A 57,671-nucleotide genomic window follows, 5' to 3' on the forward strand; every position below is an offset into this window, starting at 1 on the left:
GGTGGCCATTGCGCAGAAACGCAACCATCACGTACGGCTTGTCGCCTTCCGCGTCGGACGCCTCGGCCCTGCAGTCATAGAACGAAGGCCGCTTCAAGCTATTCGCCGGACCGATTTCGACAACAGTTCCTTTGCGCCACCCATCGTCCTGCGCGTATTTCCCTTCGAACACGGTGGGGCTCGCACAGCCGCCCAGTCCACCGACGGCAACGGCAACCATTCCTGCCACAAGAGTTTTCATTGGGTCACCTCTGGGTTACATGAGTTGGCCGCCCGCAGCGACGTGCTGCGGGCAAGCGGACGACGTCACTTCAGCGTGAAGCGCGCCGTGGTGGAGGGCTTGCCCGGCAGCGTGACGACGGCCACCAACTTGGTGCCGGCGCCCACCTTGAAGCTTCCCTTGGACTCCAACCGGTCGCCGGCAGGCTTGAGTTCGACTTCCTGTTTGTCGGTGCCGGACAGGAGCGTGAGCTTGGCGCTGCCGTTGGTCACATCAACCGGTTTGCCGTGATCGCGCAGGTGCAGCTGGATGACGTCCGGCTTGGCGACGAGTTCGAGGTCGACATCCTTGACCTCGACCACCAGGCCGCCGTGCATGGACTCATGTTCGTGCGCGTGGTCGTGCTTGTCCGCCGCGAAGGCAGGACCGACGGCCACCAGGGCGGCAAGCGTGATGAGCTTCGAGAGTTTCATGTTTTCTCCTTTCAGGATTCGATTGTGTAAGCGGATCAGCGTCAGAACGCTTCGGCATTGCGGTCGTTGAGCAGGCGCTCGACGTCGCGGCGGCCGAAAAGCCAGAACATCGCCGGGGTGAGGAAGGTATCGAGGAGCGTCGAGCTGATGAGCCCCGAGAAGATCACCACCGCGACCGGGTGCAGGATCTCGGTACCCGGGCGTTCGGCCTCGAACAGCAGCGGTGCCAGCGCAAAGGCCGTCACCAGCGCCGTCATCAGCACCGGCGATAGCCGTTCCAGCGAGCCGCGCAGGATCATCTGGTGATCGAAGCTCTCGCCTTCGATGCGCATCAGATTGATGTAGTGGCTGACCTTCAGGATTCCATTACGCACCGAGATGCCGGCGAGCGTGATGAAGCCGATGAGCGCCGCGACCGACAAGGGCTGGCCGGAGATCCACAGGCCGATCACTGCGCCCACCAGCGCGAGCGGAATGTTGGCCATGATCAGCGCCGAGAGACGCACCGACTTGTAGCGGCTGTAGAGCACGACGAACATCAGCACGAGCGACACGATCGACAGCAGCCCCACGAGACGCGACGCTTCTTCCTGTGCCTGGAACTGCCCACCGAGCGTGATGAAGTAGCCTTCGGGCAGTTTCATGTCGGCCACCGCCGCGCGGATGTCCTCGACGATTTCCGAGAGCGGGCGTTGCTGCGCATTGGCCGACAGCACGATGCGGCGCTTGCCGTCGTCGCGGCTGACCTGGTTCGGCCCGTCACCATCCTCGATCGACGCGAGTTTCGACAACGGGACGTGGCCGGTGGGCGTTTCGATGAGGATCTGCGCGAGCCCCTCGACCGAACGCGCCGATTCGGGCAGGCGCACGACCAGCGCGAAACGCCTTCCACCTTCGACGATCTGGGTGACTTTCTCGCCCTCGACGAGGTTCTGCAGCGCGGCCAGGATCTGCGGTGCCGGCACGCCATAGCGGGCCGCTGCGGCATAGTCGATGCGCACCTTGATCTGCGGCGCGAGCACTTGCTTCTCGATTTCCAGATCCGCGAGTCCGGGGATGCCGGCCAGCCGCGCCCGCAGCGCATCGGCCTGCCCCCGCAGCGTGTCGAGATCCTCGCCGAAGATCTTGATCGCGATCTGCGAACGCACGCCCGAGAGCATGTGGTCGATGCGGTGTGAGATCGGCTGGCCGATCGCGATCGCAGCGGGCAGGTTCACGAGCCGGGCGCGGATGTCGGCGGCGATCTCCCCCATCGAACGGGTGAGTTCTGACGCCGGCTTGAGCCCGACATCGAGCTCGCTGACGTGCACGCCTTCAGCATGTTCATCGAGTTCCGCACGTCCGCTGCGACGACCAACGTGCGTGACCTCCGGCACCTGTTTCACCAGCACCTCCGCCTGTTGCGCAAGCGCGGTGGACTCGGCGAGCGTCACCCCCGGGTTGAGCCGCATGCCGATCAGCAGGGTGCCTTCGTTGAAGGGCGGCAGAAACGTGGTCGGAAAGAAGGGCACGGCGGCGGCCGCGACGATCACCGCGACTGTGCCGGCGAACACGGCCGCCCTGGGCCGCTCGAGGACGGCCTGCAGACCGTTGCGATAGCGCGCCTTGAGCCAGGCAAGTACGCGCGTGTCGCCATGGTCGAGGGACTTCATGCGCGGCAGCAGATAGAAGGACAGGACCGGGGTCACCGTTACCGAAACGACCAGCGATGCCAACGTCGAGACGATGAATGCCACGCCGAGCGGCACGAACAGCCGCCCCTCCATCCCGGGCAGCGCGAACAACGGCAGGAACACCAGCACGATGATGATCGTCGCGTAGAGGATGGCCGAGCGCACCTCCATCGTTGCATGAGCCACGAGTTCGATCGGGTGCAGGCGATGGTCATGATGCTTCGCGCGATCCTCCTTCAGCCGGCGCAACACGTTCTCGACGCCCACCACCGCGTCGTCGACCAGGCCGCCGATCGCAATCGCCAGCCCCCCGAGCGTCATCGTGTTGATCGACAGACCGAAATACTTGAACACCAGCGCCGTCATGAAGATCGACACCGGGATCGCGGTGAGCGCGATCACCGTCGGGCGCAGCGTGCCGAGGAAGAAGAACAGGATCGCCGCGACGAACACCGAGGCGCCAATCAGCTTGCCCTGCAGCGTGCCGATCGAGGCCTCGATGAAGCTCGCCTGCCGGAACGTAACCTGCGGCGCTTCCATGCCGGCGGGCAGCGATTTCTTCATCTCGTCGAGCGCGGCCTCGATCGAGCGGGTGAGGTGAATGGTGTCCGCGGTCGGCTGCTTCTGGATACCGAGAATGACTGCCGGTTTGCCCTCGAAACCCGCATCGCCGCGGCGCAGCGCCGGTGCGAACGTCACGGAGGCAATCTGGCGCAGCAGGATCGGCTGACCGTCGCGTGCCGTGATCGCGAGATTCTTCAGATCCTCCAGGCTCGAGGTGCGTCCGAGGTTGCGGATCAGGTATTCACGCCCGGTGAGTTCGAGGAAGCCGCCCGAGGTGTTCGACGAAAAGCCGCGGATCGCCGCTTCCATCTGTTCCAGCGAAATGCCGAGTTCCGCCATGCGCCGCGTATCTGGCTGCACCTGGAACTGCCGCACTTCTCCGCCGATCGGGATGACCTGCGCAATACCGGGGATGGCCATGAGACGCGGACGCAGCACCCAGTCAGCGTATTCGCGCACCTGCATCGGCGAGATCTTAGCGGTATCGATCGGGATCGCGATCTGCATGATCTCGCCCATCACGGAGCTAATCGGCCCCATGCGCGGAATCACGTCCGCCGGCAGGCCTTCCTCCATCGCCGACAGGCGCTCCGACACCATCTGCCGGGCGCGGAAAATCTCCGTGCTCCACTCGAAGGTCACATAGACGAAGGACAGCCCCGCGCTGGAGATGGAGCGCACCGACTCCACCCCGGGTAGCCCGTTCATTGTCGTTTCGAGCGGGAAGGTGATGAGCTGTTCGACCTCCTCCGCCGCCATGCCGCCGGATTCGGTCATGATCGTGACCGTCGGCTTGTTGAGGTCCGGGAACACGTCCACGGGCGTGCGTGTGAGCGTGAACGCGCCGTAGGCCATCAGCACCAGGCTGGCGATGATCACCAGCAGCCGGTTGCCCAGACTGTTGTCGAGTAGCCATTTGAACATCGGTCAGGCTCCCCGTCAGCGGATCTGGTTGATCAGGGTTGCCGCGTTCGTGGCGACACGCTCCCCGGCCGCGAGGCCCGACGTCACGGCGACGTTCGCCCCATCGAGCGGGGCGATGGTGACGGTGCGCGGCTCGAAGCGTTCCGGCGCGGTCTTGACCCACACGATGATCTGGTTCGCCGGGTTCTTCAGCACCGATCCTGCAGGGACGCTCACGCCCTGCAGCGTGCTGCGCGTCTGCACGAACACCTCGACCGGTTGCCCGACAGCGAAACGCGCCAGGGAATCGCCCGCGGCACCGAAAGCGAGCGGCAGCGCCTGCTCGCGCAGACTGCGCGCCGCGCCGAGGAAGTCGAGCCTCACTCGTTGCTCGCCCACCGCAACGCTCGCGCCGGCCACATCGATGGCGGTGTCGGCATCGTAGGCCAGCGCCTCGACGCGCAGGCGCTTCGGATCGACGATTTCAAACACCAGTTCGCGCGCATCGACGACCTGACCGGCGACGGCGTTGCTCGACGCGATGACGCCCGCGACGGGCGCCACGAGCGCATCGCGATTGCTGAGCCCCGCACCCACCGCCGTCGCGCGGGCCGCGAGACTCGTGAGTTCGCTCTCGGCCGCTTCGATCTCCTTGCGCGGCACCGTGTCGGCGAGCTCCTTCAGCCGCGCCACGCGCTTCTCCGCGAGCACTTTGGCGGCCTGCAACTCGGCGAGCTGCGCCATCTGGTTCGAGCGTTCGATCTGCCCCGCCGACGGCACGACATACGCCAGCACCTCGCCCTTCTTCACGGTCTGCCCGACTCCGGGCAAGCCGCGCGGCCCGGCTTCGAGGCGGCCGGCGACCAGCGCCTGCACTTTTCCGCCCGCGTTGGGGTCCATCACCACTTTGCCGGCGAGCGCCACGGTGCGGGGCAGCTCCCCCGCTTCCGTGACCAGCGTGCGCACGCCGATCTGCCGTTGTGCCGGCTTGGGCAGGAATACGCTGCCGTCGGGCAAGCGTCGCGGACCGTTGCCGCCGACGGGCGCGGAGCCTTCGTCGCCGTGATCGTGCCCGTCGCCAGCGAATGCGTTCCACGATGCACTTGCCGTAACGAGGCACAGCATGACCAGCAGGATTCCCGGTTTCATGCGACACCTCCGGCCGAACGGTTGCGGGCGTTTCCCTTGCGCAGCGCGGCCCAGCCGACCAGTCCGATCACGAGAACGCCGGCGCCGAGCCATCCTGCGTAAGATTGCAAGCCTGGCCCGGCCGATTCGTCGTGCACCTCGGCGGCTTGTTCGTGCAGATCCAGCTCGCCCGCAAGAAGGTCCGCGTCTTGTCCGGCAACGACGGTGGCGGTCACGGAGACGACCCCCGGCTTGAGTGCTTCCTGCAGCGTGGCTTCGAATTCGCCCTCGGCATGGGGCTCGACGGAAATCGCCTTGCCGTCGAGTTGCAGCTCCAGCGTTGCGTCCTTGACCGGGCTGTTGTCAGCGAAGCGGTCGAGATAGAGCGTGATGTGCTTGCCGTCGACCACGCCGACCAGCTCAAAGAGCTCCGAAACGGCGGTGAATCGCGGCAGCATCGGCCCGGCCACGGGTGCCGGGGCGTCGCCGTGGTCGTGGCCTTCACCGGCCAGGGCCTGGGGCGTGACACCCGCAAGGACGGCGGCAAGGCTCCACGCCGCCAGGGTAAGGGAAGCTTTCATGTTCGGGTTCCTGGTGTTCATTCGGGAAGAAGGCCCATGGCCTGCCGCAGCGCGGACACGGCCGCGGCCAGTTCGATGCGGGTGCGCGCCACCTGGCGCTCGGCTTCCGTGGCTTCGAGTTCGATGCGCAGGCGGGTCGGTAGATCGGTTTCGCCGAGGCGGAACGCCTTCTGGAAGAAGCCGCGCGACTCGCGGGCCAACTGCGCGCGCTGTTCGGCGGAGGCGACCAGGGTGCGCGCCGATTCGACGCGGACGCGCGCCGTATCCACTTCGGCCGTCAGGCGTTCGCGTTCCAGCCTCAGCTGGGTTTCGGCTTCGATCGCCTCGGCGCTGGCGCTGGCAACACGGGCGCGGTTGCGGGAGTCGGATCCGAAGGGAATGCGTACGCCGATCGTCACCGTCTGTTGCCAGGATTCGCCGGATGCACCGCGCTCACGCGTCGTCGCCAGGTTCAGCTCGGGATTGGCGCGCCCCTGAATCCCGGCGAGAGTCATGCTGCGCTGTGCCAGCTCCGCCCGATCGCGCAGCTCGGCGATGGCCGGATGCCCCGCCCCCAGGGCGACAGGGGGGGCGGCGGGGGCGGGTTCGGCTTCGGCCACGGAAAGTCCTTCCGCGGCAAGCGCTGGTGTCATGCCTGTCAGGGCGCGCAACTGCTGTTCCGCACCCGCGAGCGCGCCGCTGGCTTCGGCGAGCGACGCTTCGGCGGTCGCCAGCGCTCCGTCCGCCTGATGCTGGTCGGCGCGTGCGAGTTCGCCGGCCCGAACCCGTTTCGACACATCCGCTGCGAGTTCGCGAGCACTGGCAAGCCGCTCGCGGGCGACCAGGACGTCGACCCGCGCACGCTGCCAATCCCAGTACGCGGCCCGCACCCCGGCGGCCGTGCGCAGTTGTGCCGCAAGCGTGCGGCTCGTACTCGCACGCACTTCGGCATCGGCAAGGGCTGCGGTCGATGCGCGTTCGCCGGGCAACCACAGCGGCACAGCGAGGCCGATCTCGTATTCGCGGCTGCCGTCGTTGCGGTGGAGTTGGTCGGTCTTGCCCGACACTTCGAGCGCCGGCGGCTCGGCCGACCAGCGGTCGACGCTCACGCGTCGCGCCAGCGCAGCCGCCCGGCGCATGTCGAGCGACTGCGCCTCGGGCTGACGCGCCCACGCGGCGTCGAACGCCTGCCTGAGCGTCGTTACGACAGGCGATGCAGGGGACGCGGCTTGCGCCCACGCCCCGCTGGCCGCGAGTCCGAGCAGCAGGCCCGGCAGCCAGTTGATGCCAATTCTTCGAAACATCCAATTCTCCGTTGATGACAAGACACACGGAAAATCGGCAGGGCGCGATCAGCTCGATCGCAATGGGCGCGCGGCAACACCGTTCAGAACGGTGAAACTGCCGGAATGAGAATGGATGCGACCGCCCTGCCGATCAGGCGGGCTGTCGCCACTTGGGGCGCTCTGGTTCCGAGAAATGCCCGGCAAGGAGCCACACTTGGGCTCCCCCGCGGATCGTCGCAATCGCGAGGTCGAGGGTCGGCAATCCCGTGCCGCTCGGCAACGCGGTGCAACTGGCCGCATGGCAGAAACTGCAGTCGACATCGACTCCGCCGCCCTTGGGCCAGGACTCGTCGTCGACCTCGCCCTGATGTTTATGCTCATGGTGGCCGAGATGGTCCGCCGCAGCACCGGCTTCATGCTCGCAATACGCACTCACAGCCGCCCAACTGAGTTGGATTGGCAGAAACAGCAGGAAGAGAATCGCGAACCAGCGGCGCATGGGGACGGATTGTAGCGGTACGAACGGAAATGAAAAATAGCGTTGCCAACATCTTGTTGCCCGTCATCGTTGCGACGCATGACCGCCCGCCCCGAGGGACCAGGGGCTCCGTGCTCACACCGCCGCGATCATTGCCCGACGTAGAGTTCGTCCATGCGCGCCCGCTCCTCGGGCGATATGTTCACCAGCTCCTTGAGCACTTGCTCGCGCGTTTTACCCGGGCCGGTATCGCGTGATGGAACGGGCACGCCTCGCTGCAGGTAGAAATAGCTTCCGTCCGCCTTGGCCTGCTCGAGCTCACGCAACACTTCAGCACGCGTCTTGGTGCTCGTCACGTGATCGGGGAAAGAGGTGTAACCCACCTCGCCGCCGGTGAAATGCCATTCCGAGTTCGCCTGAGCGACGCTCGGCACGACCAGGACGACAGCGAGGATAGGGAGGACGGTGGCGGTTCGGATTTTTGACATGATGAGGCTCCTATCGTTGACACGGGATATGCGTCCCGGCGGTGGCCGCTGCATACGCCATGTGCCGGGTACGGGGCGTACTGTAGAAAACCGTTCACGTCGAATCGCGAACAGCCCGATTACGAATTCGTAATGTCGACGCGCCACCGCCTCCGCGATAATTCGTGCATGAAGATCCTGGTCGTCGAAGACGAGCCGAAGCTCGCCGAATACTTGCGCAAGGCGCTGACCGAAAACAGCTACGTCGTCGATGTCGCGCACAGCGGCACCGAGGGGCGCTATCTCGCGATCGAAGGGCATTACGACCTCGTCCTGCTCGATGTCATGCTGCCGGGCCTGGACGGCTTCGCCGTCTTGCGCGAACTGCGGCGCGGCAAGCACGTACCGGTGCTGATGCTCACCGCGCGGGACAAGGTGGAGGATCGCGTGAAGGGGCTGCAGGCGGGTGCCGACGACTATCTTGTGAAACCCTTTGCCCTGTCCGAACTGCTCGCACGCGTCCAGGCGCTGTTACGGCGTGGCGCCATTCCGACGGCCGGTCAAGATCTCACGGTCCTCAGGCTGGCCGACCTCGAACTCGATCTCGTGCGGCGCAAGGCGTCGCGCGCCGGACAACGGCTCGATCTGACGGCCAAGGAATTCACACTGCTGACCTTGTTGTTGCGCCGGCACGGTCAGGTGCTGTCGCGCACCGCGCTGGCCGAGCAGGTGTGGGACATGAACTTCGAGAGCAATACGAATGTCGTGGAGGTTGCGGTACGGCGCTTGCGCAGCAAGCTCGATGACCCCTTCGCGAAGAAGCTGCTGCACACCGTGCGCGGCATGGGCTACGTGCTGGAAGACCGGGAACCCTGAGGATGCGCAATCCGCGTTCGCTGGGCCGCTGGCTGTCATGGTGGCTCGCGGTACAGACCTTCATCGGACTCGGATTCGTCTGCGTCGTCGTGTATGTGGCCACCAGCCTCAACTTTTCTGCGAAGCAGACCGAGGAGCTTCGGCACAAGCAGGACGTGATCCGCCACCTTGTTCGTGAGATCGCGACACCGGAGGAACTGCCGAGCCTACGTCACAAGCTCGACGATTTCTTCATCGGCCATGCCGACCTCAAACTGCGGCTGACCGAGGGCGCCGAGACGCTCCTGTACATGACGCCGCCGGCCCCCGAGCCCCCCGCGCACCTGCGTCGGGTTGAATTCGAGATCCCTTCACCGTGGTCGGGCACGGCCGTGCTGCGTGCCGAATTGGCGCTCGACAGCAGTTCCGATGCCCAATTGCTGAGGCAACTGGCGTGGACGTTACTGGCGAGTGCGCTGGCCGGCGCCGTGGTCGTCTCCGCCGGGGGGGCGTGGCTCGTGCAACGCGCGCTGCTGCCCGTTCGCGACCTGGCTCGGCAAGCCGCCGCGCTCAGTCCGGAAAACGTCGGACAGCCGCTGGATGGTTCCGCGCAGGCGCAGGAACTGCAGCCGCTGGTCGCGCAGTTCAACGCGCTGCTCGTGCGGCTGGACAACGCATACTGGCAACTGGAAGGCTTCAATGCGGACGTCGCCCATGAACTGCGTACGCCGCTGGCGACACTGATCGGCGAGACCGAACTCGCCCTGAGCCGCGAACGCGGCATTCCCGAGTTGCGGGACGTGCTGGGATCGAACCTCGAGGACCTGCACCGCCTGGCGAGTCTCGTCAATGACATGCTGTTCCTGTCGAAGGCCGATCGCGGCGAGCGGGCGCGCCGAAGCCCTGTCGGCAGCCTCGCCGCTCTTGCGACCGAGGTGGTCGAATTCCACGATGCAGCACTCCAGGAGGCGGGCGTCAGCGTTCGGGTTTGCGGGGACGGCGGCGGCGGCTTTGATGCGGGTTTGTTGCGGCGGGCGATATCGAACCTCCTCGCCAACGCGACCCGTTTTGCGGAGCGCGGGTCGATGGTTGACGTCGACATCGAGCCGGACGCTGCCGGCGGCGTTCGCCTGTCCGTCAGCAACGTCGGGCCGGTGATTCCTGCGGAACATCTTCCACGCCTGTTCGACCGCTTCTACCGGGCGGACGCGGCGCGCGAACACGGAAGCACCAATCACGGACTCGGATTGTCGATCGTCGCAGCGATCGCGCGCATGCATGGCGGCAAGCCGTTCGCCCGATCGGCCGCCGGCAGGACGACGATCGGTTTCAGTATTCTTGCATTTGCCTCAAGCCGGTAAGCCGTCCAAGTGTGCCGGTTATCTCCGCAACAAGCGGAGTCCATTTGCCACGACCAGCAAACTCGCCCCCATGTCCGCGAATACCGCCATCCACATCGTGGCCTGCCCGCTCACGGTGAGCAGCAGAAACCCCGCCTTGATGCCGAGCGCCACTACGATGTTCTGGATCAGCACGTCGGATGTGGCCTGTGACAGGCGCACGAAGGCGGGGATCTTGCGCAGGTCGTCGTCCATCAACGCCACGTCCGCGGTCTCGATCGCGGTGTCCGTGCCCGCCGCCCCCATCGCGAAACCGATGTCCGCGCGGGCCAGCGAGGGTGCGTCGTTGATGCCGTCTCCCACCATGCCGACCTTGCCCCCCTTCCGGTGCGTCAGCAGTGATTCGATGGTGCTGAGTTTGTCTTCCGGCAGCAGATTGCCCCTTGCCTCGTCGATACCCACCGCGCGGGCAATCGCTTCGGCCGTGTGAGTGTTATCGCCGGTGAGCATCAGCGTCTTCACCCCCAGGGAATGCAGATCGGCAATCGCCTGACGGCTCGTCTCGCGCAGCGTGTCGGCGACGGCGAAGATGGCCAGCACCTCTGCATGGTTCGCCAAGAGTACGGCCGTCTTGCCTTGGCGCTCGAGCGTGTCGAGCGCTTTTTCGATGTCGGGTGAGCACAGGCCGATTTCCTCGATCAGTCGATGGTTGCCGAGCTGATAGACGTGACCATCAATGCCGCCACGCACGCCGCGGCCCGGAATGGCGGCGAAATCGGCGACCTCGCGCAACACCCATCCCATTTCAACCGCGGCACGGGCGATCGCCAGCGAGACCGGATGATCCGAGCGCGCCGCGAGACTGCCTGCCAGGATATGCGCCTGGTTCGCGTCGCCGCTCAGCACCATGAAGTCCGTCTGGGCGGGCCTGCCGTGCGTAATCGTGCCGGTCTTGTCGAGCGCCAGCGTGGCGAGCTTGCGCCCCTCTTCGAGATAGACGCCACCTTTCACCAGAATGCCCTTGCGGGCGGCCGCGGCGAGACCGCTGACTATCGTGACCGGCGTCGAGATCACCAAGGCACACGGACAGGCAATCACCAGCAGCACCAGCGCCTTGTAGATCCAGTCCATCCACGCGCCGTCGAAAGCTAGCGGTGGCACGATGGCCACCAGCAGCGCGCCGGCGAACACGACGGGCGTGTAGATCCGGGCGAACCGGTCGACGAAGCGCTGGGTGGGCGCGCGGCTGCCCTGGGCCGATTCGACCGCGTGGATGATGCGGGCCAGGGTGGAATGGCTCGCCTCCGCTGTCACGCGATATTCCAGCGATCCCGCTTCATTGATCGTTCCGGCGAACACGTTGTCGCCTTCGGCCTTATCGACCGGCAGGCTCTCGCCGGTGATGGGCGCCTGATTGACCGTCGAACGTCCGCTGATCACCACGCCGTCGAGCGCAATCCGCTCACCGGGGCGCACGCGCACCACGGCCTCCAGCGGCACCGTCTTGGCCGGCATGGTTACCCACCTTCCATCGCCCTGGCATACGGTCGCAGTGTCGGGCGCGAGTTCCAGCAAGCCGCGAATCGCATTGCGCGCCCGATCGAGCGATTTCGCTTCGATCACCTCGGCCAGCGTGAACAGGAACATCACCATGGCCGCTTCCGGCCAGTGTCCGATGAGCATCGCGCCGGTCACGGCAATCGACATGAGTGCGTTGATGTTGAGATTGCGATGCCTGAGCGCGATCCAGCCTTTCTTGTAGGTCGCCAGACCGCCACTGAGGATCGACACCAGCGCGAGAGCCAGGACGGTCCAGTGGTCACCGCCGTTGAGCCAATACACCCCCTCGGCCAACGTCGCGGTGACTCCGGCCAGCGCCATCGGCCACCAGTGGGTCTTGGGCGCGGGTTTGATCGGCGGCGCTGCGCTCTCCGTGCCTGCCGATTCGACCTTCGCTTCGAGACCAATGGCTTTCAGGGCGCCGAGGACCGCTTCCAATGCTCCCGGACGATGCGTCACGCTCAGCCGACGCTGGACGAGGTTGAAATCGAGCGCCGCCACTCCAGCCATGCCAGCGAGCTTGCTCCGGATCAACGCCTCCTCGGTCGGACAGTCCATCCCGGCGATCGCGAGCGTCGTGCGCACGGCAGCAGTGGTCTTATCGATGCGCTGTGCCGGCGCACCGATGGCTGGCACGGCGGCGTCGGCCGCGACCGGCGGGTCGGGGCGATCGCTCACGTCCGACCTTTGCCGGGTCACGGTGAGGTCGAGTCCCGTCACGCCGTCGAGGGGTTCAAGATTGTTGCGGACCAGCGCCGCATCGGTGGGGCAGTCCGTGCTGTCGACGCCGTATAGCTTCCCGTTGGGGCCGTCGGGGGACGAATCACCCGGCGACTGCGACACGATGGAACATCCGCAACTACCAACACTGCATTTGCTCATGCTTGGTTCCCCTGTCTGGACTTGCAGTCATTTAACAATCCGTAGTCACTACAGAGTCAAGGACCTAGAATGCCGGTAGGATCTTCCTTCCCGCCTGGAGGACAAGCACGATGAAAATCGGTGAGCTGGCCAGAGTGACCGGCACCCCGGTAGAGACCATCCGCTACTACGAGCGCGAAGGGTTGCTGGCCGCCCCGGCACGTACGGACGGCAATTTCCGCATCTACGAGGACACCCACGCCGAGCGTTTGTCGTTCATCCGCCATTGCCGATCGCTGGACATGTCGTTGGACGAGATTCGCATCCTGCTGCGCTTCAAGGATGCGCCGGGCGCGAACTGCGGCGATGTGAACACGTTGCTCGATGCGCACATCGTTCACGTCGCGGCACGTATCCGCGAACTGCGTGTGCTGGAGCGGCAACTCAAGAGCCTGCGCGAACAATGTCCCCAGGCACGGGATGCTGCCCACTGTGGCATCCTGCACGAGTTGTCACAGCCCGCGTGTCCGGGAGCACCTATCAGTGGCGGGCACGTGCATGGCGCGCACGGCGGCGTCCGAAAATGAACGACATTCAGCCCCGCGCCGCACGCTATGCTTGAGTCGGTCATCAGGACGCTTCCATGAATGAGGTCGATGTCTACGTACACGCGGCAACACGCGCCAATACGCGTCGCAGCTACACCTCCGCCGTGCGCCACTTCGAGGTGGAATGGGGTGGCTTCCTGCCGGCGAGCGCGGACAGCATCGCGCGCTATCTGGCGCGGCATGCCGAACTGCTGTCCATCGCTACCCTGCGACAGCGCCTCGCAGCCTTGTCGCGCTGGCACCAGGATCACGGCTTTGCCGATCCTACCAAGGCCCCTCTGGTACGACAGACCATGAAGGGCATTCAAACCGTGCATCCGCCGCAAACCCGTCAGGCGGTGCCGCTACAGATTGGCCAACTGTCCCACGCCGTGACATGGCTGGACCACGCGATCGGGACCCAGGGCGCGGTCGCGCGACTGCGCCACACCCGTGACAAGGCGCTACTCCTCCTGGGTTTCTGGCGCGGATTCCGAAGTGACGAGTTGATCCGCCTGGAAACGCAAGATGTCGAACTCGTGCCCGCCCAAGGCATGACCTGCTTCCTGCCTCGAACCAAGGGCGACCGGCAGGCGGCCGGACGGTGCTTCAAGGTGCCGGCCTTGTCGCGTCTGTGCCCCGTGGCGGCCTATACGGCCTGGAAGGATCTGTCGGGGATTGAGGAAGGGCCGGTCTTCCGCGGGATCGATCAATGGGGACGAATCCGTGTCCACGGCCTGCACGTCAACAGCGTCACGCCGCTGCTGCGCAGCATTTTCGAGCGCGCGGGACTCCTGTCGGCCGACAGCTTCAGCAGCCATTCCTTGCGTCGTGGTTTCGCCAACTGGGCCAACGACAACGGCTGGGATGTCAAGAGCCTGATGGAATACGTCGGCTGGCGTGATGTGAAGTCTGCCCTGCGCTATATCGACGGGGCCGATGCCTTCGGTCAGCAGCGCATCGAACGCGCCTTGTCGGACGACGCTCAGACGTCGTGATCCGGCTGCAGGTCGGCCAACGGCTGCAGAGCTGCGGCGATCTCGAGACAGTGATCGGACATCTGCCGGAACTCGTCGATGAGGGCGGCGGCAACTTCCCACAGGTCATCGGCGCTCGATTCGCTCGGATTCGCGCCATTGATGACAGTGTGCGCCATGCGATGAAGACGCAGCAGTTCATCCCGCACACCCCCTGTTCTGTCGAAACGCTGCGCCATCGGAGCCAGCCCGTCGACCAGTTCGAGTAGCGCTGTGGTATCAAAGCTTTGCCGCAGGTTGTCCAGTGCTGCGGAGTCAACATCGCCGTAGGGGGTAACCGCGAAACGGGGTTCAGGGATGTCCATGCTCAGGCTCTGCGCGTCGCGCGCCGCATGTCCTGCACCGACGCGGCCGCTTGTTGAAAGGTGTCGTCCGCGATCCAGGCTTCGGGTTTGCGCTTGAGTTTCAGGCTGTACTCGCCGAAGCGCTTGACGTGCGCGACCTGGTAGGGACTCAGAAAGCTGACATCGTTTTCCGTGATCTGCCAGCCTTCATGCCGGAGGTCGCCCAACGTGCGCATCATGTCGACGGTGTTCTGCAGGATCAGGGCGGAGGCCACCAGATCGTTGTAGCGCAGGCGCTTCTGCTGTTCGTCCGGCTCGTTCACCGCGATCACGTCGCCACCGAAGGACAGCCATTTGGCAAAGCCGTTGTAGGACTCGATCTTGTTGGTGTTGGCGGTGATCTCCTGGCGCAGCTCACGACTGCCGATCCACTCCAGCAGGAAGCCCGTGCGGATCACGTTGCCCAGTTCCTGCGCCGCGAAATACAGACGGTTCTTGCGGCTGTAGCTGCCCAGCTTGCGCAGCAGGGTGGCCGAAGAAATCTTGCCGGCGTAGATCGACAAGGCCACCTGCATCAGATCCTGCCAGTGCCGCTCGATGAGGTTCCAGTCCACGCTGTCGCCGAACAGGCGGTTGATGTACTTGTACTTCACCGCCTTGTCCGGCCGGAACAGCGTCAGATTTTTCCAGTTCCGGATGCGCGGCATCAGCTTGATGCCCAGCAGATGGGTGAAGGCAAACACTGTGGCCGACTGGCCCTGGGTGTCGGCATGCACGGTATCCGCTTCGACCGACAGGCCGGCCTTGAGCAGTCCCTCGATCACGTAGATCGCTTCCCACACACCGGGCGGAATGAAGTGGCGGAACACCGCGATGTAATTGTTGGCCACGTGCCGGTAGGCGACGGCGCCCATCTTGCGGTAACGGAAGTGGTAACCCGCGAGCAGGTTTTCGTCGTAGAAATCGTACTGCGTACCGTCGGCGGCGACCGTCTTGCCATCACCCCATATCTTGGGGAGATCCAGGCGCAGATATACCTCGTTGAGCTCGCGTTGGGCCGCTTCCAGGCTCTCCAGTGAGAGGTGGCGCCGATTGACGAAGGACAGCATGTGCGGCGTGACGCCGCTGTTGCCCAGATGGCGCGCCGCCTGTGTGGGCCCGAGGTTGCAGCCCATGGCGAAGATCGTCAGCAGGTAGCGCTCGGCCGGCTGCTTGAGCTTGGCCATGTTGCCCGATAGTGGCCCGAAGTGCCGCGTGAAGCCCATCCAGTGTTCGATGTTGGCGAGCACGTCCAGAATGTGCCGCGCCGGCATGCGCTGGGTCAGCGCGTTCTGCAGCGACATAACCGAAGGCGGGATTTCGCGCGCAATCGGCTTGCGCAACACGGGTTCTCCGCTGGCAGTCAGGGCCACATCGCCGCGGCATTCAGGAAACGTGTCATCCAGGTGCTGCGCGGTGTCGGTGAGCCAGTCGCGCAAACTGCTGGCAAAGGTCGTTGCGTCCTGCGGCAGGCCAATCTTGTCGCAGTAGGCGGGTAACAACTCCTGGCATTCCTCCCACGAAAGCAACTGATCGCGGTAATCGGCGAACTCCTCCGAGCCGACGATACTGAGATCGCCAGAGCGCAACTCCTCGGCGAGGTAGGAGAAGACACAGATTTCGAGGTTGCGCCGGCTTAAGCCCAGACCGAAACCATCGCCGCTGTCGCCCTCGCGCAGGAGCTTGCGCCAGCGGTCCGAGGCGAAGGAAAGGTCAATGCTCTCCGTAATCCACTCGATGCGATGCTTGTCCTGGTAGGTCTTGATGAGGTTCAAAGCGTCGATCAGCGTCCGATCCTGGGTGGTGGCGCGGATGTCGAGCAAATGCACGAGCCGGAACAGGATGGAGCGATGGCTCTTGAAGTGTTTCCACACGAGCGGCAGGTAGTTGTTGCCGCTGGTCGCCTGCACCTGGGCACAGGTCTCGCGGACCCCGTGGACTCCACCTGCGGGTGCAAGGTATTCGCGTATCTGAGCGCCGGCCGCCGCATTGTCCGGTTCGCCGTCGAGGATGGCGAGCACGCCATCCAGCGTGCCGATCAGGCGCTCGATCTGGCCGCGCTGCCCGAACTGGATCTGGTCGAGCTCTTCCTTGGCGCGTTTGTGAATCGTGGCCACGCGGCGCAGGAACATCTCGGCCAACTGATCCCGCGCGCGCACCTGCATGCGCCGGATCAGGGCCACCAGCAGGGTGTAACGCTTGGTCTCGGCGCATTCGCGCAACTCGGACACGTCATAGGCCATGGCCTGGGCGGCGAAGTGGCGAATCTTGGTGTCGGGAAGGCCTGCAAGGACGTCATCCCCCGCCGTGATCGAATCCAGCCATTCCAGATGCTCCACCAGCATATCGAGATGCTTGCGGGTCGGGCGTTTCGCGGATTTCTTGAGCTCGTTGTATTCGCTTTGGCGGCGTTCCAGTTTGTCCGTGACCAGCAGCGCCTGTAGGGCTTCGAGTTGTTGGGGGGTGATACGGTGAAATACCTTACCGAACACCCGGTTCTGCACGGCAGCGTGGGCCTTCTCTGCCAAATCGTCGAGCGTCGAGAAGGCGGGGAGTTCGTAGCGCGCCTGGAGCACCCCCTCGATTATCCCATTGATGATGTCGGCACGCTGATCCATGAGCTCAGCCGCATCGCAGGCAAAGCGTTCTGCTTGGCGCATCGCATCGTGCCCATGGAAGGGTTTGACGTTAAGCAAGCCCAGCACCATGGCTTTGTGCCGAAAGAGGGTGCGTTCGACGGGGTATTCGATCCGTATCGCGTCACCGAAACCGAGGCCATTCCGGACGTGGGTGATCACCTCGGAAGGTATCTTGTCGAGGCTAGGAAAGTAGCGCAAGTGCTGGAAAACTTTGAGCAGGACGGCCAGTCCGAGTCGGGTCCCGGCAGAACGGCCGGCCGACTTCAGCCAGTTGATTTCTTCATCCTGCAGAGTAAAGAACTGTCGCAGGTCACTCGGTGAGTAGTAGCTCAGAAACTGCGGGTATGCAGTGCGCTCCAGTGACGCCATCCTGATCCTCCGGTATCCGTGCCAGCATGCAAGGGTAACGGAGAATTGCAGCGGTTGGCACGTCATCAGGATTAGTTGTAGATCAACCGGTTACAGGTGATATGTACAGTTTTTCCCCTTATCCCGGTCATACGCCAATTTGAACCGGCCGTCGTCAAGGCGATGTTCGAAATCCGCCCGCGCATCCCCCGCATCCGCCGCCTCGCCGCCGAACGCGCGCCACGTCTCCTCGAAGCGCACCGGCAAGACTACTGGTGGCGACAGGCGTAGCCCGTCCAAACCCGGACAGGATAGGCCGATCCCATACGGCTCCCCCGGGCAATGAATCGGAACCAGGAGCCCTGATCACTCGGCGCTTGTCGGTCGGGAACACCGGATCGGACTGATCTGCAAGATCATTTTCGATGTGCGCCGTCACGACATTACCACCCCGGGGGTAACCTCAAAGATCGGCAGGAACGGCCGGATAGGACGACAATGAGCGCATGCGATTAGCGGGAGCCACGTCCTTATGGCAAATAAGAGCAGGCATCGTGGCGGAAGCCGCCACCGTCGTGCCAATCGAGTACTGACCGGGGCCCCCCGATGAAGTCGGCCTTTTCGAAGTGGGTCATGCCTAGCGCAGCGGTCTGCTGCGTCGTGTTCTTGGGCTGCTCCACGCCAAATTACGAAATCAAGCGCACGAGATTTCTGCTGGATGTGCACGTGGAGCCGCGCCTCGATATGCCAGGGTTATGCACATTCGACGAAACCACGAATACCTGCACAATATTCCTGCAGTCCTACCCAGGCTGCCTGCTGCATGAGATCCGTCACTGCATCGAAGGGCAATGGCATCCAAGGCGTGATTCGTGGGCGGATTGCTACTAGCATCCGGGCTTCTTCTCGGCATGCGTCCCCGACACCTACCAGGAGATCCCGGCATGGCACACCGTCTTCCTCGCTCTGCGTTGCGGCTGTCAGCAGCCTTCGGCGCCGCACTGTTCGCCTTCGGCTGCACCACCCCGAGCCCAAAAGAAGCTGCCGCACCGGCGCCGCCATCGGCAACCGGTGAACGGTTCCAGGTCCGCCTCGATGGCGGTTTCGTGGTCGATTACCAGGTCGAACGCAGGATTTCCGCACTCGACCGGAAAAGCTGCTTCGCCTTCATTACCGGCACACTGGCCAACACTTCGGCGCAGACACTCAGCCGCCGCTCGATCCTCGACGTCACCGTGTTCAGCCAGGGCAAACAGTTGTTCCGGGACTTGAGCAACCCGGTGAGGGATGTGCCACCCGGAACCCGGGTGATGTTCGAAATGGTCGTGTCACCGGTCCACAAGGGCAACTGTCCGAGTTACGACCGGATCGACATTTCTTTACGCCAGGCGTCTGCCAATAACGCTCCGGCCACATCCAACCGAGACACTCACTCCACGATGCCGAAGTAGGTGCGGGATTGTGAGGCGCGGGATGGTGCCCCCCGCGCAGCTCGTCTCACCCAAAAACATCATGCCATGATATAAATACCTCCGAGCGCTCATCCACGCCCGCAGCCGGGACATGTCTGCCCCGTCCGCATCCCCGCCAGGGCGCTGCAAAAGGAGGGATCATGATGAAATTCCTGCACTTTCCACCAATGATGTGGTCGTCGAGTGCGGCCTGGGACGAGATCGCACGTACCCGCCCTTCCATCGTCTCGATGATTTTCGGGTTGGTCCTGCCGCTGTCGGCCCTGCCTCCGCGAATGCTCATTCATGCCGCGGATCACATTGGCGCACGCTATTTTCCCGACGCCCCGGCTGATTCCTGGCGCCTTGCGGCACTACTGTTCTTCGTCGCCGAGATCGTTTCCTTGCTACTGATGAGCTGGCTGATTCGGGAAGTCTCGAAGACCCGGAAAGGGAGCGCCGACATCCATGACGCGTTCACCGTCGCCGCGGTTGCCGCGCTTCCACTGTGGCTGTCGTCCCTCGTCCTGCTCCAGCACGGAATCGTCCCGGTGATTGTGATCCCCTTGCTCGCCCTCGCCGCCTCTGTCGCCTTGATCCGGTACGGCGTCGACAATCTGCTGCAGGTCCGCGAGCCGATCAATGCGTTCGAACTTGCCGTAATCGTCACCAGCAGCGGCGTATTCGCGTGGATCGTCCTGGTCGGTATCGCCCTGGCCCCTGTGCTCGCCAGCTGATTTCCGCCCCAGCTTCCACCGTTTCGGGCACATCGCGGAAAAACCCCGGCTACGCCAGCGGCAGGCGGGCCAGGGTAGGGTTCTGCCCGCTCAACCGAACTGGAGCTGCTCTCCGTCCGCGCGGTAGGCCAGCAGATGGCTGACGATGCCGCCCTGGATCGATTTGATCATGGCCTCCAGCGCCTGCTGGGTCGCTTCGTCGCTCGGCTCCTGCGATCCCTGCCCGCCCAGGCAGCCGACGAACACCACATCCCAGAGCTGGCCCATGTGCCGCGACTCTTCGACCAGCTCGGCGAAGCTCTGGATTTCGTCCGTCTTTTTGTCTACGAACATGACTGGGGCCAGCGTGCCGCCCTGGCCGCGCTCGAAGCGGCGCTTCTGCTCCGGCGTCGCATCTTCGGGGAGTTCGGCTCGCGCAAAGACGAACAGCAACCGCTGCGGCTCGGCTTGCCTGCGTGCCGCCTCCAAAAGCCCCTGGAACTCTGAAATCATCATTTTCCCTCGTTCAAAATGGAGCGCATTTTGTCACAGAACAGCACGCTGTCCAGCCATCCAAGCCCGCCTGCACGAAGCGTGCGCCCGCCTGGGGTATATCCAAACGTAACGATCTTCCCCACGAATGTGGGGCAAGGATTACGATAAAAATCTTGTCCAACCTTGGCGTAACTTCATGCCCGTAGAACTGCTGATTGCAATGCTACGAGATCCGGCCTCGACGGGCGCACTGCTGCCCTCGTCGCGCGCGCTGGCAAGAGCCATGGCCAACGCCGCCACCGGTGCCGACCTGATCGTAGAGCTCGGAGCAGGCACCGGCGCCGTCACCCGTGCCCTGCTTCATGCCCAGCCCCACGTACCGCTGATCGCAGTGGAACTGCAGCCGCCTCTTGCACAACGGCTGAAAGCCTGTTGCCCGACCGCGGATGTACGCCAGGCTGCAGCGAAAGAGGTCGTGGACGCCTTGATCGACGCGCAGGGCAAGGTCGTCCTCATTTCCAGCCTTCCGTTCCGCTCCCTGCCCCGCCGCGTGGCGAGCGAAACGGCCACCTGCCTGTGCCGGTTCCTTGAACGGAACCCCGCGCGCAAGCTGGTCCAGTTCACCTATCAGCCCAGAGCGCCATTCGGCGCCCCACCCGGTCTGCAGTGGCAACGGACATCGGTAGTTTGGCGCAACACACCACCGGCCGGGATATGGGAGCTACAAGCGGTGTCCTGACCACCAGGCCGGGAACACCCCCAGCCCCCTCAACCCCCATTTTGCAATCCACCGGTTTGTTCAATCCGGTTACTCAGCACGCCGTCCATCCCCCGGCGCTCGAAGAAGGACATCGCACGGGACGCCGCGCAAGGCATTGCTGCCTGCGACCGAATCGAAGCGCTCCCCGTCCATGCAGGCGTTGTAGTTGATCGGCCTGAGGGCGTCCCACCAGCCGTAGTGGGACCATACCGTACCGGCGGCGAGCCGGGCATTGAGTACGGCATGGCAGTGCATTTCACCGCACTGCGTCTTGATCACGATGGCGTCGCCGGAAGCAACCCCGCGGGCAGTGGCGACATCCGGCGCCAGTTCGGCCTCGGGTCTTGGCTGGCGCCGCCGCAATCCGGCCAACTGGCGGAACTGGCTGTGGCAGTAAGGAACCGTCTTGCCGCAGGTCAGCACGAAGGGGTGCAAGGGGTCGGGTTGCGTCGAAACGGGGCTGGGCAGACCGGGTGCGCCGATGTCGACCAGCGCGTCAGACCACAACGTGATTCGCGGCACGGGCGGCTCGGCGCTCAGGTGGGGAGAGGCCAGCCCCCGCGGGCAGGCTCTCAACGCCGCGGCATCGAGGCCGGAGGGAGCCAGAACGTGCTCGAGGCCGGCCTCCGGATCGCCGCCGAAGAAGCGCTCGGCCAAGCCCAGCACCTTGGCCAGTTCGAACACGATCCGGGTGTCAGGCCAGGCTTCGCCGGGCGGGGCGACAAGCGCCGGCCTGAGCTGGAGATGAGCCTCGGCCTGCTCCCCGATCATGAAGCCGGCCTGCAACCCCTCGCGCTCCCAGCACGAGGCGGCCGGCAGCAGGAGGTCGGCCCAGCGGGCCGTCGGAGTCACGAAGAGTTCGGTCTGAATGAAGAAATCAAGCTTCGCCAAGGCCTCTTCGGTGTGTCGCGTGGCGGGCTTCGAGACCAGGAAATTGCTGCCGAAGGCGAGCAACGCCCGGATCGGGTAAGGCTGTCCGGTGACGATGGTGCGGAACAGGTCACGGCTGGTGATCCATCCTCGCGCTGGGGGACCCAGCGGCCGCTCCGCCAGCCCGAGGGTGTCCCGGCGCATGGCGGCGGCGTCGAAAGCGGCGACATCGTTGATTTTCGGCCGGGGAAACCAGCGGTTCCCGCCTCGCTGGCCGAGGCTTCCGGTCAGAGCGTAGAGAATGTTGATCGCGCGCGTCGTGGCGGTCGCGTTCTCCTGCTGGCAGGTGCCGGTCCAGGTGATCAGGCTGATCGGGCGGGCAGTTGCGAGCAGATCTGCGGCCTGGCGCAGCCGCGGCACGTCGACGCCGGTCTGCGCCTCGACCCTGTCGGGCGTCCACCCCGCGGCAGCCTGCTCCAAGCACTCGAGGACCGTTGTGTCGCCACTGGGGGCAGGGTCGAAGGCGTCGGAGCAGGATCGCAGAAACGCGAGATCGGCATCTCCGTTTTCCAGCAGCAGGTGGATCAGCCCGAGCGCAAGCACGGCGTCGGTGCCCGGGCGAACCGGCAGCCAGAGGTCGGCGCTATTGGCCAGGCCGCCTTGGCGGGGATCGATCACGACAAGACGGGCTCCGCGACGCTGTGCCGCACGGATCCGTTCGGCTTGTGCCAGCCAGCTAACGGCAGGATTGCTGCCCCAGAGCACGATGCAGCCGGTGTGCTCGAAATCCGGCGTACCGAGGCTGTTCCCCCAGGTCAACCGGGGCGTGAAGTCGCGGTGCCAGTTGCAGTTTTCAGTTGCAAACACCATGTTGGGGCTACCCCAGTAATGGGCCAGCCGGTGAATCCAGGCAAAGCTGTCGGCGATTGCCGTGCCGCTCGGGGTCGCCACCGCAAATGCCGTCGCTTTGGGACCGGCTGCAGCAAGCCGCTCTCCTGCAATGCCCAACGCCTCGTCCCACGTGATGGGCTTCCAGCCTGGGTCGTCATCCCCTTTGGGGCGCGTGCGTCGTAAAGGCGTAGTCAGCCGGTCGGAGTGGGCGACCAGTTCCGGCGCAGCGCGCGCCTTGACACAGATCGCCTTGCCGGTGGGGTGCTGGGGATCGGGGTCGACCCGCAGCAAGCGTCCGTCCTGCACAGTCGCCAGACAACCGCAGCGGGAAAAGCACAAGGCACAATAAGTCGGGATGGTATGTTGTGTCATCGTTCTCCCCCATCCGGGTCGGCTACCCTACTGCTGCCCAGTGGCGAGCGCGGAGCACCGCTTGCTCGCGCCCTTCGCTCGGTACATCGCCGCATCGGCCTGTTCGAGCAGCCTCTCGCTCGTACTCTGGCCACCGACGCAGGAGGCGATGCCGATGCTCACTGAGATCCGGATTCCCGATCCAGCGATGGTGTAAGGCCTGGAAAGGCTTTCTACCAGCTTCTCCGCAACCCCTTCGGCCGCACCGGCCCCGGTCGTGAACATCGCGACCACGAACTCGTCTCCGCCCAGCCGCACGGCAAGATCTGAGCCGCGAATTCCCGCCCTGAGGCGCTCGGCCACCGCCCGCAACAACTCATCACCGGCGGCATGGCCGAAACGATCATTGACCGGCTTGAAATCGTCCAGGTCGATGTAAAGCAGCGCCATCTCGCCGCCCTGCCGGCGGGACAGGGCGAGTTGCCGGTCGACGATTTCTTTCAATAGTGTGCGATTTCCGAGGCCGGTCAGCGCATCGTGATGGGCATCGTGGCGCGCCCGCTGCAACACCCTGGAGGCCTGCATCAAAGCCTCACCGACCTCGTCGGCTTCCCGCAGGTGAAAGGAAGGTATCGTCACCGCCTGGCCGCATCCCACATGTAGCGCGTGGCCGGACAATCCGCGAAAGGCCCCGGTGATCCGCCCACCGAGCCCCCATGCAAGCACCAGGCTGCCGCCGAGCAGAGCAACCGTGCCCGCAACCAGCCAGCCCAGCGACTGTTCGAGCTGCGCGGTGAATGTTTCCCGAGGAATGCTGATGACCACGGTCCACGCGGAGACCGCCGATCGGCTGAAAGCCGAGATCACCGGCACACCTTCGGCAGTGAGCGTCTCGAGCGAACCCGCCGCGCTTGCCCGCATCACCTCCGCGAGCGACGAAACGGCCCGTTGTCCGATGAAGCGCTCCGGCTGATGGGTGCGAGCGACGAGGTTTCCCCCGCCATCGAACAATTCGCCGATCCAGCCCGGCGGAAGGCGCTGTTGGTCCAGGATCGCGGACAGGCGATCGGGGAAAAACCCCATGCTCAGGTTGTAGTGGACGCGGCCGTCGCGGAAAACCGGAACCGAAACACTGAGCGCGGGGCGCCGCATGAGCGGGCCGAAGAAAAGATCGGACACCACTGGCTGCCGGGAGTCGAGCACTTTCTGCAGCTGGGGCATGGCCACATGTGGCAAAGGCGCGCCAAAGGAGCGGAAAGTGTTGACCCACTGACGCCCGCCGGTATCGGCCAGGACGATATTATCGCCAGCGCGGATGGACAGTGCATCCATGGCCTGCGCATGAAAGGCGGCGAGATCGCCCGAGTTCAGATGGGGCGAGGTCGCGAGCACCTGCAGGGCGGACTCCACGGCCGCCAATTCGCGATCGACCACCGAACTCAGGGCACGGGCTGTAGCGACAGTATCGCGCACGAGCTGGGTGCTTTCCCTCTGATAGCCATAGACGATCAGCGCCGCCGCCATCAAGGCCATGGGGACGATGCAGGCCGCGACCAGCAATGTCAGGCGAGAGCGAACAGTGGCGGCCTTTCCTGAACTCATATGAAAAAATGATATTTATCTGACAAGCGAGACGCCGAGCCTGAACTGCGAACCGCGCGACTCACTGTAGTCGATCAACGTTTCACCGTGCCCCCTGAAATACTGTAGGTGAACAAAGGCCCCCACGCCCGAAAAAATGCTTCGCCGCAGCGGATAAGACAGGTCGAGCTGCGCGCTCGTCTTTCCCGCACTGCCGCGCCGCAGCAGGCCGCTAAGCATCAATCCGTCATCGCGGCCGAAGCGTATCTCGAGTTCGCCATAGCCTCGATATTCGGCGATATCGGGATTATCTTCCTTGTCGAGGTAAGCCCACACCTTAGGTGCGATCCCCATGTACGTACGCCCATCACTGAAGTGTCGTCGCGCTTCGGCACGCAAAAACAACATGTCGATGCTGCGCGAATCAGCACCATCCTTGCCGTTCGACTCATGTTCGTAGCCTCCCGAAAACGCCATCCAGCCCCCGTTTTCAGGGGTCGATAGCCTCCAGCGGTAAAACAGCGAAGGCCGGAAGCTGGTATCGCGGAACGGCTTGGAGTGCGCATCCAGATCCCACAACGAGGTCTGAGTGAAGCCAAAATACAGCCCCCGCACGACCGGAAAGTTCTCGGCAATCATGCCTTGGTCATCGAACAGGCGATAGCGGAAACTGAACTGGAACCGTGCCGAGCGAGGGTCGTTGCCGCCAAGCAGAAAATACATCGGTTCATGAAAACCAAGTGCATTAGGTTGGGCAGGCTCGATCGTCGGTCCTTCGGGCGCTGTTCCGGGTTGCAACCGCCCAGAGGCCTGCTGTCTGGCCGAAAGTGCCACCGCGACGGGGGAGGTTCCGGCTTCAATCAACATCCGGGCCGTAGGTACATCGCGCAAAGTCAGCGTAGCCACCCCGACCGCCTCCTGCGGCCATCGCCCAACGTAACGCCGCTGACCAGATGTCTCCTGCTCGGAAGCGGTTAGCTCGAGTGCGATCTGCGGCCCTGCGAGGGACAACTCGACAACGCCGGAGATACGATCGGGCAATTCATCCGCGCCGGGAAGGCGAATGACGATGACGGAAAAAAAGCCTCCCGGTTCGGCACTCGGGTTCTGCGAAGCCAGTAACCACCCCGCTGCCTGCGCCTGGCATCCCCAAGCCAGAACGACTGCAACACCCCATGTCCGAGCACGGTCCGATAGAGCACGAAAAGGGTTCATTGGATTTCCCTTCTGGACATCACACCCCTGAGTCACACCATATTCGGCCATGATACCCGGAGTATTAACGCTGAATGATCCTCGTGTTTTCTTTTCTGGGTTCGCTTTTCGGGTTTTTGAAGAGTAATCCTGCTTGTTGTATTGAATAGTTGTTGGCACAAGAGTTGCGAGAGTTGTTGACGCAAAAACGCCCAGACAGGGTATCTGGGCGTTTTTTTATGGGTTAGTCTGACGATGACCTACTTTCACGAGGGCGGGCCTCACTATCATCGGCGCACATGCGTTTCACGGTCCTGTTCGGGAAGGGAAGGGGTGGTACCGCACGGCTATGGTCGTCAGACTTTGACTTGTCACCTGCAGCGGAGCAGGCCAAAGGAGGAAGAAGTGTTGTGTGATTGTCGGGTTTGTTACCCGATGAAACGAGTTCGTATTGTTTTGAAGGTTATAGGATCAAGCCGCACGGGCAATTAGTACCGGTTAGCTGAACGTGTTGCCACGCTTGCACACCCGGCCTATCAACGTTGTGGTCTTCAACGACCCTTCAGGGGGCTCGAGGCCCCGGGGAAGTCTCATCTTGAGGCGAGTTTCCCGCTTAGATGCTTTCAGCGGTTATCTCTTCCGCACATAGCTACCCGGCGATGCGACTGGCGTCACAACCGGTACACCAGGGGTGCGTCCACTCCGGTCCTCTCGTACTAGGAGCAGGCCCTCTCAAACTTCCAGCGCCCACGGCAGATAGGGACCAAACTGTCTCACGACGTTTTAAACCCAGCTCACGTACCACTTTAAATGGCGAACAGCCATACCCTTGGGACCGGCTACAGCCCCAGGATGTGATGAGCCGACATCGAGGTGCCAAACTCCGCCGTCGATGTGAACTCTTGGGCGGAATCAGCCTGTTATCCCCAGAGTACCTTTTATCCGTTGAGCGATGGCCCTTCCATACAGAACCACCGGATCACTATGACCTGCTTTCGCACCTGCTCGACGTGTGGGTCTCGCAGTCAAGCCACCTTTTGCCATTGCACTATCAGTACGATGTCCGACCGTACCTAGGTGACCTTCGTACTCCTCCGTTACCTTTTGGGAGGAGACCGCCCCAGTCAAACTGCCCACCATGCACGGTCCCCGACCTGGATTCACAGGCCTGGGTTAGAACCTCGACGACACCAGGGTGGTATTTCAAGGTTGGCTCCACCGGAACTAGCGTCCCGGCTTCAAAGCCTCCCACCTATCCTACACAAGTCCCGTCAAAGTCCAATGCAAAGCTACAGTAAAGGTTCATGGGGTCTTTCCGTCTAGCCGCGGGGAGATTGCATCTTCACAAACATTTCAACTTCGCTGAGTCTCAGGAGGAGACAGTGTGGCCATCGTTACGCCATTCGTGCAGGTCGGAACTTACCCGACAAGGAATTTCGCTACCTTAGGACCGTTATAGTTACGGCCGCCGTTTACCGGGGCTTCGATCAAGAGCTTGCACCCCATCACTTAACCTTCCGGCACCGGGCAGGCGTCACACCGTATACGTCCACTTTCGTGTTTGCACAGTGCTGTGTTTTTAATAAACAGTCGCAGCCACCGATTCTCTGCGGCCCCTTCGCCCTTCGGATGTTCTCCTACAAGCTAACGGGGCATACCTTCTCCCGAAGTTACGGTATCAATTTGCCGAGTTCCTTCTCCTGAGTTCTCTCAAGCGCCTTGGTATTCTCTACCAGCCCACCTGTGTCGGTTTGCGGTACGGTCACTCTATGACTGAAGCTTAGAGGCTTTTCCTGGAAGCTGGGTATCACTCGCTTCGGACCGCAAGGGTCCTCGTTATCATGCCTCAGCTTAGCCGCGCGGATTTGCCTACGCAGCACGCCTACACACTTGAACCACCTATTCCAACAGATGGCCGAGCTAACCTTCTCCGTCCCCCCATCGCATCATAGAGCGGTACAGGAATATTGACCTGTTTCCCATCGACTACGCATTTCTGCCTCGCCTTAGGGGCCGACTCACCCTGCGCCGATGAACGTTGCGCAGGAAACCTTGGGCTTACGGCGAGGGTGCTTTTCACACCCTTTATCGCTACTCATGTCAGCATTCGCACTTCCGATACCTCCAGCATCCCTTACGAGACACCTTCGCAGGCTTACGGAACGCTCCCCTACCACGTGTCAAAGACACATCCGCAGCTTCGGTTCATGGCTTGAGCCCCGTTACATCTTCCGCGCAGGACGACTCGACTAGTGAGCTATTACGCTTTCTTTAAAGGGTGGCTGCTTCTAAGCCAACCTCCTAGCTGTCTGGGCCTTCCCACCTCGTTTGCCACTTAGCCATGCATTTGGGACCTTAGCTGGCGGTCTGGGTTGTTTCCCTCTTGACACCGGACGTTAGCACCCGATGTCTGTCTGCCGTATATCACTTTGCGGTATTCGGAGTTTGCTATCGCGGGGTAGATCGCAATGACCCCCCCAACGATTACAGTGCTCTACCCCCGCAAGTGTCCGTACGACGCACTACCTAAATAGTTTTCGGGGAGAACCAGCTATTTCCGGATTTGTTTAGCCTTTCACCCCTATCCACAGCTCATCCCCTAACTTTTCAACGTTAGTGGGTTCGGACCTCCAGTACCTGTTACGGCACCTTCATCCTGGCCATGGATAGATCATCCGGTTTCGGGTCTACGCCCAGCAACTCTGACGCCCTTATCAGACTCGCTTTCGCTACGCCTCCCCTATTCGGTTAAGCTCGCTACTGAACGTAAGTCGCTGACCCATTATACAAAAGGTACGCAGTCACCCCACAAGGAGGCTCCCACTGTTTGTATGCATGCGGTTTCAGGATCTATTTCACTCCCCTCCCGGGGTTCTTTTCGCCTTTCCCTCACGGTACTGGTTCACTATCGGTCGATCACGAGTATTTAGCCTTGGAGGATGGTCCCCCCATCTTCAGACAGGATTTCTCGTGTCCCGCCCTACTTGTCGCACGCTCAGACCCGCCACCGGCTTTTCGCATACGGGACTATCACCCTGTATCGTCGGACTTTCCAGACCGTTTTGCTAAGCTGATGGTTTAGTCGTGCAGGCTACTCCGCGTTCGCTCGCCACTACTTGCGGAATCTCGGTTGATTTCTGTTCCTCGAGCTACTTAGATGTTTCAGTTCGCTCGGTTCGCCTCCTCAGACCTATGTATTCAGTCTGGGATACCCCTTGCGGGGTGGGTTTCCCCATTCGGACATCGTGGGATCAAAGCTCTATTGCCAGCTCCCCCACGCTTTTCGCAGGCTTACACGTCCTTCATCGCCTGTGATCGCCAAGGCATCCACCACATGCACTTAGTCGCTTGATCCTATAACCTTGGACCCTCCATTGAAGGCCCACTGTACAAGGACGAACTCGTTTGTGCGATCCAGCGCTGCGCTGACAAGCTCAGCACTGGATCAATGCAATCACACAACTTGCAGTGCGCACCGGCTCGATGCACACTGCACTTCTTCCACTTTGTTAAAGAGCACGACTCGTAAAGAGTCAGGACTGAACTACCTTCCGGCACCTCACGCCTGACGCCTCACGCACCTCGAAGAGCACCGGCTCGAAACCTGGTGGAGCTGGTCGGGATCGAACCGACGACCTACGGCTTGCAAAGCCGCCGCTCTCCCAGCTGAGCTACAGCCCCATACTGTCTCGAACAACCAAAAATTCCTGGTGGGTCTGGTTGGGTTCGAACCAACGACCCCCGCCTTATCAAGACGGTGCTCTAACCAGCTGAGCTACAGACCCTCTTATCTACTTCGAGGCTCTTCGCTTGAACAACCGATAAGTTGTGGATACTTGGCCGCCGTGACCTGTTCTCTTGAAAGGAGGTGATCCAGCCGCACCTTCCGATACGGCTACCTTGTTACGACTTCACCCCAGTCATGAATCTCACCGTGGTAAGCGCCCTCCCGAAGGTTAAGCTACCTACTTCTGGTGAAACCCACTCCCATGGTGTGACGGGCGGTGTGTACAAGACCCGGGAACGTATTCACCGCAGCATGCTGATCTGCGATTACTAGCGATTCCGACTTCACGTAGTCGAGTTGCAGACTACGATCCGGACTACGATCGGCTTTTTGGGATTGGCTCCACCTCGCGGCTTGGCAACCCTCTGTACCGACCATTGTATGACGTGTGAAGCCCTACCCATAAGGGCCATGAGGACTTGACGTCATCCCCACCTTCCTCCGGTTTGTCACCGGCAGTCTCACTAGAGTGCCCAACCAAATGATGGCAACTAGTGACAAGGGTTGCGCTCGTTGCGGGACTTAACCCAACATCTCACGACACGAGCTGACGACAGCCATGCAGCACCTGTGTTCTGGCTCCCGAAGGCACCCTCGCCTCTCAGCAAGGTTCCAGACATGTCAAGGGTAGGTAAGGTTTTTCGCGTTGCATCGAATTAATCCACATCATCCACCGCTTGTGCGGGTCCCCGTCAATTCCTTTGAGTTTTAACCTTGCGGCCGTACTCCCCAGGCGGTCGACTTCACGCGTTAGCTGCGTCACTCAGTGCATTGCTGCTCCGAACGACTAGTCGACATCGTTTAGGGCGTGGACTACCAGGGTATCTAATCCTGTTTGCTCCCCACGCTTTCGTGCATGAGCGTCAGTACAGGCCCAGGGGGCTGCCTTCGCCATCGGTGTTCCTCCTGATATCTACGCATTTCACTGCTACACCAGGAATTCCACCCCCCTCTGCCGTACTCTAGCCTTGCAGTCACAAACGCAGTTCCCAGGTTGAGCCCGGGGATTTCACATCTGTCTTACAAAACCGCCTGCGCACGCTTTACGCCCAGTAATTCCGATTAACGCTCGCACCCTACGTATTACCGCGGCTGCTGGCACGTAGTTAGCCGGTGCTTCTTAGTCCGGTACCGTCATCCACACACTATGTTAGAGTGCGCGATTTCTTCCCGGCCGAAAGAGCTTTACAACCCGAAGGCCTTCTTCACTCACGCGGCATGGCTGGATCAGGGTTGCCCCCATTGTCCAAAATTCCCCACTGCTGCCTCCCGTAGGAGTCTGGGCCGTGTCTCAGTCCCAGTGTGGCGGATCATCCTCTCAGACCCGCTACGGATCGTCGCCTAGGTGAGCCTTTACCTCACCTACTAGCTAATCCGACATCGGCCGCTCCAATCGCGCGAGGTTCCGAAGAATCCCCCGCTTTCTCCCTCAGGACGTATGCGGTATTAGCGTACCTTTCGATACGTTATCCCCCACGACATGGGCACGTTCCGATGCATTACTCACCCGTTCGCCACTCGCCGGCAGGCCGAAGCCCCCGCTGCCGTTCGACTTGCATGTGTAAAGCATGCCGCCAGCGTTCAATCTGAGCCAGGATCAAACTCTTAAGTTCAATCCTACAAAGTACTCAAAATACTGACTTAATCAGCATGAGCACCCAATCATTGTGAAACCAAAGCAACTCGCGTCGCTTCCGGCCACAACCACCAAGCACCCACACTTATCGGTTGTCCAACTTTTTAAAGAACCGCTGCCCGTGCAGCGAAGGAGGCGAATTATGTATTTTTGAAAACCCGCCGTCAACCGCTTTTCAAACTTATTTTCTCGAGTACATCTGCATTGAATCGCAGCATCGACGACACATCGAAACAGCGGGCCGAAAACAAACCCGGAACAAGTCCGGGCTTTTGAATTCCTGGTGGGTGCTGACGGGATCGAACCGCCGACATCCAGCTTGTAAGGCTAGCGCTCTACCAACTGAGCTAAGCACCCGCGCCTAGGCCACCTTCGACGATGAAGCCGGCAGCAGCAAAGTCCGTCAGTTTACCGACTCCTTCAGACTTTTGCCAGCGCGGAATTTAGGAACCTTGGCAGCCTTGATTTTGATGTTCTTCCCGGTGCGCGGATTGCGCCCGGTACGGGCGGCGCGCTCGCCAAGATAGAAGGAACCGAAGCCCACCAAGGTGACAGTATCGTTTTGCCGGAGCGCTTCGGTCACGGTTGCGACCGCGGCGTCGAGTGCGCGCCCGGCGTCCGCTTTGGTGAGTGAGGCCTTCTCCGCAATGCTAGAGACAAGTTCTTGTTTATTCATGTAACCCCTCCGGATGTGAACTGCGTTCGAACGAACTTCACCAGATCCGCGCCAGGCGCGGGACTCAGAGCCACTCAAGAAACCAGACTGCTTCACGCGCCTTCTTATAGCGCGCTGAATTCAGGCCTGTCAACGACAGTTCAGTTACGACTACGGCCGCTCCCCGATGAAGTCCGGGACGGCCGTAGTCGGGGCGGCATCGAAGGGAACTGCTCAGTGAGCGCGCACCCCCGTCTGCGTACCGGAGGCCTCTTCCGTGGTGCCTGCCACCGTCGCAGCCACACTCGCCGATTCTTCCGGAAGCGGCTCGGGCTTACGCTCGAGCGCCAACTCGAGGACGCGGTCGATCCACTTCACAGGTACGATCTCGATCGCGTTCTTGATGTTGTCCGGAATCTCGGCCAGATCCTTGACGTTTTCCTCCGGAATCAGTGCGGTCCGGATGCCACCGCGAACGGCCGCCAGAAGCTTTTCCTTGAGGCCGCCGATCGCCAGAACCTCTCCGCGCAAGGTGATCTCCCCGGTCATCGCGACATCGCAGCGCACCGGAATACCGGTCAGTACCGACACCAGCGCCGTAGAGATCGCGATCCCCGCCGAAGGACCATCTTTCGGTATAGCCCCCTCGGGCAGGTGAATGTGGACGTCGCTTTTCTGATGAAACTCCGGATCGATACCGAGCGAACGTGCGCGCTTGCGCACCACCGAAAGGGCTGCCTGGATCGACTCCTGCATTACCTCGCCAAGCTTGCCAGTGGTCAGCACCTTGCCCTTCCCGGGCAGTTGCACCGCCTCGACGGTAAGCAGTTCGCCACCGACTTCGGTCCACGCTAGGCCGGTAACCTGGCCGATCTGGTTTTCCTTTTCGGCCATGCCGAAGCTGTACTTGCGTACGCCGAGGAACTTGTCGAGGCTCTTCGCGTTGACCACCACCTTGCTGCTGCGGCTCTTCAGCAAGAGCTGCTTGACCACCTTCCGGCAGACTTTTGAAATCTCCCGCTCGAGACTGCGCACCCCCGCTTCACGCGTGTAATAGCGCACGATGTCGCGCAGCGCATCCTCGGTCAGCGACATCTCCTCCGACTTCAGGCCATTGTTCTTCATCTGCTTGGGTAGCAGGTAACGCTGGGCGATGTTGACCTTCTCGTCTTCGGTATACCCCGACAGACGGATCACCTCCATGCGGTCGAGGAGTGCGGCCGGAATGTTCAAGGTGTTGGCCGTAGCGACGAACATCACATCGGAAAGATCGAAGTCGACCTCGACGTAATGGTCCTGAAAGGTGTGATTTTGCTCCGGGTCGAGCACTTCGAGCAAAGCCGAGGACGGATCGCCACGGAAGTCCATGCCGAGCTTGTCGACCTCATCGAGCAGGAACAACGGATTCTTGACCCCGACCTTGCCCATGTTCTGCAGGATTTTCCCCGGCATCGAGCCGATATAGGTGCGTCGATGGCCACGAATCTCGGCCTCGTCACGCACCCCTCCCAGGGCCATGCGGATGAACTTGCGGTTGGTCGCCTTGGCGATCGACTGGCCGAGCGAGGTTTTTCCCACACCCGGGGGGCCGACCAGGCACAGGATCGGCGCCTTGACCTTGTCCACACGCTGCTGCACGGCAAGGTACTCGAGGATCCGTTCCTTGACGCGCTCCAGTCCGTAGTGATCCTTGTCCAGTACCTTCTCAGCCTCGAGCAGGTCTTTGCTGACGCGCGACTTTTTCTTCCACGGCAGGCCGATCAGGGTGTCGATGTAGTTGCGGACGACGGTCGCCTCGGCCGACATCGGCGACATCAGACGCAGCTTCTTGAACTCGGCCTCAGCCTTGGCCAAGGCCTCCTTGGGCATCCCGGCGGCCTTGATCTTCTTGTCCATCTCTTCCAGGTCAGCGCCGTCCTCGCCTTCGCCGAGCTCCTTCTGGATCGCCTTGACCTGCTCATTCAGGTAGTACTCGCGCTGGCTCTTCTCCATCTGGCGCTTGACCCGGCCACGGATGCGCTTTTCCACCTGCAGGATGTCGAGTTCGCCCTCGAGCTGGGTCAGCAGCTTGTCAAGACGGGCGCCGGTATCGAACATTTCCAGCACCTCCTGCTTCTGCTCCAGGCGCAGCGGCAGGTGGGCGGCGATCGTGTCGGCAAGACGACCTGCTTCCTCGATCCCGGCAAGCGAGCCGAGGATTTCGGGCGGGATCTTCTTGTTGAGCTTAACGTACTGATCGAACTGGGCGATGATCGCGCGCCGCATTGCTTCCAGTTCATTGTCGCCACTCTCGGCGGCCGGAACCGGTCTCACCGTTGCGACGAACAGGCTGTGCTGATCTTCGACGGTATCGATATGAGCCCGTTGCACGCCTTCGACCAGCACCTTGATGGTGCCGTCGGGCAACTTGAGCATCTGCAGGATGTTGGCGATGCAGCCGATCGAATACAGGTCCTCGACCGACGGCTCATCCTTGGCGGCAGACTTCTGCGCCACCAACAAGATGCTCTTGCCCGCCTCCATTGCGCTTTCCAGCGCCTTGATGCTCTTGGGGCGGCCGACGAACAGCGGGATGACCATGTGCGGGAAAACGACCACGTCGCGCAGCGGCAACAGCGGCATTTCCATCGCTTCGTTGGGGAGGTCAGCAGGACCCGACATTTTTCTTTCCTTAAGGCAAAAGGTCACACCCATGTATGGGCGTGACCTGGAAACTCAAGCAGCGGGTTCAATTCGACCCCGCACACAGTCGGTGCGGGGTGCAGCCTTTCAGTTGGCGCCCGACACCTTCTGCTGCTCGGCGTAGATCAGCAAGGGCTTGCCTCCTTCTTCGATGGTCGACTCGTCGACCACGACTTTCTCCACCCCTTCCAGGGCGGGCAGGTCATACATGATGTCGAGCAGTGCGGCTTCGAGGATGGAGCGCAGGCCGCGCGCCCCCGTCTTGCGCTTGATTGCCTTGCGGGCCACTGCATGCAGGGCACTCGGACGGATCTCGAGCTCGACCCCTTCCATCGAGAACAGCTTCTGGTACTGCTTGACCAGCGCATTCTTGGGTTCGACGAGAATTTGGATGAGGGCCTCCTCGTCGAGTTCCTGCAGCGTCGCAACCACCGGCAAGCGGCCGATCAGTTCAGGGATCAAGCCGAACTTGATCAGGTCTTCCGGCTCGACCTGGCGGAAGGTGTCGGTCAGGCTTTTCGTCTCGCGGCTCTTGACCTCGGCGCCGAAGCCGATGCCGACCTTCTCGGTGCGATTGCGGATGACCTTTTCCAGCCCATCGAAAGCGCCACCGCAGATGAACAGCACGTTGGTGGTATCGACCTGGATGAAATCCTGATTCGGATGCTTGCGCCCACCCTGCGGCGGAATCGACGCCACCGTACCTTCCACCAGCTTGAGCAGCGCCTGCTGCACCCCCTCGCCGGAGACATCCCGGGTGATCGAAGGGTTGTCCGCCTTGCGTGAAATCTTGTCGATTTCGTCGATGTAAATGATGCCCTGCTGCGCCTTGTCGACGTCGTAGTCGCATTTTTGCAGCAGCTTCTGGATGATGTTCTCGACGTCCTCGCCGACATAGCCCGCTTCGGTCAGCGTCGTGGCATCGGCCATGACGAAGGGCACGTTGAGCAAGCGGGCGAGCGTCTGCGCGAGCAAGGTCTTGCCCGAACCGGTGGGTCCGATCAGCAAGATGTTGCTCTTCGCCAACTCGACATCGTCCTGTTTGGCTTCGAGGTGGCGCAAGCGCTTGTAGTGGTTGTACACCGCGACCGCCAGACTACGCTTGGCCTGCGGCTGCCCGATCACATACTGATCGAGAATCCCGCAGATCTCGTGCGGCGTCGGCAAGGCGCCCTTGAAATTATCCGGATCCGCAGCGCCGACGATTTCATCGCGGATGATGTCGTTGCACAGCTCGATGCATTCGTCGCAAATGAAGACGGAGGGGCCGGCGATCAGCTTGCGCACCTCATGCTGGCTCTTGCCGCAGAACGAGCAGTACAGCAGCTTGTCGCCGCCTGCCTTCTTGTCCGTCATGTGAGATCTCTCCTGAATCAGGTGTCGTCGCGACTGGTCAGCACCTTATCGACCAGACCGTACTCGACCGCCGCTGCGGCAGACATGAAGTTGTCGCGATCGGTATCCTTCTCGATGCGTTCGAGCGATTGCCCGGTGTGCTTGGCCAGCATGTCGTTCAGGCGCGCGCGCAGGTAAAGGATTTCGCGGGCATGGATCTCGATATCCGAAGCCTGACCCTGGAAGCCGCCGAGCGGCTGGTGGATCATCACCCGCGAATTGGGCAGGATGAAGCGCTTGCCCTTCTCGCCCGCCGCCAGCAGGAAGGCCCCCATGCTCGCCGCCTGGCCGATGCACAGCGTGCTGACGTTCGGCTTGACGAACTGCATGGTGTCGTAGATCGCCATCCCGGCCGTCACCGAACCACCCGGCGAGTTGATGTAGAAATAGATGTCCTTGTCCGGATTTTCGGACTCGAGGAACAACAGCTGGGCGACGATGAGGTTGGCGGTGACATCATTGACCGGGCCGACCAGGAACACCACCCGCTCCTTCAGAAGGCGCGAATAGATGTCGTAGGCGCGTTCGCCGCGACCGCTCTGCTCGACCACCATCGGAACCAGGCCGAGGCCGACCGGGTTCCAGTCGCTGCTGTGCTGGGGTGTTCCTTGCATCATGGATCAGACCCTCTGCGGCATCAGGCCGCGTTGTTGCCCATCAGTTCGTCGAACGCCACGTCCTTGTCGGTCGTGTCGGCCTTGGCGCTGACCCAGGCGACGACATTGTCTTCGATGACCACGGCTTCGGCCTGGGCCAGGCGCTCGGGTTCGGAGTAGTACCAGCGCATCAGTTCGGACGGATCCTCGTAGCTCTGCGCCATCTCCTCGACCAGCGCACGCACCTGCTCGGGCTTGGCATGGAGTTCGTTGGCCTTCACCAGTTCGGCCATGATCAGACCGAGCTTGACCCGACGCACCGCCTGATCGGCGAACCAGGCCGGCTCCACCGGAATGTCCTTGGTCTTGAGGCCGCGCATTTCCAGGTCGCGGCGGGCGCTATTGGCGAGTTGCTCCGACTCGGCCTGCACCAGCGCCTTGGGCACTTCGATCGGGGTCGCGGCGAGCAGCGCCTCCATGACCTGTTCCTTCACGCGGGACTGGACACGGCGCTTGACCTCGCGCTCGAGGTTGGCCTTCACCTCCTCGCGCAGCTTGGAGACATCGCCGTCGGTCACACCGAGCGCCTTGGCGAAGTCGCCATCGACGGTCGGCAGCACCGCTTCTTCGACCGCCTTGACCATCACTTCGAACTGCACCGCCTGGCCCGCCAGATGCTGTGCATGGTAGTCCTCGGGGAAGGTCATATCGAAAACCTTGCTGTCGCCCGCCTTGAGACCGGCAACCGCCGCTTCGAACTCCTTCAGCATCGAACCGGCGCCGATCACGAAGGGGAAATCCTGAGCCTGGCCGCCATCGAACACCTCGCCATCCTTGCGCCCGGTGAAGTCGATCACAACGCGGTCGCCTTCGGCCGCGGCACGATCGACAGCGGTGAAGGTGGTGCGCTGCTTGCGCAGCACATCGATGGTCTTGTCGACCTCGGCTTCACCGACGGTCAGTACGGGACGCTCGATCTTCTGGCCGGCAAGATCACCGACCACGACCTCAGGGTACACTTCGAACACTGCGGTGAATTCCAGCGTGCCTTCGGTGGCCGCCTCCTTGGGCTGGATCTGCGGATAACCCGCGACACGCAGGCTGTCCGCACGCACCTTGTCGCCGAAGGCCTTTTCCACCGCGGCCCCGACCGCCTCGCCGCGCGCCTGGCCACCGTGCGTCTGGGCGACGATCTTCATCGGCACCTTGCCCGGGCGGAAACCCGCCATCTTCACCGTACGGGCGATACGCTTGAGACGGTCATCCACCTCTTTCTCGATGTCCGCCAGCGAAACGGCGATGTCGATACGGCGCTCGAGCGCGCTCGGGGTTTCCTGGTTCTGCTCCATTGAGTCGATCCTGAGAAGTCAATAATCCGTTCCCGCTCTTTCGAGGATAGGCGCCGAGACACAGCACACACATCCCTCGCCAGCGTGAACACGTTGTACGAAGAGCGGGGATTCTAGCACAGCACGCGGATCCGCCCTGCAGGAGTGGCAGAAGCGGCGGTTTTCCCCCTTGCCATCCGCGCCACGGCTGCCACCGCCTTGCGCCGGTCGTAGTGCCCGCACGCGGCCGGCGAAAGGAATTGCGCTAAAAAAAGACCCCCCGACGGCGGAACTCGTCCTCGACTCGTCATATCCTATGATCAACAGATCCGGTGCCAGCAGGCTCGGCAAAACGGACTCCGTCGCACAGGCGGCTGACGCAGCAAGCGTTTCTTGGCGGTTGCGATCGATCGGCACCGCACTTCGCTCGGACAGGAGACTTCCATGACCATCTTCAACGCCTACCAGGCCCGCTTCGAGGCTGCCCGCGAGGAGGAGATGTCCCTCCAGGAATATCTCGAACTGTGCCGCGCCGACCGGATGGCCTATGCCACGGCGGCTGAACGGATGCTGGACGCGATCGGCGAGCCCGAACTGGTCGACACCCGCCTCGATCCGCGCCTGTCACGCATCTTCTCCAACAAGATCCTCAAGCTCTATCCTGCCTTCCGCGACTTCTACGGCATGGAAGAGGTCATCGAGAACATCGTCTCCTACTTCCGCCACGGCGCCCAGGGCCTGGAAGAGAAAAAGCAGATCCTCTACCTGCTTGGCCCAGTCGGCGGGGGCAAGTCCTCGCTCGCCGAAATGCTCAAGAGCCTGATCGAGAAGATCCCCTTCTACGCGATCAAGGGCTCTCCAGTGCATGAGTCCCCGCTCGCGCTGTTCGATGCGACCGAGGACGCCCACATCCTCGAAGGCGACTTCGGCATCCCGCGCCGCTACCTCGACACCATCATGAGCCCGTGGGCGGTCAAGCGCCTGCACGAATACGGCGGCGACATCACCAAATTCCGCGTCGTCAAGCTCAACCCCTCGGTGCTGCGCCAGATCGCAGTAGCCAAGACCGAACCCGGCGACGAGAACAACCAGGACATCTCCTCACTGGTCGGCAAGATCGACATCCGCAAGCTCGAGCAGTACTCGCAGGACGACCCCGATGCCTACAGCTACTCCGGCGGACTGTGCCTGGCCAACCGCGGCCTGCTCGAATTCGTCGAGATGTTCAAGGCTCCGATCAAGGTTCTCCACCCGCTGCTCACCGCCACCCAGGAGGGCAACTACAAGGGCACCGAAGGCTTCGGCGCGATCCCCTTCGATGGCATCGTGATGGCGCACTCGAACGAGTCCGAATGGGTCGCCTTCAAGAACAACAAGAACAACGAAGCCTTTCTCGACCGCATCTACACGGTCAAGGTGCCGTACTGCCTGCGCGTCTCCGACGAGATCCGCATCTATGAAAAACTGCTCGTCCACAGCTCGCTGTCCGAAGCGCCCTGCGCCCCCGACACGCTGAAGATGATGGCGCAGTTCGCCGTGCTGTCGCGCCTGAAGGAACCGGAAAACTCCAGCATCTTCTCCAAGATGCGCGTGTACGACGGTGAAAACCTCAAGGACACCGACCCCAAGGCCAAGAGCTACCAGGAATACCGCGACTACGCCGGCGTCGACGAAGGCATGACCGGGCTGTCTACGCGCTTCGCTTTCAAGGCCCTGTCCAAGGTGTTCAACTTCGACCACCGCGAAGTCGCCGCCAACCCGGTGCACCTGATGTACGTCCTCGAGCAGCAGATCGAAGCCGAGCAGTACCCGGCCGAGACCGAAGCGCGCTACCTGGGCTACATCAAGGAATACCTCGCCCCGCGCTACGCCGAATTCATCGGCAAGGAGATCCAGACCGCCTACCTCGAGAGCTACTCCGAGTACGGCCAGAACATCTTCGACCGCTACGTCACGTATGCCGACTTCTGGATCCAGGACCAGGAATTCCGCGACCCCAACACCGGCGAGATCCTCGACCGTGCAGCCCTCAACGAAGAGCTGGAAAAGATCGAAAAGCCGGCCGGCATCAGCAACCCGAAGGACTTCCGCAACGAAGTCGTCAACTTCGTACTGCGTGCCCGCGCCAAGCACGACGGCCGCAACCCGAGTTGGACCTCCTACGAGAAGCTGCGCGCGGTGATCGAGAAGAAGATGTTCTCCAACACCGAAGATCTGCTCCCGGTGATCAGCTTCAATGCCAAGGCGAGCGCCGACGAGCAGAAAAAACACCAGGACTTCCTCAACCGCATGATCGACAAGGGCTATACCGAGAAGCAGGTCCGCCTGCTGTGCGAGTGGTACCTGCGCGTGCGCAAGTCGTCTTGACACTGCCGGGAGCGTGCCGCGGGGCTTCACCGCCCCGCCCGCGCCCGGCCGGTCCAAGGGAGGCAGCATGGTCCGCATCATCGATCGACGCTTCGACAGCAAGAACAAGAGCGCGGTTAACCGCCAGCGCTTCATGCGTCGTTTCAAGCAGCAGATCCGCAAGGCGGTGTCCGAGGCCATCCAGGGCCGCTCCATCCGCGACCTCGACAACGGCGAGCAGGTCTCGATTCCCGCCCGCGACCTCTCCGAACCGTCCCTGCACCACGGCCGTGGCGGCATCTGGGAGCAGGTCTTCCCCGGCAACGACCAGTTCAACGCCGGCGACCGCATCAACCGCCCGCTCGGCGGTCAAGGCGGCGGCGCCGGCAAGGGTAAGGCCAGCAACGAGGGCGAGCACGAGGACGACTTCGTCTTCCAGCTCTCGCGCGAGGAGTTCCTCGATCTCTTCTTCGAAGACCTCGAACTGCCGCGGCTGATCCGCACCCAGCTCGCCAAGGTTACCGACTACAAGACCCAGCGCGCCGGTTTCAAGTCCGACGGCACCCCGGCCAACATCAACATCATCCGCTCGATGCGCGGCGCCCTCGGCCGCCGCCTCGCGCTCGGCTCACCCTCCGCCGCGCGCATCCGCGAACTGCAGCAAGAACTCGACGAAGCCCTCGCCCGCCTCGGCGAAGACAGCGACGAAGTGCGCGCGCTGCGCGAAGAACTCGCCCTGCTCCAGGCCAAGATCGAACGCATCCCCTTCATCGACAGCTTCGACCTGCGCTACAACAACCGCATCAAGGTGCCACGGCCGAGCACGCGGGCGGTGATGTTCTGCCTGATGGACGTCTCCGGCTCGATGGACGAAGAGCGCAAGTCCATCGCCAAGCGCTTCTTCATGCTGCTCTACCTGTTCCTCACCCGCACCTACGAGCACATCGAAGTCGTCTTCATCCGCCACCACACCGTCGCCAAGGAAGTCACCGAAGACGAATTTTTCCACTCGCGCGAATCGGGCGGCACCGTGGTCTCGAGCGCGCTGGTGATGATGCGCGACATCCTGCGCGAGCGTTACACCAGCGGCCAATGGAACATCTACGGCGCCCAGGCCTCCGACGGCGACAACTGGGACAACGACTCCCCCATCTGCGGGCGGCTCCTCGGCAATGAAATCCTGCCCTGGTGCCAGTACTTCGCCTACGTCGAAATCACCGCCGGCGACCCCCAGAACCTGTGGCGCGAATACACCAAGATCGCCGCCGGGCACGACAACTTCGCCATGCAACGCATCGAAACCCCGGCCGACATCTACCCGGTATTCCGCGAACTGTTCAAGAAGACCATCGCATGAAAGCCACGACCCCCAAGGAAGGCCGTAGCCGCCGCAAGGCGCCCCTGCCGATCGGATCGGAATGGACCATCGAGGCGATCGAGCGCTATCACACCGAAATCGCCCGCGTCGCCGCCGATTTCCGCCTCGACACCTACCCGGTGCAGATCGAGATCATCACCGCCGAACAGATGATGGACGCCTACGCCTCGGTGGGGATGCCGGTGAACTACCACCACTGGTCCTTCGGCAAGCATTTCCTCTCCACCGAAAAAGGCTACAAGCGCGGCCAGATGGGCCTGGCCTACGAGATCGTGATCAACTCCAACCCCTGCATCGCCTACCTGATGGAAGAAAACACCCTCACCATGCAGGGCCTGGTGATCGCCCACGCCGCCTACGGCCACAACAGCTTCTTCAAGGGCAACTACCTGTTCCGCACCTGGACCAACGCCGACGCCATCATCGACTACCTCATCTTCGCGCGGAACTACATCACCGCCTGCGAAGAACGCTACGGCGAAGAAGAAGTCGAGCAGATCCTCGACTCCTGCCATGCCCTGATGAACTTCGGCGTAGACCGCTACAAACGCCCCCCGCCGCTGTCGCTGGCCAAGGAAAAACTGCGCCAGCAAGAGCGCGAGGAATACCTCCAGAGCCAGGTCAACGACCTCTGGCGCACCCTCCCCGCCCACGACACCCACCCCGGCCCCCAGGCCGAACGGCGTTTCCCGCCCGAGCCGGAAGAAAACCTGCTCTACTTCATCGAAAAGAACGCCCCCCTGCTCGAGCCCTGGCAGCGCGAAGTCGTGCGCATCGTGCGCAAGATCGCGCAATACTTCTTCCCCCAGCGCCAGACCCAGGTCATGAACGAAGGCTGGGCCACCTTCTGGCACTACACCCTGCTCAACCGGCTGTACGACGAAGGCCTGCTGTCCGACAGCTTCATGCTCGAATTCCTCCAGTCGCACACCAACGTCGTCTACCAACCGCCCTACAACAGCCGCTGGTTCAACGGCATCAACCCCTACGCGCTGGGCTTCGCGATGTGGCAGGACATCCGCCGCATCTGCGAACACCCCGACGACGAAGACCGCCACTGGTTCCCCGACATCGCTGGCAGCGACTGGCTCGAAACCTTCGATTTCGCGATGCGCAACTTCAAGGACGAAAGCTTCGTCGCGCAGTACCTGTCGCCCAGGATCATGCGCGACTTCCGCATGTTCGCTGTGCTCGACGACGACCGCGAAGACAAGCTCCAGGTTTCCGCCATCCACGACGAGAACGGCTTCCAGCGCGTGCGCGACATCCTCTCCGACCACTACAACCTCGGCGCCCGCGAACCTTACGTCCAGGTCTGGAACGTCGACCTGCGCGGCGACCGCTCACTCACCCTGCGCCACCAGCCTTACCGCCGCCGCCCGCTGGGTAACAGCACCGACGAAGTCCTGCGCCACCTCGCGCGCCTGTGGGGGTTCACCGTGCGTCTCGAAACCGTCGACGAGCACGGCCACGCCGAACTCTCGCACGAAGTCCGCATCGACCGCCGCCACGCCCCGCTACCCTGACCTCGCCCCCGGGCAAACGACCCTGTAGTAGGGCACGACCCGGACATCGAACGGCCGCTAGCGGATCGGTCGCTGCGGAGGCGTAATGCGCGGATCGCGCTGGGCCTCGATCAGCCACCCGTTGAAAACACCCCGGGCGGCATCGATGGTTTCACTGGCGGTCAGCCCCACCGGGCCGATGCCTTCGCGGGCAAGCCGGTCGGCGGCGGCACCATGCAGGTGGACGGCCGCCAGCAAGGCCGACTCGGCGGGCCAGCTCTGGGCCAACAAGCCGACGACCAAGCCGGTGAGGACATCGCCCATGCCGGCGGTCGCCATGCCGGGATGGCCTGTGCCATTGATGAACCAGCGCTCATCGGGCGTCGCGACGATGCTGCCGCAGCCCTTGAGTACAACCAGGGCACGATGGCGGCGGGCGATTTCGAGCGCGGCATGCAGGCGGTCAGCCTGCACGCAGGCGGTGTCGCAGCCGAGCATGCGGGCCGCTTCAGCCGGGTGCGGCGTGAGCACGCTGGGGGCTTCGCGCGCGGCAAGCGCGGACTGCAGCGCGCTGTCGGTGCCGATCAGGTTGAGCGCATCGGCATCGAGCACGAGCGGCACGGGACGTCCGAGCGCGGCGGCAAGCAGACCTTCGGCAGCGGGCTGGGTGCCGAGGCCGGGGCCGACGGCGAGCGCGCTGAGGCGCTCGGGCAGAGCGTGGGCGCGGCGCAGCATCAGTTCGGGCTGGGAGCAATCGACCGAGGGGCCGTATTCATCGAGCAGGCCGACATAGACGCGCCCGGTACCGAGCCACAGCGCGGCGCGCCCGGCCAGCAGCGCGGCGCCGACCATGCCGGTGTTGCCGCCGAGGATCCCGGCATCGCCGTGGATCCCCTTATGGGTGTTGCGCGGGCGCGGGCGCAGGTGGGCGCGGAACAGCGCGGGGCGAATGGCCTGGCCCCGCACCGGAACCCAGGCCGGCGCCTCGATATCGAGGCGCTGGACGCTGATCTCACCACAGTAATCGGGGCCGTCGTTGGTGAGCAGGCCGGGCTTGAGGGCGATGAACGTGGTGGTATGGGTCGCCCGGAAAGTGGTCCCCAGCGGCTGGCCGGTGTCGGCATCGAGCCCGCTGGGAACATCGAGCGCCATGCGCGGAGCGGGCTGGGCGTTGAGGGCGTTGATCCAGCCCGCGTAGCGACCCTCGACCGGGCGGGCGAGGCCGATGCCAAACAGGGCATCAACGACCAACGCCCAGCCATTGGCCGGAGCGGCAGGCAGATCGGAGACGATCGTACCGCCGGCGGCGAGGTAGTCCGCATGGGCCTTGGCCGCCTCGGCGGGCAGGCGCTCCGGCGCGGCAGCGAAGGCGACCACGACTTCACGGCCAGCCTGGGCGAGCTGGCGTGCCATGACGAAACCATCGCCACCATTGTTGCCCGGACCGCAGGCGATGAGGATCGCCGCCGGACGGTCGAGAATGAGGCGGACAGCGTCCTCGGCGGCCGCCCGCCCGGCACGCTCCATCAGTGACGGCTTCGCACTGGGAATGAGCTGGTCTTCGATCTCGCGGATCGCACGAACGGGATAAATGGACTGGGCAGTGGAGAACATAAAGATCCTGGCCGGTGAGCTCTGTGCAGGATTGTAAAACCTCGACCGTCCGGTCGAGTAAACATTGCTGCGATACCAGGCGCATTGTCCCTGTCGCCGCGGCCCCAGCCACGCTCGGGCAGCTGCGTAGCGAAAACCGCCGCTGCCGCCTTGCCGGCAATGCGCAGGCAGCGTGTCAGCGCTTGACGCCCCCCTGCCCCGCAGCCATAATCCGCGCCCTCCCGCTGTTCCCGGCGCATCCACCTGCGTCACCGGACGTCAGCGGCGAGAAGCCTTGGTGGTGAAATTGGTAGACACGCTATCTTGAGGGGGTAGTGTCGAAAGACGTGCGAGTTCGAGTCTCGCCCAAGGCACCAACAAACCCGGCTCCCGCCGGGTTTTTGCCGTCCCTCCCCCTACAGCCTGCCACAAGCCCCATTTCCGGCGCGCGCCGGCAATGCCGGGCGAACGCTCTTCGGGCTTACGCTTCGACGTGACGAAGCGACAGATCGAGGGCGCGGACGTCTTTGGTCAGGGTACCGATGGAAATGCGGTCTACGCCGGTTTCGGCAATCGCGCGCACGCGCTCGAGATTGACGCCGCCCGAGGCCTCGAGCTCGGCGCGCCCGGCGGCGATCGAGACGGCTTCGCGCATGTCTTCGAGGCTCATGTTGTCGAGCAGGACCATCTTCACGCCGGCAGCGAGGGCCTCGCGCAGCTGCCCCAGGTTTTCGACCTCGACTTCGATGAACACGTTGGACGGCGCGATGGCGCGGGCTTCGGCGACCACTTCGCGGATGCCCCCGGCAGCGATGATGTGGTTTTCCTTGATCAGGATGCCGTCGTAGAGGCCGACGCGGTGGTTGGTGCCCCCGCCGATAGCGACGGCGTATTTTTGCGCCAGGCGCAGGCCCGGCAGGGTTTTTCGGGTATCGACGATCCTCGCCCGGGTGCCGGCGACGGCATCGACGAAGCGGCGGGTGACGGTGGCGGTGCCCGAAAGCAGCTGCAGGAAGTTGAGCGCGGTGCGTTCGGCGGTGAGCAGCACGCGGGCGCGGGCGACAATGTCGCACAGCACCTGCCCGGCCTGCACCGTATCGCCGTCCTTGACATGCCAGTGCACGACCGCCGCGGGGCTCAGGGCGGCGAAGGCGGCGTCGAACCAGGCGGTACCGCAGATGACAGCGTCTTCGCGGGTGATGACGCGACCACGGGCCTCGGTGTCGGCCGCGACCAGGCGCGCGGTGAGATCCCCGGTGCCGATGTCCTCGGCGAGCGAGGCGGCGATGTTGCGCTGGATTTCGACGCGAAGCTGTTCGGAAAGCATGATGTCGGCCATGGAGTGGGGGGGCGGGAATTCTAGCATCGACACCGGTTTCCATCCGTCCGATCGCGGCTACCGCCATAGGCATCGGGGGGCGTAGTTCGTCCAGGCGCACGGCAAGCGCCCTGCACAGCCCGACTGGCGATACCTGGCCGCGCCCGCCTACCAGGAATCGCACCGAAACCCGGACGCCACCTTCCCCTTCAGAGCGGCGCTTCGAGCCGTTCGATGCCGCCCATGTAGGGCACGAGCACCTTCGGGATGACGACCGAGCCGTCCGCCTGCTGATGGTTCTCCAGCACGGCGACCAGCGTCCGCCCCACCGCCAGCCCGGAACCATTGAGTGTGTGCACCAGCTCGTTCTTGCCCTGTGCGTTCTTGAACCGGGCTTGCATGCGCCGCGCCTGGAAGGATTCGCAGTTGGAGCAGCTGGAGATTTCACGATACGTATTCTGCGCCGGCAGCCACACTTCCAGGTCGTAGGTCCTGGCCGCGGAAAAGCCCATGTCGCCGGTGCACAGCGCGACCACCCGGTAGGGCAGCTCGAGCTTTTGCAGGATCGCTTCGGCGTGGCCGACCATCTGCTCGAGGGCCTCGTCGCTGGTGGACGGGTCGACGATCTGCACCATCTCGACCTTGTCGAACTGGTGCTGGCGGATCATGCCGCGCACGTCGCGCCCGCCGCTGCCCGCTTCCGAGCGAAAGCACGGGCTGTGCGCGGTGAGCCGGATCGGCAGCGCATCGAGGGCGAGCACCGCTTCGCGCACGCTGTTGGTGAGGGTGATCTCGGCGGTGGGGATGAGGTACTGCTCCAGCCCCTCCTCGTCGCCGCCGCGCAGCACCCAGAACAGGTCTTCCTTGAACTTGGGCAGCTGGCCGGTGCCGACCAGGGCGTCGCGGTTGACGATGTAGGGGGTGTAGCACTCGGTGTAGCCATGCTCGCGGGTATGGGTGTCGAGCATGAACTGGGCGAGCGCGCGGTGCAGGCGGGCGACCGGACCGCGCAGGAAGGCGAAGCGCGCCCCCGACAGCTTGGCACCGGTCTCGAAATCCAGCCCCAGCGGCGCACCGAGGTCGACATGGTCGCGAACCTCGAAGTCGTAGCTGCGCGGCGTGCCCCAGCGCCGTACCTCGACGTTGCCCGATTCATCCTCACCCACCGGCACATTTTCCTGCGGCAGGTTGGGCAGCATCGCGAGAAAGGCGTCGATGCGTTCGAGCAGCGCCGGCAGGGCCTGCTCACAGGCCTTCAGTTCGTCACCGAGCTGCCCAACTTCGGCCAGCACGCCCGAGGCATCCTCGCCCTTGCTCTTGAGCATGCCGATCTGCCTGGACAGCGCGTTGCGCCGCGCCTGCAGCTCCTGGGTGCGGGTCTGCAACTGCTTGCGCTCATCTTCCAGGGCCTGGAAGGCCGCGGTGTCGAGCGTTGCGCCGCGGCGGGCAAGGCGCGCGGCGACGGTGTCGAGGTGGTTGCGAAGAAGCTGGATATCAAGCATCGGGAAATTCCTGGTACATGTTGAATCAAGAGCTTGCCTGAAAATGCTGGAGCTCTTTCGATGAAAACACGCGCAAGCGGCTCGCTTTCCAGACTTTCTTCAGCAATGCCGCAGCGCAAAAATTAACTTTTTCAATCAATGACTTGAGAGATCAAACTGGAGCTTGAAAAAACCCGTTCAGCGATTATTCTGAAAGTCTCGGTGGCAGAAGCTGAGGGAGCCGCGCTGCTGCCGCCATGCACGCACGGTCGATGAACGAAGCCTCCTGGGCCTGGTTCCGCAAGCGCGCAGCAAAGACGACATACCATCTACGCGAAGAGGAGTTCAGCATGCTATCGATTCGTGACTGCCTCGACTACTGCGACCTGACCGACGACGAGATCGCCCTCATCGCCGAGCATGAAGAAATTCCCGATGCGGCCGCCGCCCAGGTGGCCTGCGGATTGGTGCAGACGCCGGAAGGGGTGATGGTCCTGACCGGGTACATGCTCGATCTGATCGAACGCGCCAACGCCCACGGCGATGTCGACAAGGCCGCGCGCGCGGCCTCAGTCTGCGCCCGGTTCATGGCGGATCATCCCCTGCTCCACTGAGCCGCCCTCCCCTAGCGCCGGAGGTGTTCGTGTCGCTGCGCGCGGCGGCATCGAGTGCGCGCAGGTGGGCGAGCTTTTCGGCGATCTTCGCTTCCATGCCGCGCGCCACCGGACGGTACCAGGCAGGACGGGGCATGCCGTCGGGAAGGTAGTCCTCGCCCGCCGCGTAGCCCTCGGGTTCGTCGTGGGCGTAGCGGTAGGCCTTGCCGTAATCGAGCGACTTCATCAGCTTGGTCGGGGCGTTGCGCAGGCGCAGCGGCACCGGCCGCGAGTCGTCCTGGGCGACGAAGGCGCGCGCCGCCTTGTAGGCCTTGTACACCGCGTTCGACTTCGCCGCGCAGGCCATGAATACGGTTGCCTCGGCGAGCGCGAGTTCGCCCTCGGGCGAGCCCAGGCGTTCGTAGGTGGCGCAGGCATTGAGGGCGATCTCGAGGGCGCGCGGGTCGGCAAGGCCGATGTCCTCGGTAGCCATGCGGATCAGCCGGCGCCCCAGATAGAGCGGATCGGCGCCACCGTCGAGCATGCGGCACAGCCAGTACAGCGCAGCATCGGGGTCGGAGCCGCGCACCGATTTGTGCAGGGCCGAAATCTGGTCGTAGAAGGCTTCGCCGCCCTTGTCGAAGCGGCGCAGCTTGCGCGACAGCGCCTGGTCGATGAAGGCGGCGGTGACCGGGGCGACGGCGGCGGTCTCGGCGGCGATCTGGACCTGCTCGATCAGGTTCATCAGCCGGCGTGCGTCGCCGTCGGCAAAGCCGATCAGGCGCGCGCGGGCATCGTCCTCGAACACCAGCGCCGGGCAGGCGACGGCGTGGGCGCGCTCGAACAGCCGCGCCAGCGCCTCGCCATCGAGCGCTTCGAGCACGTACACCGCGGCCCGCGACAGCAGCGCGGAATTGACTTCGAACGACGGGTTCTCGGTGGTGGCGCCGATGAAGGTCACCAGCCCCTGCTCGACATAGGGCAGGAAGGCGTCCTGCTGGGCCTTGTTGAAGCGGTGCACCTCATCAACGAAGAGGATCGTGTGGCGCCCGCGCGCCTTCGCCGCCTGGGCCTGGCCGATCGCCTCGCGGATTTCCTTGACCCCCGAGAACACCGCCGACAGGGCGATGAAATCGGCATCGAAGCCCTGCGCCATCAGCCGCGCGAGAGTGGTCTTGCCGACCCCGGGCGGCCCCCACAGGATCATCGAGTGCGGCCGGCGCGACTCGAACGCCAGGCGCAGGGGCTTGCCCGGCCCGAGCAGGTGAGCCTGGCCGGCGACTTCGTCCAGCGTCTTCGGCCGCATGCGCTCGGCAAGCGGGACCTGGGGCGGCTCGAGCGAATCGAAAAGGTCGGTCATGGGAAGCAACGGACATCGGGACGAGGAGCCCAATTCCGGGCCTCCACCGCGGCGGCCGCGGGGCCGCTCACTGTGCCAGGCCCGGCACCGTACCGATGATGTCGGCGCCGGCCGGCGGAGTGAAGCGGAAACGGTCGCCGGCGAGCACCGGATCGAGTTCCAGGCGGGTGAAATGGATCCGCGTGGTCTGGCCGAACGGATCGCGCATTTCCATCTGGCGCAACTCACCCCCTTCGAGGCCGAGGCGCAGCGACTCGAAACCGCTGTCGGGGCGCAGCGGGCGGGCGTCCACCCAGGCCAAGCCGTCGCGCTCGCCGCCATCGGAGAGTTCAAAGCTGTCTTCGAGCGCGCCGCTGCCGAACAGGATGGCGGCGGGCGTTGCGCCCAGCGCATCGCCGATTTCACGCACCGTGACCTGGTTCAGGTCGGGGTCCCAGATCCACAGGTTCTGGCCGTCGCCGACCAGCAGCTGGCGATAGGGGAGGTCGTATTCCCAGTGGAAGCGGCCCGGCCGCGCATAGACGAAACGGCCCGCGGCCTGCTGCGGCTTGCGCCCGGACTTGGCCACGACCGTCTGCTCGAACGTGCCTTCGGCGCTGCGCGCGCGCGCGACGAAGGCCTTCAGCTGGGCCACGCCGTCCGCGGCCACGGCCAGGCTCGCCGCCACCGCCAGCGCCATCCCCGCGACAGCGCGCAGCAGGAATGCCGCGCGTACACTGAACAGCTTCATTCGTTCTCCTTGGCCGGCACGATCACATCGCGATTGCCGTTGCTTCCCATCGGCGAGACCAGCCCCGCCCGTTCCATCTGTTCGATCAGCCGTGCGGCGCGGTTGTAGCCGATGCGCAGGTGGCGCTGCACCAGCGAGATCGACGGCCGGCGTGTCTTGATCACCACTTCGACCGCCTGGTCGTAGAGCGGATCGGCTTCGCCCTCGCCGCCCTCGCCGCCACCGAGCGCCCCGTCCAGTTCGTCCTCGGCGGCCGCCAGGATGCCCTCGACATAGTCGGGCGGACCGATCTTCTTCAGGTGCTCGACCACCTTGTGCACCTCGTCGTCGGCGACGAAGGCGCCGTGCACGCGCACCGGCAAGCCGGTCCCCGGCGCCAGGTAGAGCATGTCGCCCATCCCCAGCAGGGTCTCCGCGCCCATCTGGTCGAGGATGGTGCGCGAGTCGATCTTGCTCGAGACCTGGAACGCGATGCGGGTGGGCACGTTGGCCTTGATCAGGCCGGTGATGACATCCACCGACGGGCGCTGGGTGGCGAGGATCAGATGGATGCCGGCGGCGCGGGCCTTCTGCGCGAGGCGGGCGATCAGCTCTTCGACCTTCTTGCCGACCACCATCATCATGTCGGCCAGTTCATCGACGACGACGACGACGTAGGGCAGTGGCTCGAGCGGTTCGGGGTTTTCCGGGCTGATCGAGAACGGGTTGGTGAGCGGGGCCTCGGCCTTGCGCGCCTCGCTCACCGCCTTGTTGAAACCGGCGAGGTTGCGCACCCCGACCGCGGCCATCAGCTTGTAGCGCTTGTCCATCTCCGCCACGCACCAGTTGAGCGCGTTGGCGGCGTGCTTCATGTCGGTGACGACCGGCGCCAGCAGGTGCGGGATGCCTTCGTAGATCGACAGCTCGAGCATCTTGGGGTCGATCATGATCAGGCGCACGCGCTCGGGCTCGCTCTTGTACAGCAGCGACAGGATCATCGCGTTGATCCCCACCGACTTGCCCGAGCCGGTGGTGCCGGCCACCAGCAGGTGGGGCATCTTGGCCAGATCGGCGACCACCGGCTGGCCACCGATGTCCTTGCCCAGCACCACGGTGAGCGGCGAATGCATGTCGTTGTAGGCCTTCGAGCCGACGATCTCGGACAGGCGCACCATCTGCCGCTTCGGATTGGGCAGTTCGAGCGCCATGCACGACTTGCCGGGCACGGTCTCGACCACCCGGATCGACACCAGCGACAGCGCACGGGCGAGATCCTTGGCCAGGTTCACCACCTGGCTGCCCTTGACTCCGGTGGCCGGCTCGACCTCGTAGCGGGTGATCACCGGGCCGGGATAGGCGGCGAGCACCTTGACCTCGACACCGAAGTCGGCGAGCTTGTTTTCGATCACGCGCGAAGTGAATTCGAGCGCTTCGGGCGACGGCGGCTCGGCCGTCGTGCTGGCTGGATCGAGCAGCCCGACCGGCGGCAGCGCGCCTTCGATGGCGTCGGCGAACAGGGTCTGCTGGCGCTCTTTTTCGAGGCGTTCGGATTTGGTCACGGTGGCCACCGCCGGCTCGATGCGCAACGGCGTCGCCGGCGTTTTTTCGCTCTTGCGGCGGCGGCTCTCAAGCACGACTTCGCGCTTTTGTGCGGTCTGGCGGCCGATGCGGCGGTCCTGCCAGCGCTGCCAGGCTTGCTGTACGCCGATCACCGACTGTTCGAGCCCCAGCCCGACGCGCTCGACCACGGCGATCCACGACAGCCCGGTAAACAGGGACAGCCCGCAGGCGAGCAGTGCCAGCAGCAGCAAAGTGCCGCCGGTGAAGCCGAAATAGCGCTGGCTGAGCTGGCCAAACTCCATGCCGATCAGTCCGCCCGGCGCCAGCGGGACGGTTGCGCCGTGGGAATGGAAACGCAGGAATTCGAGTGCGCTGCTGGTCAGCAGGACGACCAGAAAGCCGACCAGGACAAAGATGAAGGAACGCCGGTCGAGCTCGAGGCGGTTCTTGATCCGCCGGAATCCCCACACCAGGCTGTAGCCGAGAAACACCACCCACCACCACGAAGACAGGCCGAACAGGTACAGCAGCAGGTCCGCGAGCCAGGCGCCGAAACGCCCGCCGGGGTTCGCCACCCGTGCCACGTCGGAGGCGTGCGACCAGCCGGGGTCGCTCTTGGAATAGCCCAGCAGGATGAGGCCGACATAGAGCGACATCACGCCCAGGATCAACCAGCGCGCCTCCTGCAGCAGCAGCGAGATCTTTTCCGGCAAGGGCTGGGAACGGGACGACGGACGGGGCAGCATGAAAGGGGGGAGCAGGCGGCCGGAGTGGAACAACGTCCGGATTATACGGGATCGCCCAGCGCTGCCGGCCGCGATGTTGCGCCTGCTCACAAACCCCGGCCGGCGGCCCGCAGCCGGGTTCAGGCCCCGGCGGGGCCCCGCCCGGAGCTCATTCAGACCTCACTGAGGCGCTCGCGCAGCACGATCCCGTCGGCCCGCTCCTCGATCAGGCCGCGCTGGCCGAGATCCTTCATCACGCGGCTGACCATCTCGCGCGAGGCGCCGATCATCTTGGCGATGTCCTGCTTGGACAGCCGACGCGCGAGCACGGTCTCGCCGCCCACGTCCTCGGCCATCTCGATCAGCAGCCGCGCCACCCGGCCATAGACGTCCATCAGGGCCAGGCTTTCGATTTTGCGGTCGGCATAGCGCAGGCGCTCGGCGAGGTTGCACATGATGCGCCACGACACATCGAAGCTGCCTTCCATGATGCGGCGGAAATCCTGCTTGGAAATGAGCACCAGGTCCGAAGGCATGACCGCGACCACCGAGGCCGAGCGCGGCTGTTCGTCGAACATCGCCATCTCGCCGAAAAGCTCGCCCTGGCCCAGGATGGAAAGGATCACCTCACGCCCGTCCTCGTCGCTGACCACGACCTTGAGGCTGCCGGTCAGCACCAGATAGACATAGTCGGGCCGGTCGCCGGCGGTCAGCGCCGATTGACCGCGCGCCACCCTGCGCATCATCGACACCCGCGCCACCGCATCGAGCGCCTCGTCGGACAGCCCGTGGAAAAGCGGGAAGGTTTTCAGCGCGACGACGGAGACGGCAGTGATCCGGGACATGGCAACTCCAGCTTTCGGTAACGGGCGGCAACCCGACGGCGCGCCGCGATGCGAAAGTGTAGACGATTACACGGCAAACCAGCGGCGATCGCGGCCGCCGCCGCGCCTGCGGCATGGATAACGATGGATGGGTTCGCGTGCGCGGAAGCCGCAATCGCCCCCCGGAAAGAGGCTCACGCCCTCGGCTATAATCGGCCCTTCGTTCGCAACCCGCAGGAATGCTCCTCATGACCACCAAACACGCCCGCCTGCTGATCCTCGGTTCCGGCCCTGCCGGCTACACCGCCGCGGTCTATGCCGCGCGCGCCAACCTTGCTCCCGTGCTCGTCACCGGTCTTGCCCAGGGCGGCCAGCTGATGACCACGACCGATGTGGACAACTGGCCGGCCGATGCCGACGGCGTGCAGGGGCCCGAGCTGATGGCGCGCTTCCAGAAGCACGCCGAGCGCTTCAACACCGAGATGATCTTCGATCACATCCACACCGTGGAACTGGCCCAAAGGCCCTTCCGCCTGGTCGGCGATTCGGGCGAATACACCTGCGACGCGCTGATCATCGCCACCGGCGCCACAGCCAAGTACCTCGGTCTGCCTTCGGAAGAGAAGTTCGCCGGTCGCGGCGTCTCCGCCTGCGCCACCTGCGACGGCTTCTTCTACCGCAACCAGGAGGTCGCCGTGATCGGCGGCGGCGACACCGCGGTCGAGGAGGCGTTGTACCTGGCCAACATCGCGAAGAAGGTCACCCTGGTGCACCGCCGCGAACAGTTCCGCGCCGAGAAGATCATGATCGACAAGCTGATGGAGAAGGTCGCCGCGGGCAAGATCGAACTCGCGCTCAACGCCACCCTCGACGAGATCCTCGGTGACAACTCCGGCGTCACCGGGATGCGGATCAAGGACGTGGCTTCGGGCGCGACCCGTGAGGTGGCCTTGCAGGGCGTGTTCATCGCGATCGGACACAAGCCCAACTCCGACATCTTCGAAGGCCAGCTCGAGATGGAGAACGGCTATATCGTCACCCAGGGCGGACGCCACGGCAACGCCACCCAGACCAGCGTGGCGGGCGTGTTCGCCGCCGGCGACGTGCAGGATCACACCTACCGCCAGGCGGTGACGTCGGCCGGGACCGGCTGCATGGCTGCGCTCGACGCCGAGCGCTATCTCGACGCCCTGGGCTGAAGCGCATCATGGCCCGCCGTCCGCACAAGCCGCCTTCATCGGCAGCAGCCGGCGAACCCGGGCGCGACGACGGCAAGTCCGGCAACGCGCCTTTCGCCGCCCTGCGCCGGCAGCTCCGGGAGCAGCAGGAGACGGCGACGCACCCTGCTTTGCAGCCTGCCTCGCCGCCCCCGGGCACCGGGCGTACACCGGAAAAGGCGCCTCCCGCGGCAGCCGGCAGCGCGCGCGCGGATGCTGCCCCGGCGCCGGACAGCCCCGGCGCGGCGCTTCCGGACGAAGCCGAGCGAGCCCTGTTCCGCCAGGCGCTCGGCGCGGTCCGCCCGCTGCGCCGCGACGGCCGGGCCGAAATCGAGCCGCCCCGCCCCGCCCCCGTCCCGCGCCGCCGGGACAGCGCCGCCGCCGACGACCTCGCCCCACCCCCGCGCCGCGCGGAATCCGACCCTTTGCGGGCCGCCTACGCGGGCGTGGTGCCGCTGCGCGACAGCGGCCGGGTGGAACTGGAGACGGCGCACCGCGCCCGCAGCCCTTCCGCCACAGGCGGCGTCCGCATCCAGCGTCCGGACGCGATCGTGCTGCCGGCCGATGCCGATGCAAGCGACCCGGCGGCGCTGTTCCGCCTCGTGGTCGGCGACACCCGGCCGCTCGACCGCGGCAACCGGGTTGAACTGGAACGCCCGCCGCCCGCACCGGCTCCGGCCAAGCACGAGGCAGACGAGCGGGCGGCGCTGGACGAATCGCTGATTGCCCCGCTGACGTTCGAAGACCGTCTCGACATGGGCGACGAAGCCGCGTTTCTGCGCACCGGCCTGCCCCGCCGCGTGCTCACCGACCTGCGCCGCGGGCGCTGGGTGCTGCAGGGCCAGATCGACCTCCACGGGCTGACCCGCGACGAAGCGCGCGCCGCGCTCGGCCACTTCCTCCACGACAGTCTCGGTCAGGGCAAGCGCTGCATCCGCGTGATCCACGGCAAGGGCCACGGTTCGCCGGGGAAGGAATCGATCCTCAAGCAGCTCTCGCGCGGCTGGCTGGCCCAGCGCGAGGAGATCCTCGCCTTCTGCCAGGCCGGTCCGCACGAAGGCGGCAGCGGCGCCTTGCTGGTGCTGCTGCGCGCCCGCAATGCCGCACCGCGGCGCGCCAGGCCGGACTGAGCCCAAGCCCGCCTGCGGGCGGGCCGTGCCCCCGCAGGCGGGCTCGGGGCGGCCGGCTCAGATCGCGGCTTCGTTGGTTTCGCCGGTGCGGATGCGGATCACCTGCTCGACCGCCATCACGAAGATCTTGCCGTCGCCGATCTTGCCGGTATGCGCGGCCTTGATGATCGCTTCGACCGCAGGATCGACCATGTCGTCGGCGAGGACGAGCTCGACCTTGATCTTGGGCAGGAAGTCGACGACGTACTCCGCGCCGCGGTACAGCTCGGTATGCCCTTTCTGGCGGCCGAAGCCCTTCACTTCGGTCACCGTCAGGCCGGTGATCCCCACTTCGGAGAGGGCTTCACGCACCTCGTCCAGCTTGAACGGCTTGATGATCGCTTCGATCTTTTTCATCCCTTTCCTCCTTGTCGGATGTTTCAGAACTCGTCCTGGTAGCGCGACGTGATCGGGTAGCGCCAGTCCCGACCGAAGCCGCGCGGGGTGACGCGAATGCCGACCGGGGACTGGCGGCGCTTGTATTCGTTGCGCTTGAGCATCGCCACCGTGCGCCGGACCTCGGCCTCGGGGTAGCCAGCGGCGATGATCTCGCGCGGGGATTCGTCGCGCTCCATGTAGGCTTCGATGATCGCATCGAGCACTTCGTAGGGGGGCAGGCTGTCCTGGTCCTTCTGGTCGGGCTTGAGCTCGGCCGAAGGCGGACGGTCGATGATGTTCTGCGGGATCACCGGATCGACCGTGTTGCGCCAGTTCGACAGGCGGAACACGAAAGTCTTGTACAGATCCTTCAGCACCGCGAAGCCGCCGGCCATGTCGCCGTAGAGGGTGGCGTAGCCGGTGGCCATCTCGCTCTTGTTGCCGGTGGTGAGGACGATCGCGCCGGTCTTGTTCGATAGCGCCATCAGGATCATGCCGCGGATGCGGCTCTGCAGGTTTTCTTCGGTGGTGTCGGCGGGCAGACCGGCGAATTGCGGCGCGAGCAGCTCAGCGAACACCTTCATCGCCGGTTCGATCGGGATTTCGTCGTAGCGCACACCGAGCCGGCGCACCATTTCGCGCGAGTCGTCCAGGCTCATCTGCGCGGTGTAGGGCGAAGGCATCATCACCGCGCGCACCCGCTCCGCGCCCAGGGCGTCGACGGCGACGGCCAGGGTCAGCGCCGAGTCGATGCCTCCGGACAGGCCGATGATCGCCGATGGGAAGCGGTTCTTGCCCAGGTAGTCGCGCACGCCGGTCGTCAGCGCCGCATACACCTCGGCTTCGAGCGGGCGCGGCGGAATCCGCACCGTGCTCTGCCAGCGCCCGTCTTCCCAGCGCAGTACGTCGAGGCGTTCAGCGAACGTGCCCGCCTGGTAGGCCAGGGAGCCATCGCCATCTAGGGCGAAGGAGGCGCCGTCAAAAACCAGCTCGTCCTGGCCGCCCACCATGTTGCAGTACAGCACCGGGAGCCGGGTTTCGGTCACGCGCGCGCCCAGCACCTGCAGGCGCAGCGCCTGCTTGTTCATGTGATAGGGCGAGGCGTTGAGCGCGAGCAGCACCTGCGCGCCCGCCGCCTGTGCCGCGCGTGCCGGCCCCGGCTCCCAGACGTCGGCGCAGATGTTGATGCCGAAGCGCACGCCCTTGCATTCGAACACGCAGGGTGCGGCACCGGCCTCGAAGTAGCGTTCCTCGTCGAAGACTTCGTAGTTGGGCAGCAGGTTCTTGTGGTAGCTCGCGAGCACGCCGCGCCCGCGCAGCACCGAAGCGGTGTTGTAGCGCAAGCCGCCGGCCTCGGCCGGATGGCCGAGGACCACGGTGAGATCGGGGGCGGCGTCGGCGATGCGCTGTACTTCACGGGCGCAGGCGCGGTAGAAGTCGGGCCGCAGCAGCAGGTCTTCGGGCGGATAGCCGGACAGCGCGAGCTCGGGAGTGAGCACGATGTCGGCACCCGCGGCGCGCGCCTCGGCGACCGCGGCGATGATCCGGTCGGCGTTGCCGACGAGATCGCCGACGGTGAGATTGAGCTGGGCGACGGCGATGGTGACGGGGGAATGGGCGCTTGCATTCATCCTGGGATCTCGATTATTGCGCGGCAGCGACGCGACGCCCCGCTTGCGCGGGCACGGCGGCGATCGCGACAGGCGTAGTCATTGCGTCCCGCGGATCAGCGGCAGGGCGCGAAAGAAAGCGGTGATCGTCTTGGCGTCGGTGATCTCGCCGCCATGGATCCGGGCTTCGACCTCGGCGACCGGGAGGTGGAGTA

43 protein-coding genes, 4 tRNA genes and 3 rRNA genes (2 of these 50 running past the window's edge) are annotated in these 57,671 nt (G+C 63.8%); 14 read left to right on the forward strand and 36 right to left on the reverse strand.

The genetic code is table 11. From position 1 onward, the window contains the following. The 8 genes from Tchl_RS14430 to Tchl_RS14465 all read right to left on the reverse strand — a co-directional run. Positions 1 to 241 carry the 5' portion of a hypothetical protein gene (locus Tchl_RS14430; protein ID WP_012585353.1) on the reverse strand. Its footprint begins 137 nt before the window's first position, so only the first 241 of its 378 coding nucleotides appear in the window; its start codon is at positions 239 to 241; its stop codon lies off the left edge, out of view. Between the two features lie 65 nt (positions 242 to 306). Continuing rightward, entirely contained in the window at positions 307 to 693 is a 387-nt protein-coding gene (locus tag Tchl_RS14435; protein ID WP_004355830.1) for a hypothetical protein, read from the reverse strand. Positions 694 to 734: 41 nt separating this feature from the next. Continuing rightward, positions 735 to 3,854, reverse strand: a complete 3,120-nt coding sequence (locus tag Tchl_RS14440) for an efflux RND transporter permease subunit (RefSeq protein ID WP_004355832.1) — start codon at positions 3,852 to 3,854, stop codon at positions 735 to 737. A 15-nt stretch (positions 3,855 to 3,869) separates the two neighbouring features. Then, a complete protein-coding gene (locus Tchl_RS14445; protein ID WP_004355834.1) occupies positions 3,870 to 4,982 on the reverse strand; it encodes an efflux RND transporter periplasmic adaptor subunit in 1,113 nt (370 codons plus the stop codon). Continuing rightward, positions 4,979 to 5,542 carry a hypothetical protein gene (locus Tchl_RS14450; RefSeq protein WP_004355836.1) on the reverse strand — a complete coding sequence of 188 codons (564 nt, stop codon included), beginning with the start codon at positions 5,540 to 5,542 and terminating at the stop codon, positions 4,979 to 4,981. Before Tchl_RS14450 ends, Tchl_RS14445 begins: the two co-directional genes overlap by 4 nt. Positions 5,543 to 5,559: 17 nt before the next feature. Further along, positions 5,560 to 6,825: a TolC family protein gene (locus Tchl_RS14455; RefSeq protein ID WP_004355838.1), complete on the reverse strand. Its 1,266-nt coding sequence runs from the start codon at positions 6,823 to 6,825 to the stop codon at positions 5,560 to 5,562. Between the two features lie 133 nt (positions 6,826 to 6,958). Beyond that, positions 6,959 to 7,306, reverse strand: coding sequence for a hypothetical protein (locus tag Tchl_RS14460; RefSeq protein ID WP_075149026.1), 348 nt, complete (start codon positions 7,304 to 7,306; stop codon positions 6,959 to 6,961). 128 nt (positions 7,307 to 7,434) lie between these two features. Continuing rightward, positions 7,435 to 7,773 carry a DUF4148 domain-containing protein gene (locus tag Tchl_RS14465; RefSeq protein ID WP_004355844.1) on the reverse strand — a complete coding sequence of 113 codons (339 nt, stop codon included), beginning with the start codon at positions 7,771 to 7,773 and terminating at the stop codon, positions 7,435 to 7,437. Between the two features lie 168 nt (positions 7,774 to 7,941). Between Tchl_RS14465 and Tchl_RS14470 the strand changes: the two genes are divergently transcribed. Both Tchl_RS14470 and Tchl_RS14475 read left to right on the forward strand, forming a co-directional pair. After that, complete coding sequence (locus Tchl_RS14470) at positions 7,942 to 8,628, forward strand: heavy metal response regulator transcription factor (protein WP_004355846.1); 687 nt, start codon at positions 7,942 to 7,944, stop codon at positions 8,626 to 8,628. Positions 8,629 to 8,630: 2 nt separating this feature from the next. Continuing rightward, entirely contained in the window at positions 8,631 to 9,968 is a 1,338-nt protein-coding gene (locus tag Tchl_RS14475) for a heavy metal sensor histidine kinase (RefSeq protein ID WP_004355848.1), read from the forward strand. A gap of 18 nt (positions 9,969 to 9,986) precedes the next feature. Here Tchl_RS14475 and Tchl_RS14480 read toward each other — a convergent pair whose 3' ends face one another. Next, on the reverse strand, positions 9,987 to 12,389 hold the full coding sequence (locus Tchl_RS14480) for a heavy metal translocating P-type ATPase (RefSeq protein WP_039920561.1): 2,403 nt from the start codon (positions 12,387 to 12,389) through the stop codon (positions 9,987 to 9,989). A 110-nt stretch (positions 12,390 to 12,499) separates the two neighbouring features. Here Tchl_RS14480 and cadR point away from each other — a divergent pair, with 110 nt between their 5' ends. Both cadR and Tchl_RS14490 read left to right on the forward strand, forming a co-directional pair. Further along, complete coding sequence (cadR, locus tag Tchl_RS14485; protein WP_004355852.1) at positions 12,500 to 12,955, forward strand: Cd(II)/Pb(II)-responsive transcriptional regulator; 456 nt, start codon at positions 12,500 to 12,502, stop codon at positions 12,953 to 12,955. Positions 12,956 to 13,011: 56 nt separating this feature from the next. Next, positions 13,012 to 13,953: a site-specific integrase gene (locus Tchl_RS14490; protein WP_004355854.1), complete on the forward strand. Its 942-nt coding sequence runs from the start codon at positions 13,012 to 13,014 to the stop codon at positions 13,951 to 13,953. Here Tchl_RS14490 and tnpC read toward each other — a convergent pair. Both tnpC and Tchl_RS14500 read right to left on the reverse strand, forming a co-directional pair. Beyond that, a complete protein-coding gene (gene tnpC, locus Tchl_RS14495; protein ID WP_004355856.1) occupies positions 13,941 to 14,297 on the reverse strand; it encodes a Tn3 family transposase post-transcriptional regulator TnpC in 357 nt (118 codons plus the stop codon). The two genes, Tchl_RS14490 and tnpC, sit on opposite strands and share 13 nt — an antisense overlap. A gap of 2 nt (positions 14,298 to 14,299) precedes the next feature. Beyond that, the gene (locus tag Tchl_RS14500; RefSeq protein ID WP_004355858.1) at positions 14,300 to 17,323 is read right to left on the reverse strand and encodes a Tn3 family transposase; all 3,024 of its coding nucleotides are present in this window, start codon (positions 17,321 to 17,323) and stop codon (positions 14,300 to 14,302) included. 923 nt (positions 17,324 to 18,246) lie between these two features. Between Tchl_RS14500 and Tchl_RS14505 the strand changes: the two genes are divergently transcribed. Both Tchl_RS14505 and Tchl_RS14510 read left to right on the forward strand, forming a co-directional pair. After that, entirely contained in the window at positions 18,247 to 18,753 is a 507-nt protein-coding gene (locus tag Tchl_RS14505; RefSeq protein ID WP_075149027.1) for a hypothetical protein, read from the forward strand. 161 nt (positions 18,754 to 18,914) lie between these two features. Next, on the forward strand, positions 18,915 to 19,490 hold the full coding sequence (locus Tchl_RS14510) for a YIP1 family protein (RefSeq protein WP_083945249.1): 576 nt from the start codon (positions 18,915 to 18,917) through the stop codon (positions 19,488 to 19,490). Positions 19,491 to 19,580: 90 nt separating this feature from the next. Here Tchl_RS14510 and Tchl_RS14515 read toward each other — a convergent pair whose 3' ends face one another. Further along, positions 19,581 to 19,985: a ribonucleotide reductase subunit alpha gene (locus Tchl_RS14515; protein WP_075149028.1), complete on the reverse strand. Its 405-nt coding sequence runs from the start codon at positions 19,983 to 19,985 to the stop codon at positions 19,581 to 19,583. 124 nt (positions 19,986 to 20,109) lie between these two features. Here Tchl_RS14515 and Tchl_RS14520 point away from each other — a divergent pair, with 124 nt between their 5' ends. Further along, entirely contained in the window at positions 20,110 to 20,703 is a 594-nt protein-coding gene (locus Tchl_RS14520) for a class I SAM-dependent methyltransferase (RefSeq protein ID WP_232311598.1), read from the forward strand. Positions 20,704 to 20,772: 69 nt separating this feature from the next. Here the strand turns inward: Tchl_RS14520 and Tchl_RS14525 are convergent, their stop codons facing one another. The 14 genes from Tchl_RS14525 to tig all read right to left on the reverse strand — a co-directional run bounded on the left by Tchl_RS14525 (position 20,773) and on the right by tig (position 37,711). Beyond that, positions 20,773 to 22,857, reverse strand: a complete 2,085-nt coding sequence (locus Tchl_RS14525) for a molybdopterin-dependent oxidoreductase (protein WP_075149029.1) — start codon at positions 22,855 to 22,857, stop codon at positions 20,773 to 20,775. A gap of 27 nt (positions 22,858 to 22,884) precedes the next feature. After that, positions 22,885 to 24,369: a bifunctional diguanylate cyclase/phosphodiesterase gene (locus Tchl_RS14530; protein ID WP_198158959.1), complete on the reverse strand. Its 1,485-nt coding sequence runs from the start codon at positions 24,367 to 24,369 to the stop codon at positions 22,885 to 22,887. A gap of 84 nt (positions 24,370 to 24,453) precedes the next feature. Continuing rightward, positions 24,454 to 25,632: a phospholipase A gene (locus tag Tchl_RS14535; protein ID WP_075149031.1), complete on the reverse strand. Its 1,179-nt coding sequence runs from the start codon at positions 25,630 to 25,632 to the stop codon at positions 24,454 to 24,456. A 226-nt stretch (positions 25,633 to 25,858) separates the two neighbouring features. Continuing rightward, positions 25,859 to 25,972, reverse strand: a 5S ribosomal RNA gene (rrf, locus tag Tchl_RS14540). Between the two features lie 106 nt (positions 25,973 to 26,078). Next, positions 26,079 to 28,965, reverse strand: a 23S ribosomal RNA gene (locus Tchl_RS14545). A 251-nt stretch (positions 28,966 to 29,216) separates the two neighbouring features. Then, positions 29,217 to 29,292, reverse strand: a tRNA-Ala gene (locus Tchl_RS14550). Positions 29,293 to 29,319: 27 nt separating this feature from the next. Further along, positions 29,320 to 29,396, reverse strand: a tRNA-Ile gene (locus Tchl_RS14555). 76 nt (positions 29,397 to 29,472) lie between these two features. Further along, positions 29,473 to 31,011: ribosomal RNA gene (locus Tchl_RS14560) — 16S ribosomal RNA — on the reverse strand. Together the 16S, 23S and 5S rRNA genes with 3 tRNA genes alongside form the textbook arrangement of a ribosomal RNA operon. A gap of 304 nt (positions 31,012 to 31,315) precedes the next feature. Then, a tRNA-Val gene (locus tag Tchl_RS14565) sits at positions 31,316 to 31,391 on the reverse strand. 46 nt (positions 31,392 to 31,437) lie between these two features. Next, complete coding sequence (locus Tchl_RS14570; protein ID WP_268810528.1) at positions 31,438 to 31,806, reverse strand: HU family DNA-binding protein; 369 nt, start codon at positions 31,804 to 31,806, stop codon at positions 31,438 to 31,440. 117 nt (positions 31,807 to 31,923) lie between these two features. Next, complete coding sequence (lon, locus tag Tchl_RS14575; RefSeq protein WP_075149033.1) at positions 31,924 to 34,350, reverse strand: endopeptidase La; 2,427 nt, start codon at positions 34,348 to 34,350, stop codon at positions 31,924 to 31,926. Between the two features lie 108 nt (positions 34,351 to 34,458). Next, positions 34,459 to 35,727, reverse strand: a complete 1,269-nt coding sequence (clpX, locus tag Tchl_RS14580) for an ATP-dependent Clp protease ATP-binding subunit ClpX (RefSeq protein ID WP_075149034.1) — start codon at positions 35,725 to 35,727, stop codon at positions 34,459 to 34,461. Between the two features lie 17 nt (positions 35,728 to 35,744). After that, complete coding sequence (clpP, locus tag Tchl_RS14585) at positions 35,745 to 36,383, reverse strand: ATP-dependent Clp endopeptidase proteolytic subunit ClpP (RefSeq protein ID WP_075149035.1); 639 nt, start codon at positions 36,381 to 36,383, stop codon at positions 35,745 to 35,747. A gap of 20 nt (positions 36,384 to 36,403) precedes the next feature. Then, the gene (gene tig / locus Tchl_RS14590) at positions 36,404 to 37,711 is read right to left on the reverse strand and encodes a trigger factor (protein ID WP_075149036.1); all 1,308 of its coding nucleotides are present in this window, start codon (positions 37,709 to 37,711) and stop codon (positions 36,404 to 36,406) included. A 423-nt stretch (positions 37,712 to 38,134) separates the two neighbouring features. On the opposite strand from tig, the gene Tchl_RS14595 reads away from it, so the two are divergent. The 3 genes from Tchl_RS14595 to Tchl_RS14605 all read left to right on the forward strand — a co-directional run bounded on the left by Tchl_RS14595 (position 38,135) and on the right by Tchl_RS14605 (position 42,940). Then, entirely contained in the window at positions 38,135 to 40,057 is a 1,923-nt protein-coding gene (locus Tchl_RS14595; RefSeq protein WP_075149037.1) for a PrkA family serine protein kinase, read from the forward strand. Positions 40,058 to 40,124: 67 nt separating this feature from the next. Beyond that, complete coding sequence (locus Tchl_RS14600; RefSeq protein WP_075149038.1) at positions 40,125 to 41,393, forward strand: YeaH/YhbH family protein; 1,269 nt, start codon at positions 40,125 to 40,127, stop codon at positions 41,391 to 41,393. Beyond that, the gene (locus Tchl_RS14605) at positions 41,390 to 42,940 is read left to right on the forward strand and encodes a SpoVR family protein (RefSeq protein ID WP_075149039.1); all 1,551 of its coding nucleotides are present in this window, start codon (positions 41,390 to 41,392) and stop codon (positions 42,938 to 42,940) included. The genes Tchl_RS14600 and Tchl_RS14605 overlap by 4 nt, the downstream gene beginning before the upstream one ends. A gap of 57 nt (positions 42,941 to 42,997) precedes the next feature. On the opposite strand, the gene Tchl_RS14610 is transcribed toward Tchl_RS14605, so the two are convergent. Continuing rightward, positions 42,998 to 44,533: a bifunctional ADP-dependent NAD(P)H-hydrate dehydratase/NAD(P)H-hydrate epimerase gene (locus tag Tchl_RS14610; protein ID WP_075149040.1), complete on the reverse strand. Its 1,536-nt coding sequence runs from the start codon at positions 44,531 to 44,533 to the stop codon at positions 42,998 to 43,000. Positions 44,534 to 44,804: 271 nt separating this feature from the next. Between Tchl_RS14610 and Tchl_RS14615 the strand changes: the two genes are divergently transcribed. Next, positions 44,805 to 44,889: transfer RNA gene (locus Tchl_RS14615), tRNA-Leu, on the forward strand. 104 nt (positions 44,890 to 44,993) lie between these two features. On the opposite strand, the gene nadC is transcribed toward Tchl_RS14615, so the two are convergent. Beyond that, positions 44,994 to 45,839, reverse strand: a complete 846-nt coding sequence (nadC, locus tag Tchl_RS14620; protein WP_075149751.1) for a carboxylating nicotinate-nucleotide diphosphorylase — start codon at positions 45,837 to 45,839, stop codon at positions 44,994 to 44,996. A 200-nt stretch (positions 45,840 to 46,039) separates the two neighbouring features. After that, on the reverse strand, positions 46,040 to 47,332 hold the full coding sequence (gene serS, locus Tchl_RS14625) for a serine--tRNA ligase (protein WP_075149041.1): 1,293 nt from the start codon (positions 47,330 to 47,332) through the stop codon (positions 46,040 to 46,042). A 329-nt stretch (positions 47,333 to 47,661) separates the two neighbouring features. Between serS and Tchl_RS14630 the strand changes: the two genes are divergently transcribed. Then, on the forward strand, positions 47,662 to 47,925 hold the full coding sequence (locus tag Tchl_RS14630; RefSeq protein ID WP_075149752.1) for a hypothetical protein: 264 nt from the start codon (positions 47,662 to 47,664) through the stop codon (positions 47,923 to 47,925). Here the strand turns inward: Tchl_RS14630 and Tchl_RS14635 are convergent. From Tchl_RS14635 to Tchl_RS14650, 4 genes are all read right to left on the reverse strand, one after another. Then, positions 47,897 to 49,264 carry a replication-associated recombination protein A gene (locus tag Tchl_RS14635; protein ID WP_075149042.1) on the reverse strand — a complete coding sequence of 456 codons (1,368 nt, stop codon included), beginning with the start codon at positions 49,262 to 49,264 and terminating at the stop codon, positions 47,897 to 47,899. The two genes, Tchl_RS14630 and Tchl_RS14635, sit on opposite strands and share 29 nt — an antisense overlap. Before the next feature lie 67 nt (positions 49,265 to 49,331). After that, the gene (lolA, locus tag Tchl_RS14640; protein ID WP_075149043.1) at positions 49,332 to 49,994 is read right to left on the reverse strand and encodes an outer membrane lipoprotein chaperone LolA; all 663 of its coding nucleotides are present in this window, start codon (positions 49,992 to 49,994) and stop codon (positions 49,332 to 49,334) included. Continuing rightward, positions 49,991 to 52,279: a DNA translocase FtsK gene (locus Tchl_RS14645; RefSeq protein WP_075149044.1), complete on the reverse strand. Its 2,289-nt coding sequence runs from the start codon at positions 52,277 to 52,279 to the stop codon at positions 49,991 to 49,993. The genes lolA and Tchl_RS14645 overlap by 4 nt, the downstream gene beginning before the upstream one ends. Before the next feature lie 152 nt (positions 52,280 to 52,431). Next, positions 52,432 to 53,103: a Crp/Fnr family transcriptional regulator gene (locus tag Tchl_RS14650; protein ID WP_075149045.1), complete on the reverse strand. Its 672-nt coding sequence runs from the start codon at positions 53,101 to 53,103 to the stop codon at positions 52,432 to 52,434. Positions 53,104 to 53,330: 227 nt separating this feature from the next. On the opposite strand from Tchl_RS14650, the gene trxB reads away from it, so the two are divergent. Continuing rightward, positions 53,331 to 54,281, forward strand: coding sequence for a thioredoxin-disulfide reductase (gene trxB, locus Tchl_RS14655; RefSeq protein WP_075149046.1), 951 nt, complete (start codon positions 53,331 to 53,333; stop codon positions 54,279 to 54,281). Between the two features lie 8 nt (positions 54,282 to 54,289). Then, a complete protein-coding gene (locus tag Tchl_RS14660; RefSeq protein ID WP_075149047.1) occupies positions 54,290 to 55,429 on the forward strand; it encodes a Smr/MutS family protein in 1,140 nt (379 codons plus the stop codon). A 57-nt stretch (positions 55,430 to 55,486) separates the two neighbouring features. Here Tchl_RS14660 and Tchl_RS14665 read toward each other — a convergent pair whose 3' ends face one another. The 3 genes from Tchl_RS14665 to Tchl_RS14675 all read right to left on the reverse strand — a co-directional run. After that, positions 55,487 to 55,825 carry a P-II family nitrogen regulator gene (locus Tchl_RS14665; RefSeq protein ID WP_075149048.1) on the reverse strand — a complete coding sequence of 113 codons (339 nt, stop codon included), beginning with the start codon at positions 55,823 to 55,825 and terminating at the stop codon, positions 55,487 to 55,489. Positions 55,826 to 55,848: 23 nt separating this feature from the next. Further along, positions 55,849 to 57,477, reverse strand: a complete 1,629-nt coding sequence (locus Tchl_RS14670) for an NAD+ synthase (protein WP_075149049.1) — start codon at positions 57,475 to 57,477, stop codon at positions 55,849 to 55,851. 78 nt (positions 57,478 to 57,555) lie between these two features. Beyond that, positions 57,556 to 57,671, reverse strand: partial view of an NUDIX domain-containing protein gene (locus tag Tchl_RS14675; protein ID WP_075149050.1) — the 3' end only. Its footprint extends 448 nt past the window's final position; only the last 116 of its 564 coding nucleotides appear in the window; the start codon falls outside the window, past its right edge; it ends in the stop codon at positions 57,556 to 57,558.

This window comes from Thauera chlorobenzoica, assembly GCF_001922305.1.
In the GTDB taxonomy this organism is placed as follows: domain Bacteria; phylum Pseudomonadota; class Gammaproteobacteria; order Burkholderiales; family Rhodocyclaceae; genus Thauera; species Thauera chlorobenzoica.

Coding starts and splice junctions, on each gene's coding strand:
- Tchl_RS14435 (WP_004355830.1), bottom strand. CDS start 693: ATGAAACTCTCGAAGCTCATCACGCTTGCCGCCCTGGTGGCCGTCGGT.
- Tchl_RS14440 (WP_004355832.1), bottom strand. CDS start 3,854: ATGTTCAAATGGCTACTCGACAACAGTCTGGGCAACCGGCTGCTGGTG.
- Tchl_RS14445 (WP_004355834.1), bottom strand. CDS start 4,982: ATGAAACCGGGAATCCTGCTGGTCATGCTGTGCCTCGTTACGGCAAGT.
- Tchl_RS14450 (WP_004355836.1), bottom strand. CDS start 5,542: ATGAAAGCTTCCCTTACCCTGGCGGCGTGGAGCCTTGCCGCCGTCCTT.
- Tchl_RS14455 (WP_004355838.1), bottom strand. CDS start 6,825: ATGTTTCGAAGAATTGGCATCAACTGGCTGCCGGGCCTGCTGCTCGGA.
- Tchl_RS14460 (WP_075149026.1), bottom strand. CDS start 7,306: ATGCGCCGCTGGTTCGCGATTCTCTTCCTGCTGTTTCTGCCAATCCAA.
- Tchl_RS14465 (WP_004355844.1), bottom strand. CDS start 7,773: ATGTCAAAAATCCGAACCGCCACCGTCCTCCCTATCCTCGCTGTCGTC.
- Tchl_RS14470 (WP_004355846.1), top strand. CDS start 7,942: ATGAAGATCCTGGTCGTCGAAGACGAGCCGAAGCTCGCCGAATACTTG.
- Tchl_RS14475 (WP_004355848.1), top strand. CDS start 8,631: ATGCGCAATCCGCGTTCGCTGGGCCGCTGGCTGTCATGGTGGCTCGCG.
- Tchl_RS14480 (WP_039920561.1), bottom strand. CDS start 12,389: ATGAGCAAATGCAGTGTTGGTAGTTGCGGATGTTCCATCGTGTCGCAG.
- cadR (WP_004355852.1), top strand. CDS start 12,500: ATGAAAATCGGTGAGCTGGCCAGAGTGACCGGCACCCCGGTAGAGACC.
- Tchl_RS14490 (WP_004355854.1), top strand. CDS start 13,012: ATGAATGAGGTCGATGTCTACGTACACGCGGCAACACGCGCCAATACG.
- tnpC (WP_004355856.1), bottom strand. CDS start 14,297: ATGGACATCCCTGAACCCCGTTTCGCGGTTACCCCCTACGGCGATGTT.
- Tchl_RS14500 (WP_004355858.1), bottom strand. CDS start 17,323: ATGGCGTCACTGGAGCGCACTGCATACCCGCAGTTTCTGAGCTACTAC.
- Tchl_RS14505 (WP_075149027.1), top strand. CDS start 18,247: ATGGCACACCGTCTTCCTCGCTCTGCGTTGCGGCTGTCAGCAGCCTTC.
- Tchl_RS14510 (WP_083945249.1), top strand. CDS start 18,915: ATGATGAAATTCCTGCACTTTCCACCAATGATGTGGTCGTCGAGTGCG.
- Tchl_RS14515 (WP_075149028.1), bottom strand. CDS start 19,985: ATGATGATTTCAGAGTTCCAGGGGCTTTTGGAGGCGGCACGCAGGCAA.
- Tchl_RS14520 (WP_232311598.1), top strand. CDS start 20,110: ATGTGGGGCAAGGATTACGATAAAAATCTTGTCCAACCTTGGCGTAAC.
- Tchl_RS14525 (WP_075149029.1), bottom strand. CDS start 22,857: ATGACACAACATACCATCCCGACTTATTGTGCCTTGTGCTTTTCCCGC.
- Tchl_RS14530 (WP_198158959.1), bottom strand. CDS start 24,369: ATGGCCTTGATGGCGGCGGCGCTGATCGTCTATGGCTATCAGAGGGAA.
- Tchl_RS14535 (WP_075149031.1), bottom strand. CDS start 25,632: ATGAACCCTTTTCGTGCTCTATCGGACCGTGCTCGGACATGGGGTGTT.
- lon (WP_075149033.1), bottom strand. CDS start 34,350: ATGTCGGGTCCTGCTGACCTCCCCAACGAAGCGATGGAAATGCCGCTG.
- clpX (WP_075149034.1), bottom strand. CDS start 35,727: ATGACGGACAAGAAGGCAGGCGGCGACAAGCTGCTGTACTGCTCGTTC.
- clpP (WP_075149035.1), bottom strand. CDS start 36,383: ATGATGCAAGGAACACCCCAGCACAGCAGCGACTGGAACCCGGTCGGC.
- tig (WP_075149036.1), bottom strand. CDS start 37,711: ATGGAGCAGAACCAGGAAACCCCGAGCGCGCTCGAGCGCCGTATCGAC.
- Tchl_RS14595 (WP_075149037.1), top strand. CDS start 38,135: ATGACCATCTTCAACGCCTACCAGGCCCGCTTCGAGGCTGCCCGCGAG.
- Tchl_RS14600 (WP_075149038.1), top strand. CDS start 40,125: ATGGTCCGCATCATCGATCGACGCTTCGACAGCAAGAACAAGAGCGCG.
- Tchl_RS14605 (WP_075149039.1), top strand. CDS start 41,390: ATGAAAGCCACGACCCCCAAGGAAGGCCGTAGCCGCCGCAAGGCGCCC.
- Tchl_RS14610 (WP_075149040.1), bottom strand. CDS start 44,533: ATGTTCTCCACTGCCCAGTCCATTTATCCCGTTCGTGCGATCCGCGAG.
- nadC (WP_075149751.1), bottom strand. CDS start 45,839: ATGCTTTCCGAACAGCTTCGCGTCGAAATCCAGCGCAACATCGCCGCC.
- serS (WP_075149041.1), bottom strand. CDS start 47,332: ATGCTTGATATCCAGCTTCTTCGCAACCACCTCGACACCGTCGCCGCG.
- Tchl_RS14630 (WP_075149752.1), top strand. CDS start 47,662: ATGCTATCGATTCGTGACTGCCTCGACTACTGCGACCTGACCGACGAC.
- Tchl_RS14635 (WP_075149042.1), bottom strand. CDS start 49,264: ATGACCGACCTTTTCGATTCGCTCGAGCCGCCCCAGGTCCCGCTTGCC.
- lolA (WP_075149043.1), bottom strand. CDS start 49,994: ATGAAGCTGTTCAGTGTACGCGCGGCATTCCTGCTGCGCGCTGTCGCG.
- Tchl_RS14645 (WP_075149044.1), bottom strand. CDS start 52,279: ATGCTGCCCCGTCCGTCGTCCCGTTCCCAGCCCTTGCCGGAAAAGATC.
- Tchl_RS14650 (WP_075149045.1), bottom strand. CDS start 53,103: ATGTCCCGGATCACTGCCGTCTCCGTCGTCGCGCTGAAAACCTTCCCG.
- trxB (WP_075149046.1), top strand. CDS start 53,331: ATGACCACCAAACACGCCCGCCTGCTGATCCTCGGTTCCGGCCCTGCC.
- Tchl_RS14660 (WP_075149047.1), top strand. CDS start 54,290: ATGGCCCGCCGTCCGCACAAGCCGCCTTCATCGGCAGCAGCCGGCGAA.
- Tchl_RS14665 (WP_075149048.1), bottom strand. CDS start 55,825: ATGAAAAAGATCGAAGCGATCATCAAGCCGTTCAAGCTGGACGAGGTG.
- Tchl_RS14670 (WP_075149049.1), bottom strand. CDS start 57,477: ATGAATGCAAGCGCCCATTCCCCCGTCACCATCGCCGTCGCCCAGCTC.